A 56,443-nucleotide genomic window follows, 5' to 3' on the forward strand; every position below is an offset into this window, starting at 1 on the left:
GGGGGGCGCCCCAACCAACCCCCGCCGGCCCCCGCGGCCCCGGGGGGTATTAGGGGGGGGGGGTTTTGGGGGGCGGGGGGGGGCCCCCCCCCCCCCCCCCCACGACCCGTACCCTCGGCAGACGTGCACATCTCCTTCATCTGCTCCGGGAACATCTGCCGCTCCCCGATGGCCGCGCTGGTGTTCCGCGAGCACCTGCGCCGGGCCGGGTTGGACGGCGTCGAGGTCTCCAGCGCCGGAACCGGTCCGTGGCACGTCGGCGAACCTGCCGACCCGCGCACCGCGAAGGTGCTCGCCGATCACGGCTACCCGACCGAACACGTCGCGGCGGAGATCGATGACGGGCACCTGGCCGCCGACCTGCTGGTCGCCATGGACGCCGGACATCTGCGCGCGGTGCGCCGCGCCGTTGACGACCCGGCGAAGGTGCGGCTGCTGCGCTCCTTCGACCCGGACGCCGATGACGGTGCCGAAGTTCCGGACCCGTACTACGGCGGTCCGAACGGGTTCGACGATGTGCTCGCGATGGTCGAAGCCGCGATGCCGGGCCTGCTCGACTGGGTCCGCGAACGGTCGTGAGGCCGATGCGCGAGCGAGCTCGTGCCGCCGTGGCGGAGATCACCGGGCGCGCGCCGATCGAAGTGCGACAACTCAGCGGCGGTGACACCGCCGCGGCGTTCGAGGTCCGCCTCGCCGACGGTGCGACGGTGTTCGCCAAGACCGCACCGGCGACGATGCCTGGCGCCATCGCGGCCGAAGCGGCATCGCTGGCCTGGCTCGCCGAGCCCGGCTCGGTTGCGGTGCCCGCAGTGCACGGACACACCGACCGTTGGCTGGTCACCGCGCACATCACGACGGCAGCGCCCACCCCGCAGGCTGCCGAAAGGCTCGGCCGCGAGCTCGCCGAGCTCCACGCCGCTGGCGCTCCGGCCTTCGGCGCGGCGCCGCCGGGCGGTCCGGCAGATGCGTGGATCGGTCTCGCCCCGATGCGCAACGAACCGGCTGAGCAGTGGCCGTCCTGCTACGCCCGTTGGCGGATCGAGCCGTACCTCCGACGCGCCGTCGATACGGGCACGCTGAGCGCTGCGGAGGGCTCGGTGATCTCCCAGGTTTGCACGGAGATCGACGATCTCGCGGGGCCCGCCGAGCCGCCCGCGCGGCTGCATGGCGACCTCTGGAGCGGCAATGTGCATTGGGGCGCAGATAGGGCTTGGTTGATCGACCCGGCGGCGCACGGCGGTCACCGGGAGACCGACCTGGCGATGCTGCGCCTGTTCGGCTGCCCCCACCTGGACCGGATCCTGGCGGCTTACCAGGAGGTCAGCCCACTCGCCGAAGGCTGGGAGCGCCGCATCGGGCTGCACCAGCTCTTCCCGTTGCTGGTCCACACCGTGCTCTTCGGCGGCGGCTACGCCGCCCAAGCCGTCTCCGCGGCCCGCTCCGCCCTGCGCTGACCGCTGACGGTGTCGTGGGGGGGTTTTTGGGGCCCAGGGGCCCCCCCCGCCCCCCCCCCCGGGGGGGGGGTGGGGGGGGGGCCCCCCACCCCCCCCCACCCCCCCCCCCCGACCCTTGGGTGGGGCGGTCTCGCGGGGAATTGCGCATGCTCACCACTGCATGAACAGCCACATGACGCCGAGGTAGCCCACCAGCACCAGGCCCATGACCGGGATCGTCATCAGCAAGCCGACGATCCGGTCCTTGATCGAGCGACCGAGGACGAGCGGGAGCACCACGCCGATCGCGATCGCGCACCAGCCCGCCACCGGGCCGGGTCCGGAGTTCGAGTTGGCGTCCGTCGCCAACCACAGTGCCCAGCAGCCTTCCATGATCAGCACGCCACCGAGCAGCCCGAGCCCGGCAACCCGCAGCAGGATGCGCGGGTGCCGCCGGGCAGATCCGGCCGCTGCGTAGACCGGACCGGCGAGCACGCCCGCCAGGATCCAGATCAGGGTCGAGGACGCCGACACCGCGAAACCGCTCAAGAACGCGGTCCCGTAGTAACCCAGGACCATCCCGGCCTCGGTCAACGCGCCAGCGCCAGCAGCCAGCCCGTGGCGACCGGGGATGGACATGCCCACGACGAAGGCGAGCACCACCCACGGCGTTGCCGAGTTGACCAGCATGAACCAGCCGCCGGAACCGGCGAGCACCTGTTGCCCCAGCATGGTCAGCGCGCCGCCCACCAGCCCGACACCGGCACCGATCAGCAGCGACTGCCAGATCCGAATCGACGCGCCAGGTTTCAGCGCCGGTGCGCCCGCTTCCAACGTGTTCCCCACACCCGTCGAACGTAGCCAAACCACCGGACCGGTTCAGCGTCCTACTGATCACGATTGCGCATTCTCGCCACGCGCGCCCCGGCCTCCGCAAGCGGGCTGACCTGCCACGATCGTCCAGCGGGAGCCCAAAACCGCAGGTCAGGATGGCTGAGCTACGGTGGGGTGGTGCGTCTGAAGTTCTTGCTGCGCCCCGGTTGGCTGGGTCTGATCGGGCTGGTCGTGGTGTTCTCCTCGCTCTGCTTCACGCTGCTGGCCCCCTGGCAGTTCGGCCGCAACGACGAGGCGCAGACGCGCAACAACGCGATCACCGAGTCGTTCCACGCGGCGCCGAAACCGCTCGCCGCGGTGCTGCCCGCCGGGCAGGCGCCGGACCAGCGGACCGAGTGGACGAAGGTCCTGCTGCGCGGGCAGTACCTGCCGAACGGCGAAACGCTGGCCTGGCAGCGCACCGTGCAGGGCGAACCCGCCTTTGAGGTGCTCACCCCGTTCCGGCTCGACGACGGCACGACCGTGCTGGTCGACCGGGGTTACATCCGCCCGGTCAACGGCACCCAAGCGCCGGACTACGCGGCGGCGCCGACCGGTGATGTCACGCTCACCGCCCGCATCCGAGCCGACGAGCAGGACAGCAAGCAGCGCCCGCTGTTCGACCACGACGGCCAGCGGTGGGCCTACGCGGTGAACGCGCAGACGATCGGCAACGGCATCGGAATCCCGCTGCGGCCGGGCTACTTCATGCTCGCCGAGGGGCAGCCCGGTGTGTTGGATGCCCTACCGCTGCCGCAGCTGGAATCCGGGCCGTACTTCTCGTACGCGCTGCAGTGGATCGCCTTCGGCATCATGGCGATCATCGCGATCGGCTACCTGGTCTACTCGGAACTGCGCCCGGAAGCCCGACCGGCGTGGCGCGACGAAACCACCGACGGCGAACCCGCAGAGGCGCCGGACGACCGGCCGATCCCCAGCGGTCCTCCCGTCGGCGGGGGCGGTCGTCGCCGGAAGAAGATGTCGGTGGCCCAGGCGATAGCCGAGGACGAGCGCCGCGAACGCGAAGAAGCAGCCCGCCGCGAAGGCGAAGCGCCACAGGACACCGCGTCTGCCGACGAAGCCCGCAGCACCGAACCCACCCACCGCACCTGACCGGACGCGGCGCAATTCCCGCGCTCTGCACGGGACGGTGCGGGCCGGGGCCGCTTGCTCGTCAGCGGGTGCGGCGTTCGCGGCGGAGGCCGCGGGCCAGGGCAGCACCCGCGGTCAGGACACCGGTGAGTGTGCCGATCACTCGGGAGAGCTCGACGCTGCGGGTTACGTCGCCCGCGTCCGCGGTGCGGCCCTCGCCCAGCACCGGGCGCTGCTCCACGACGTGGCCGTACACCGTCCGCCCGCCCAGCCGGATCTGGAGGGCACCGGCGAACGCCGCCTCGACCTGCCCGGCGTTCGGACTCGGGTGCGCCGAAGCGTCCTGCCGCCAAGTGCGCCACGCGCCGCTGGCCGAACCGCCGACCACCGGCGCGCACGCAGCGGTCAGCACGGCCGCGAACCGGGACGGCAACAGGTTCAGCACGTCGTCCAAGCGAGCGGCGGCCCAGCCGAAGTTGCGGTAGCGCGGCGAGCGGTGCCCGACCATGGCATCCAGGGTGTTGGCCGCGCGATAGCCGATCAGGCCGGGGATTCCGGCGATCGCACCCCACACCAGGGGCGCGACCACCGCGTCGGAGGTGTTCTCCGCGACCGACTCGACGGTCGCCCGCGCCAGGCCCTGGCCGTCCAGCACCGCCGAGTCCCGGCCGCACAGGTTGCGCAGCCGCGCGCGAGCCGCCTCGATCTCCCCGGCATCGAGCATCCGGGCCATCGCGGTGCCCTCATCAGCCAGCGACGAGCCGCCCAGCACGGCCCAGGTGACCAGCCCGGTGGCCGCCGCCTCCAGCACCGGGCTGCGCTGCGACAGCCGCTGGGCCAGCACCCCGAGTCCGACCGTGCCGCCGACCAGCAGGCCGGTGTAGGCGATCCCGGCGAGGCGCTGGTCCCGGTGCAGCAGCCGCTCAGCGGTCTGCGCGGCCCTGCCGAAGATCGCGACCGGGTGGCCGCGCTTCGGGTCGCCGATCGCCGCGTCCGCGGCCACTCCGAGTAGCAGTCCGACCGCCCGTCCCGCGCTCACCGGTGCCGCACCTCCTGATCGACCTGTCCCCAGCTGCCTGGAACCCGAGACCAATGCGTTCGCCCAGGGCAACGCGCCCCACCGCGCTCGGCCCAGCAGATTCGCACCCCGCGTGCCAGGCATCGCGAGTCACAGGAGCGGATGTCCCGAAGCTCGCAAAGCTGCCCGGAACGCTACCGCTGGGACCGGTCGGACCGATCACCGCATGCCAGGTGACCGGCCGTGTCGGCGCGACCGGATATCGTGGCGGACCGTGACGGCCCCGGACCACGATGCCGATGTGCTGCGCGCGGGCGTCGCGGGAACCACCGCGACGGACGTGCCGAGCACCCAGGCTCCCGAGCAGACCCGCGACGGCGGGCAGCGCCTGCAGCTGTTCGCCTACCTGCAGGCGCCCGAGCACCGCACCTACCTGGCGATCATGCGGTTGTTCACCTCGACGCTGCTCGCCGACCTGTCCGCCGGAGAGGTCGGCGCGGCGCTGGCCGCGGCCGAGCGGGAGGGTCGGGTAGCACCCGGCGAGTCCGATGTGGACACCGTGATCGACCGGCTCAAGCAGCTGGTCAAGTGGGGCAACCTGGTGGTGGGCCGCCGCGAGACCATCGCGTCGAGCATCGCCGAGTTCCAGCACGGCAGCGTGCGCTACCAGGTCAGCAAACTCGCGGTCCGGGTGCAGCGGGACGTCGACGCGCTGCTGCGGGTTCCCGAAGGCGCCCGCGAGGTGTCGCGCGAGCTGCTGCCCGCCATCGACCGCGGGCTGTCCCGGATCGGCGCGGCGCTTTCCGACGCGTTGACCGCCGAACAGCGCGATCCGCGGGCGAAATCCGCCCGGCAGGCGGTCGAACGGCTCGCTGAGCAGGTCACCACGGTGTTCCTGCAGCACGCGGAACTGGCCGCCACGGTCCGCGACTTCTACGCCTACCTGGGGCAGGTGGTGACCCGGCATCAGCTGGCGCCCGAGGAGATCTCCGGGTTCCGCAACCTGCTGGTGGAGTACATCCAGATGGTCGTGGAGGACGTGCTGCGACACACCGAGACGATCGCCGGTTCGCTGGCTGGGCTGGCCAGTGCCCGCCCCGAACTGCTCCGGCTGCTCGGCCCGGCCGACCAGCTCGGCACCGATGTGGAGCGCGCGCGGGGCCGCACCGCCGCCGACTGGCAGGAGCTGACCGACTGGTTCGTCGACTCGCCGGGCCGACCGAGTCAGGTCGCCGCGCTGCGCGAGGCCACCGCCCGCGCCATCGGCTCGCTGCTGGCCAGCGTCAAGCGCGCCACCTCCGGCGGTGGCCTGGTGCCCGGCCGCCGGGGCGAGCTGCTGAAGCTGGCGAAGTGGTTCGACAGCGCCGACGAAACCACCTCCCACCAGGTCTATTCGGCCGCGTTCGGGCTGCACTCGGCGCGGCACCTGCTGCCCGCGCCGGACTACGACAGCGACAACGACAAGGTGCCGTGGCGCGACGGACCGGTGCTCGACGTGACGGTGAGCGTGCGCAGCCGGGGAGACCGCGGGGCGCGCGGCCGGACTTCCCGGGTGCTCGACGACCCGATGACCGAGGAAACCCTGCTGGCGCAAGCACGTCAGGCCGACGAGCGGCGCAGCGCGGCGGTCGCAGAACTGGCCGAGGCGAGTTCGCGGCTGGCCGAACAGCGGCTGTCCACCGATGCACTCGGGGTGTTGTGCGAGTTGCTGACGCTGGCGATGGCGCAGCGCGACGGTTCCGATGATCCCGGCACCGCGCTCGATCCGGTGCACCGGCTGCGGGTCACGGTCCACCCCGAGCCGGGTCGGGAGACCCGGATCTCCAGCGCCGCAGGCACTTTGACACTGCGCGACACGGTCTTGGAGGTCTCCGGCGACGGCGCTATCCCGGAAACCCCGGAGCCGGTCCGATGATCGCGACTTTCGACGAGCTGCCGGACATCGACGCGGCCAACGTGGTCCGCTGCGCGCGGGCGCTGCTGCGCCGACCGCTGCTGCGCTCCGGCGGTCCGGACGGCGAACTGCTGCCGATGATCTACCGCCAGCGGGCCGTGCTCCAGGACTTGTTCTCCTCGCTGCTGGGGTACCGACTCGTGGTGGAGCGGCGGTTCGCCCGGTTGTACAAGGCCGGGCCAGGAGCGGACTCCACGCGCGGCGAGGCGTCGCTGTCGCCGCGTGGTTACGCGTACCTGGCGCTGACGTTGGCCGCGCTGACCGGCATCGGCCGCCAAGTGCTGCTCTCCCGCCTGGTCAGCGATATTCGCGCCGCCGCGGTGGAAGCCGAAATCCAGGTGGTCGACGACCCGGCGGACCGCCGGGCGCTCACCGCCGCGCTGCGCAAACTGGTGGCGCTCGGCGTGATCACCGAAACCGAAGGCTCGGTGACCGCGGAGTCCACTGCCGAGGCCCTGATCACCATCGACACCGACCTGCTCGGCCAACTCGTCGCCGCACCGCTGGCCGAGGCGGACAGCCCCGAGCAGCTGGTCCAGCTGGCCTCCGCCGCTGGCCCCCGGGACTTGGCGCACGCGGTGCGGCGACGTCTCGTCGAAGACCCGGTCGTGCTCTACGGCGACCTCCCGGCCGAGCACGCGACTTGGCTGCGCGAGCACGTGACCAACGAATCCCGTTTGCTGGAGCGGTTTTTCGGCCTGGTCAGCGAGTGCCGCGCGGAAGGTGTGGTGGTCTGCGACCCGGAGGACTACCTCACCGACCTCGTCTTCCCCGGCCCCGGCACGGTCGCCCGCATCGCGCTGCTGGCGCTGCCGGAGCTGCTCAGCCGCGCGGTGCCGGACGAGCGGGGCAAGCACCCGGTCACCTGGCAGGACTTCACCGACGTCTGCCAGGACCTGGTCGACTCCTACCCCGCCGCGTGGTCCCGGCAGGCCACCGAGGACCACCAGGAACTGGTGCGCTCGGTCGTCGCGTTGCTGCACCGCCTCGGCCTGCTGCACGACTCCGACGGCCGCTGGCTGCTCAACCCGGCGGCGCACCGCTGGTTGCCGCAGCCGGACGCCACCCCGGCCGCGGGCCGGGAACCGGAAACCCCCGCCCCGGAATCGCCGGGTTGGTCGCTGTTCGACGACGTAGCAGAGGATGGTCAACGGTGAGCGCAGACAACGCTGAATCGCTGCCCACCGCGAACCGGTGGCGACTGCACCGCGGTGGGATCGTCAACATCTGGCAGTACGCCGAGACCACCTTCGACCTGGGCGGCGGCCGGGCGATCTTCCAGGGCACCAACGGTTCCGGCAAGTCCCGCACCCTGGAACTGCTGCTGCCGCTGTGCCTGGACGGCGACCTGCGGCAGCTGGGTTCCAAGGGCTTCGACACGGTCAGCATCCGGCGGTTGATGCTCGACGAATACCCCGGCGGGCCGAACCGGATCGGCTACGCCTGGATCGAGCTGCGCCGCGAAACCCCGGACGGCGGCGAGGAATTCCTCACCTGCGGCCTCGGGGTGAAGGCGTCGAAGACCTCGCAGTCGATCAGCGATTCGTGGCGGTTCATCACCGGCCGCCGGGTCGGCATCAACCTGCACCTGGTCGGCGCCGACCGGGTCCCGCTGGGTTCGGCGCAGCTGCGCGAGCTGCTCGGCGCCGACTGCGTGCTCGACGAGCAGGCGTTCCGCGCGAAGGTCGCGGCCACGGTCTACGGCGTGCCCGCCGCCCGCTACGGCGACCTGCTGCACCTGCAACGCACCCTGCGCAATCCGGACGTCGGGCTGAAAGTCCTGGAAGGGCAGCTGGAGCAGATCCTCTCGGATGCGCTGCCGCCGTTGGATCCGGGTTTGATCGAACGGCTGGCCAGTTCGTTCGACGACCTGGAGTCGATCCGGGCGAACATCGTCCGGTTGACCGGCGCGGACAAGGCGCTCAGCGCGTTCCTGTCCACCTATTCCGGGTACGCGTTCGGCGCGCTGCGCGACCGCGCCGAAGCGATGCGCGCCGCGCAGGAGAAACTGCGGGCGCTGCGCGGAGAACTCGCCGGTCTGGAAAAGCAGGTAGCCGGTAAGCGGCACGATCGCGAGGCCGCGCAGCGCAGGATCGCCGAGCTCGAACAGCGCGAAGGCGAGTTGGAATCCAGCATCGACGCGTTGCGCTCCCACCCCGCGTATTCCGAGCTGCAGAACCTGCGCGACCGCGAGCGGCTGGTGGAAAGTGCCCGCGCCGCAGCGGTTTCGGCGCTCGACACGGCGAGCAAGCACCGCGCGCAGGAGCACCGCTCCGCCGAATCGGTGGTGGGCATGTTGCGCCGGTTGACCGGTGACGCCGAGGCCGCCGGGGTGGCGGCGGGCCGAGCGGCGCGGCAGCTTTCCACCGCGGGCCTGGACGGTTCGCTGGTGCCGCAACCACCCGCGATCCCGGCCGCCGAGGTGCGCGGCGAACAGGCCGAAGTGCGCACCTCGCCGGAGCCGGACGCCGAGCCGCTGCCAGTGCAGCGCTACGGCGCGCCACAGCTGGACACCGATGCACTCGCCGCGGAATTCCGTGCTGCGGTCGAAAATTCCGCGCAGGCCGCATCGGTCGCCCGGCAGCGTTCCGCGCTGACCCTCGCGCTGCACCAGCAGGCCCTGGAACTGGACGCGGAGCAGGACGAAGTCGCTGAACTGCAACGGCTGGCCCGGCAGGCGCAGCTGGCCGCGACCGAGTCCGCAGGGCGGCGCAACCAGGCCCAGCAGGAACTCTTCGACACGGCTGCGGTGTGGGTGGAACTCACCCAGAAGTGGTGCACTGAGTGGCCCTCCACCGTGGACGAACTGCCCGAACCTCCGGTGGCCGAAGATCTCACCGCGGACCGCTCAGCGACCAGGCGGGCCCGCGAGCACGCGCGTCGCTGGGCCAAGCCGCAGTTGCACGAGGCGCGTCGAGAGGTGTCGGCGAGCGAGCAGGAGATCGCCGAACTGCGCGCGGACGCCCGGACCCGCGAAGAAGAACTCGCCGAGCTCCGCGCCGGGCACGAACGGACCCCAGCACGCCCCGGCTGGGCCGACGCGGCACGGGATGCCGCCCAGGGCCGCGCTTTCCACGAACTGGTCGACTTCCAGCCGTCGCTGAACGAGACCGACCGGGCCGGGCTGGAAGCGGCGTTGCAGTCCAGCGGGCTGCTCAACGCGTGGGTCACCGCCGACGGCGCGGTGTCCGGACTAGCCGACCTGCTCGCCGCACCGGCCGAACAACGCTCCGGCGGCACGCTCGCTGACCTGCTGTCCCCCGCCGCCGAGCCCGACTGCCCGGTGCCGCCGGAGCGGGTCGCCGCGCTGCTGGCTTCGGTGTCGATCGATGGGGACACCGGATTTTCCGTTTCGGTCACCGGGTCCTGGCGGGCCGGGGTGCTCTCCGGCTCGTGGCGCAAGGACGCGGCGGAGTACGTCGGCGCGGGAGCCCGCGAAGCGGCCCGCGCACGACGCATCGCGGAGCTGGAGGAGGACTTGGCGCGGCTGCGCGGCGAGATCGGCGACGCCGAGCGGCGGCACCGCGAAGCGAGCGAGCACGCCGCGGCGTTGGAGCAGCACCTTGAGTCGTACCCGGAGGACAGCGACCTGCTGACCGCGCATGCCAAGTTGGCGACGGCTATCGAGGCTGCGGCGGACGCCGATCAACGGGCCGTGCAACTGCGCGAGCAGCACGAGAACGCCGACCAGCGCTGGCAGGCGTCGCAGGCCGAGCTGGTCCGCTCGGCCGGGGAAGCCGACCTGCCCGCCGACACGCAGGCACTCGACACCGCGCACCGGGCCGCCACCGACGCCCGAGCCGCAATCGACGCGCTGCGCGAAACGATCGAGTCGCGCTGCCTGCCGACCCTCGACGACCTGCGGGACATCTCGCTGCACCACGACGCTGCGGTGGCCGACCGGATGGAGGCCGAGTCGCAGGCCGAACGGCGCTGCGCCGAATACGCGGAGCAGGCCACCGGGCTCGCGGAGCTCACCTCCGCCGTCGGCGGCGAGGCGCAGCAGATCGCCGACAAGGTCGGCGCGTTCGAGCGCGAGCGCGCGGAGCTGCGCGAGCAGTTGCCGCAGGCGCGGGAGAAGATCAGTTCGCTGCGGGAGTCCGCGGCGCGGCTGGAAACCCAGCTGGAGCACAAGCAATCCCAGCTCGCGGGCCGGGAGCACGACGCGGCCACCGCCACCGACTCGTTCCGGCAGGCGCTTCGCATCCCCGGTCTGTGGTCGGCAGCGGACGTCGCCGAAACCGCGCCGGAGGACGTGGACGAAGCCGCGGGCCTGCTCGCCGAAGCGGACCGCCGAGGCTCGTCGGAGGCCACCGTGCTCAACCGGCTGCAAACCCTGCAACACGCGTTGAGCGGCAACTACGACATCACCGCCGCCGACCAGCACGGCCTGCTCACCGTGACCGTCACCGGCGAGGAAGGCCCGCAGCCGGTGGCCGAGGCCGCCCGCCGGGTCGGCGAACGGCTCGGCGAGCAGCGCGGTTACCTCAACGAGCGCTACCAGTCGATCTTCGCCGACTACCTGATCCGGGACCTCGCCGAACGGCTGCGCGGGCAGGTCGGCATCGCCGAGGACCTGTGCAACCGGATGAACGAGGTGCTCGACGGCGCCAGGTCCAGCCAGGGCGTGCACGTCCAGCTGGAATGGCAGCCTTCGGCGGCGTTGGGCGAGGACATCAAGCAGGCCATCGAGCTGGTGCGCACCCCGTTCGCCAACCGCAGCGACGACCAGGATGCGTTGCTGCGGCGGGTGTTCACCGATCTCATCGAGTCCGAACGGGACAGCACTTCGGGCGGCTACGCGGAAATCCTGGCGCGTGCGCTGGACTACCGGTCGTGGTTCGCGTTCACGGTGCGGGTTCGCGACACCGGGCCGGACGGCAAGCCACGCGTGCGGCGGCTGCGGCAGCTGTCCTCCGGTGAGACGCGCCTGATCTCCTACGTGACGCTCTTCGCTGCCGCGGCGGCGTTCTACGACGCGGTCAGCGTGGCCTCGGACGGCCGTGGCCCGTTGCGGCTGGTGCTGCTGGACGAGGCGTTCGAGCGGCTGGACGACCCGACGATCGCACGGATGCTCGGCCTGCTGGTGGACCTGGACATGGACTGGCTGATCACCTGGCCCAGCGGCTGGGGGGTGTCGCCGAAGATCCCGAAGATGCACATCTACGACGTCCTCCGCCCCCGCAGCGGCCACGGCATCGCCTGCACCCACACCACCTGGGACGGCACCGGCCTCGAACGCACCGATGCATGAATAGGGTGTGCAGATTGGTTTGCGTGGCGGTGCGGGTAGCGGAACCTCAGAGGTCTTCTCGCTGTGGGATCCCCGACATCATGTATGTCCAATGCACCACGTCGGGGCTGTCCTCGCGGGGAGAACCCCAGAGGGGTGGGCACCGTGAACCCGCGGCGGCGCAAGCTGCGAGAGTGGAAGGAAGCAGCTGACGCCGCTTGCCTGACGGCCGCCTGCGGTCACAGCCAATCCGCGCACCTTTAAAAACCCGGCCGGGGTCAGAGAAGTTGGTACATCACGTGTAGGCCGACGTAGCCGTGGGTTGAGTGGTGGAACGCTTCCGGGAGGGTTGCGGCGATCTCCATGCCCAGGGCGCGCCACAGCGCGACTGCTCGGACGTTGGTCTCGACGACCGCGTTGAACTGCATCGCGCGGAAACCGTCCGCCCGCGCCTGGTCCAGCACATGACTTCCCAGCGCTCGGCCAGCGCCGCGCCCGGAATGCTGCGGATCGACCATGAAGCTGGCGGTCGCGACGTGCGCTGCCGGGCCTTCGTGGTTCGGGCCGGAGACCGCGGTGCCGACCACGGCGCCGCTCTCGTCGACGGCCACGACCGTGCGGCCCGGCGGCGCCGGGAACCACCGCTGCCGGGCGCGCTGCTCGTCGATGTCGCGGTCCCAGGAGAAGGTCTCCCCGGCCGCCGCGATGTCGTGCATGAACGGCCAGATCGCCGCCCAGTCGTCGGGGTGCGCGTCGCGAATCCGCATAGCCCGCAAGCTTCGGCGATCGTCCGGCGAATCGCCACCCATTTGCCGTGCCCTGCACGGGCGCGGGAATCGCCGTAACTTCTCGGCATGGCTTCGATCGTTGTGGAGTTCTCGACGCGGGAGCCGGAGCGGCTGGCCCGGTGGTGGGCGGAAGTGCTCGGGTGGCAACTCGACACGCACGCCGGGTTCGTGGTCCGGCCGACCGGCGCTGGTGTGCTGCTGCGGTTCGTCGCCACTACGCGGGCCAAGACCGCCAAGAACGGCGTGCACCTGGACCTGCGCAGCGAATCGCACGATGACCAGAACAAGATCGTGGAGCGGTTGTTCAACGCCGGTGCCCGGTTCGCCGACATCGACCAGAGCAGCGACGTCCCGTGGGTGGTGATGGCCGACGTCGAGGGCAACGAGCTGTGCGTGCTCGAACCGCGGACGGTTTACGCCGACACCGGACCGGTAGCCGCGGTCGTCATCGACACCCCGGACCCGCGCTCGCACGCCCGAACGTTGGCGGCGGCCACCGGCATGGAGCTCGCCGGGGACCGTTCCGAGTTCGCCTCGCTGCGCCCGCCCTCGGGCGAAGGCCCCTACGTGGAGTTCCTGGAGAGCACGTCAGGTCCGGAGGGCATGCTGCGCGTCCTCGCCGAGTGAGGCTTGGACGCGGTGAGCCACGTCCACAGTGGAGCGAGCATGTCGTCCACGCCGGACCCAACATCGGCCCGGCCCCGCTTCCGCACCGAACGGCGCGCCGACCGGTCGAGCAGCAACACCAGCGCACCGAGCCGCCAGGTCTGGCTTTCTCACTCAGCATCGAACGCAACCAAGCCACATTGTGGAGAATTATCTCCCTTGCGGACAGCCATTCCACCAATACCTCCCGTTCCGAACCTGACGCGACACCGACCCTCCGGCCGGTCACGCGGGGTGGCGACGCGAGTGAAGGGCACCTTCGACCGAGTTAGCCGGTCAAAGGTGCCCTTCACTCGCCACCCGAACACGGGTCTCAACCCTGGATAGCGCCCCGGCTGGCGGCTCCGGCGGCGGTATGTGGGCTCGGCCACGAAGCGCGGGGCGACGGGGTCGCGATTGTTGCCGATCAAATCTGACGCGAGCTACGATTTCCACATAGAGGAGAATCAACCACATAGTGGCAAGGAGTGGAATGAGTACGCAAGGCCCGTTGTCCGGGATCCGGGTGCTCGAACTGGGCAACTACATCGCCGCCCCCACGACGGGCCGACTGCTCGCCGACTTCGGCGCCGAGGTGATCAAGGTCGAACGCCCTGGAACCGGCGACGAACTGCGCAGCTGGCGACTCTTCCGGGGCGAGACCTCGATGCTGTGGCGCACCATGAACCGGAACAAGAAGTGCATCACCCTCGACCTGCGCAGCGACGAGGGCCGAGCCATCGCACTCGACCTGGTCCGGCGGTCCGACGTGGTGATCGAGAACTTCCGTCCGGGCACCCTGGAGAAGTGGGGCCTCGGCCCGGACCAGCTCACCGAGGCCAGGCCGGACCTGGTGCTGGTGCGCGTCTCTGCCTACGGCCAAACCGGCCCGTACCGGGACCGGCCCGGTTTCGGCGCGGTCGCCGAAGCCATCGGTGGCCTGCGGCTGCTCACCGGTGACCCCGACCGGCCACCGGCCCGCGTCGGCATCAGCATCGGCGACACGGTGGCCGGGCTGTACGCGACCATCGGCGTCCTGATGAGCTTGCTGCGCCGCGAGCGCGGTGAGCACCAACCCGGCAAAGTCGTCGACGTCGCGCTGTACGAGGCCGTGTTCAGCATGATGGAGTCGCTGCTGCCCGACTACGAGGCATACGGCGTGCTGCGGGAGCGCACCGGCGGCCGGATGGAGGGCCTGGCACCGACCAACACCTACCGCTGCCGGGACGACAAGTGGGTGGTGATCGCGGGCAACGGCGACGCGATCTACCGCCGTCTGATGACCGTGCTCGACCGCACCGACCTGCGCGACGACCCGGGCCTGGCCACCAACCCCGGCCGGTGGCAACGGCGCGACGAACTGGACGCCGCGATCAGCGCCTGGACCGGTGACCGCGAGATCGACGAGGTGCTCCGCCTGCTCGACGAGGCCGGGGTGCCCGCCGGTCCGATCTACGACGCGGCCGACATCAGCAAGGATCCGCACTTCCTGGCACGCGGCATGCTGCGACGCCGCGAAGTGCGCGATGGTGACGAGGACTTCGGGCCGGTCGCGTTCCCCGGCGTGGTACCGCGACTGGGCAGCGAGCCCGAGGAGATCCGCTGGCTCGGCCCCGAACTCGGCGCGCACAACGACGAGGTGCTGGGCAGTTTGCTCGGCCTCGACGAGAACGCTCGGCGCGAACTGCACGAAAAGCAGGTGATCTGAAGTGAAAGCCACTCCCCTGGTGCGTGACGTGACGTTGCGCGATGGGCTCCAACTCGCCAGCAAGATCCTGCCGACCGCCGAAAAGCTGCGGCTGGCCAGGGAATTGTTCGCAGCGGGCATCACCAGCGTGGAAATCGGCGCGGTCGTCCGCCCGGACCGGGTGCCAGCGATGGCCGACACCCTCGACCTGGTGCGCGAACTCGACGCCGATGAACTGGCCACCTGCTGGGTCCTGGTGCCGAACCTGACCGGAACGCGGCGTGCCCTGGACGCCGGGGTGCGCAACGTGCAGTTCGTGCTTTCGGCGTCGGACACGCACAACCGCAACAACGTCGGCCGGTCGACCGAGGCGAGTCTCGCCGATCTGCCAGCGGTTGCCGCGGAAGTCGCCGCTGCCGGTGGCGTCCTGCAACTGAGCATTTCAACGGCGTTCAGCTGCCCGTTCGAGGGGCCGATCCCGGTTGACCGGGTAGCGAAGCTGCTGGCCGACGAGCGGGTGCAGCTGGCGAGCAGTTTCGTCGTGTGCGACACGATCGGGCAGGCGGTGCCGTCGAGCGTCACCGAACTGGTGCGCACGACCCGCGACCTGATCGACGACCGCTGGCTGGTGTTCCACGGGCACGACACCTGGGGCCTGGGCGTGGCCAACGGCATGGCGGCGCTGGCGGCGGGCGCGAACACCCTCGACGGAACACTGGGCGGACTCGGCGGTTGCCCGTTCGCGCCCGGTGCCAGTGGCAACACCGCGCTGGAGGACTTGCTCTACGCGTTGCGGCCGAGCTGGCTCACCCCCGAGGCGTTCCATCGGCTCGTCCTGGCCGGGGAACAGCTGTTGTCCGAGGTCGACGAACCGCAGCGCAGTCGAGCCGCGTTCGGCGCCCGGCGCAGCCGTCCCACCCACGAGTGGGCGATGCCGTAAGGCCGTCTATCTGTCCGATGTGGACGCCCTGATGCCACAACTCGGCGATCACGCTGGTTCGACCAGTCCGCCGCGAATATGAGGTTGCAACTGCCCGTGGCGTGCTGGTCGAGATCTGAGCGCAGACCCTGGCGGATCCGGGCAACCCGATGAACCCGGCCGGGTGCTGCCCCAGCCGATCGCAACGTCGCAGGTCGCGGATTCCCGGCCCGGTACGATTGGCGTCGGAACAGTCGCAGGAGACCTGGAGATCAGATGTCTGAACTCGATTCGGGTGCGGAGATCGACCTCCCGGATGCTGATCTCGACGTCGCCGCGGCGCCGGGGCGGGAGCTCCCTCGCGGCGTCAAACCGCTGCTGGTGCTGGGCAAGATCCGCGAGGTGCTCGCCGCGTTCAGCCCCGAACGCCCGGAACTGACGATTCCGGAAATCCGACGTGCGACGGGCCTTCCACCCAGCACGTGCCAGCGGATCGTGGCCAACCTCGTCGCGGAGGGCTTCCTGGATCGCAGCGGCGACCGGTACCGGATCGGGCTCAGCCTCGCCTACTGGGCGGCACCGGCGTCGACCGGCCTCGACGTGGTGCAACTGCTCGGCCCGATCGTGCGGCAGCTGCGGGACGACACCGGCGAGACGTCGTGCGTCTTCCGGCGCGAGGGCAACCTGCGCGTGTGCGTCGCGATGGCCGAGACGCACCACGCCGTGCGCCGGGAGATGCACGTCGGCAAGCTCATGCCGCTGCACGCCGGTTCGGCCAGCCGCGTGCTGCTGGCCTGGGACGACGAGGCGGCCGATATCGTCCTCGGCGGCGAGCTGGCGCGCTACACGGATTTCACGATCACCGACGCGGAGCTGCTGCGGATCGCCCTGGCGCAGACCCGCAAGCAGGGCTTCGCGATCACTTCGGAGGAACGCGACGCCGGAGCCGCATCGGTCAGCGCACCGGTCTTCGACGCCCAGGATCGCCTGGTCGCAGCCATCGGCATCTCCGGCCCGACCCAACGCCTGACCCCGCAGCGCTGCCACGACTGGACTCCCAGGGTGCAACGAGCGGCCCGCGAAGCCACCCGCCAACTCGGCGGCCGCAGCACGTAAGAGGATGCGCGGACTGGCTTGCGTGGCGGTGCCTGACGACTGCCCTCGTCACGCCCAATCCGCACACCCACTAACGCCGCCCGCCGTCGTTGCAAATTGCACCCACCCGAACGAGGGTCAGAAGCCCTTCGCTACCCAGGCCCTCGGTACGCCATCCGTGTGCGGGGCTGCAATTTCACGAGAAATCGCAACGGCTCCGGCCGGGTGGGCGGCCGTGGTTTGGTGGCGGGGTCGGTGGTCCACTGTGGATGGTGTCAGCAGTGGGCTGGTTCGATGATCTTGATGCCGTGCAGGCGGCGGACGAAGTCCGCACCGAAGGCCGTTGCCGGGGTGTGGGCACCCGGCGCGGGCGGCTCGGAACGCAGGGCGCTGACGGCCCGGAGCACCGCGTCGGCCGTCAGGTCGTAGGTGTCCGGGCCGATCAGGGCCGCCGACACGCTCGTGCCGTCCGGCGCCGTTGCTTCCGCGTACACCTCGACCCAGCTGCGCGAGCGGGTGGCGCGGCCGGGTCCGCGCACCACCGCGCCGATCGCCGCCTTGCCCAGCTGTTGCACGACGTGCGAACGCATCACGACCTGCGACAACCGGGATGATCTGCGCCCGGCGAGGTCGAGTCCGGGCAGGTGGGCGAAGGTGGTGATGGTGCTGATCCCGGTGCTGCGGTAGGCCGAGCTCACATCGCCCCAGGGCAGTGCGGTCACCTTTCGCCGCCCGGACGGGAACGGCACCTCACGCCGCCGCCACGCCAGCGGCACGGTGCGGATTTCGCCGTCGATGCGGGCCCGACCGCCCAGCGCGGCGCCTTCCAACGCGCTCTTCAGCGTGCCGCCGCTGATCCCGCCGCTGGCGTGGAACGCCAGGTCGAGGCTGGTCGCGGTGGGCAATTCGGCGGCGACCATCGCGGCCAGGCAGTCGGTGGGCACCACGTCGAAACCCGAGCCGGGCAGCAGCACCACACCAACGCGCCGGGCGTCCTCGTGGTGCGCGAAAACCGCCTCGAACACGTCGATTTCGCCAGTGATGTCCAGGTAATGCACACCGGCTCGCAGGCAGCCGCGGACCATCGGCGCGGACGTCTCGGAGAACGGCCCGGCGCAGTGCGCCACGACGTCGATGTCCCGCAGGCCCGCGGCGACAACGTCCGGGTCGTCGAGGTCGAAGATGCGGTAGGGCAGGCCGCGCGGCGTGGCGAAGGCGGCGATCTTCGCTGGATCACGACCGGCCAGCACCGGACGTTCCCCGCGGGCGATCGCCAGGTCCGCGACCAACCGACCGGTGTAGCCGCTCGCGCCGTAAATCATCCAGTTCATCGCGATCCTCTCGGGTACTGCTGAACATCCTGGTAACAAACACCACTGGGAGAGGTCGCGGGTTGCCCCGAGTTGCGCCAATCACCCAAGATCGTGAATCCCAACCCCCGAAATTCCCGCTCACCCCTCCGGACTCCCGGACGAGAGTCCCGGTCGAATGGGACTCCCACCCAGAGCATTCCCGCGCCGCACGTGATGTGCCAGGTGAGCGGAACTCTCGACCGGGCAGAACGGTCGAACGGGACGCTCGTCTGCAACGGGGTTCTGTCGGGCGGCGGCACCAGGTGGGTCCGCGGACGAGATGATCCGCGGTGCCGACTCCGGCACTTCAGCGCGGTGGGCGACCGAGCGCGACGGCGATCGAGGTGGCCGTGTCCTGGACCCGGCCGAGCAGTTGGCGCAGCGCAGCCGGGTCCGCCACCGCTCGCACCGTGGTCAGCGAGACGGCCGCCGCGAGTTGCCCGGTGGCGTCCGGGATTCCGACGCCGAGGCAGTGCACCAGTGGCTCGAACTCGGCCTGGTCGGTGGCGTACCCCAGCCGCGCGACCGCCGCCAAGTGTTCGCGGAAGTCGGCTTCGTCGGTGATGGTGCGCTCGGTGTATCGGGTGAAGGTGTGCTTGGCCAGCAGGCGATCGCGGTGTTCGGCGGGTAACCCGGCCAAAATCACCTTGCTGGCGGCGGCGGTGTGCAGCGGCACCGCTCGACCGATCCGCGACCAGGTGCGGATCGAGGCCGTGCCCTCGATCTTGTCGACGTAGACGATCTGGTCGTCCACCAGCTGCGCCAGGTGGACCGTCGAGTTCGTGGCGTCCGCCAGCGAGATCAGGTGCGGTCGCGCGACCGCCCGCAGATCCATCTCGTCCAGCACCTGCTGACCGAGTTCGACCAGCCGCAGCCCGAGCCGGTACCGGCCGTCCTGACCGCGGGCGATCAAACCGCCGTCGGCCAGCGGTTGCAGCATCCGCAGCGCGGTTGAACTGTGCACGCCGAGTTCGCGGGCCAGCTCCGCGATCGTCTTGGGCGCCCCGGCGAGGGTTTCGAGCACGTGCACCGCCTTGGCAACCGTCTTCGACATCCAAACCCCTCGATCGGATTGCAGCATGAGCACTCAGCTTGCAAATATTGCATCTTAGCAGGTCAGGCCGAAAGTCCGGGCAACACCCGGAGCACTGCCCGAAACCACCGCAAACCGTCGCGGAATCGCATGCGGAAAAGGACTCGAACGCAACCGAAGAGAATCGTTGCTCAAGCAACTTCGCCGAGGATTCTGACGCCTAGCTCGCCGCTACGAATGGCGAAACTCACTCGGGTGAAAAATGTTGTTTCGGCCATCCAAAAATTGACAGTCAACGCACCTGGTGATCGACTTTCGAGTGCATCTGTCAGCAATTCGGTAGACGGAAGAAGGCCCCCGAATGCGACACTCGCCCGTCCTGTTCAGCGCCGCGCTAACCCTTACCGCACTCGCGATCGCGCCAGCCGCACCCGCGAGCGCCGTCCCCGAGCAAGCACCGATGTGCGCGCTGTTCGCCTATCAACCCACTCGCGAAGGCAACACGCTGGTCGCCAATGGCGGCCGCAGCGGTTGCCTGAACAGCGCGACGGTCAACGTGCGGATCGTCGTGGAGCAGAAGGACAGCGCACCGAGGGTGCTCGGCGAGCTGGCGCAGAGCGGCACCGAGATCAACCTGGTGACGAAGGCCCCGTGCAACAGCGGCAATGCCGTCACCGTCTTCACCGAAACGGCCAGCTCCACCGGTGCGACGTACCGCTCCGCATCAACCACCTTCGAGAAATGCTGAACCGGACCTGAGCAGGGTCGTGAGCGCTAACGCGGGTTGGCGCCCGCTTTCGCGCTCACAACAGGGCGAACAGCGAATCAGCGATCAACCAGGCCCCGAACACCACGAACAGCGCCGTTGCCCCGTAGCGGATCGCCCGCTCCGGCAAGTGCTTCCCGAGCAGCATGCCGACACCGATCGCGAGCGCGTCGGCCAGCACCATTCCCAACGTCGAGCCGATCCAGGTGCCGAGCCAGTCGTGGTGGGTGGCCAGCGTGACCGTCGCCAGCATCGTCTTGTCGCCCAACTCGGCCAGGAAGAACGCGACAGTCACCACCAACACCGCGGAACCGGCCCGCCGGGACGCTTTGCTCTTCTCGTCCTCGGTCAGGTGGTCACCGCGCAGCGTCCAAGCGGCGAATCCCAGGAATGCCACCCCGGCGAGCAGGGCGATCCACTCGGTGGGCAGGAGTTCACCCAGTCCGAAGCCCAGCGCCACCGATACCGCGTGCACCAGGGTGGTGGCCACGGTGATCCCGAACAGCACCTGCCACGCGCGGTAGCGTGTCGCGAAGGTCATCGCCATCAATTGCGATTTGTCCCCGAGTTCGGCCACGAAGATGGCCGCCGAGCTCAATGCGAGACTGCCCAGCACGACGATTGTCCGCCTTTCCGATCGGGCCCGAACCGAAGGCGCGCAGCAACTTCGGCCCGGCAATGAATGCCGGTTGCCGAAGGTCTCGCCCACCTCGAATCCCAAGGCTCCGCGACCGGGTGCGCATTGCGCCGCACCAGCATGTCGACCGCGATATTGCGGACTACTCCCCTTCTTGCGCCACGAACCCTACCTCCTTTCTCGACAAAATCAAAATGCCACCCGGGCAGCCGCGGTTGAAATACCTTTTCCCGATTGCTAAACGAACTTTTCGGCAGCCCGCAAACCACTAATTCGCCGCCCCCGACCGAATTATTTTCGGCGCACGAAGGGCGATGCCCGGCGCCCGGAACAACCGGCCGCGAGGTGCGCCGACGTCAGGACTCGGCGAGCGTCCGGCCGGGCAGGTCAGGGTCGCAGCCCATCCTGGGCAGCTGCGCGCGAACCGCGCCGCGGGTGCGGCCGAACTCCTCGCCCAGCTCCTCGATCAGTCGGCTCCCGGACTCGCCGACCGTGCTCAGCCACCGCTCGCGAAGCCGCTCGCCGTCGGCCTCGCTCCACGGCCGACCGGCGTTGGGCGGCCGTGGTCGACTCCGCCCGCGACCGGCGGTCCACGGCGCGTGCAGCGCGGCCAACCCGTCCAGGGTCCGGGTGAGGAACGCGCTGGCGTCGCTGAGCCCGTCGATGGCGATCAGCAGATTGCCCTCGGCCACGATGCGACCGTCGGCGTCCGCGCCGGTGAACTCCACCGCCACGGAGGCGGGCTGGTCGTCGCTGGCCGGTTCGCCCCTGGCGTTGATTCCGTAGGTGTGCTGTCCGACTCGTACTTCGTTGCGAAAATCCATGCCTCGAAGTTAAGGCCAGCGACGACGATTCCCCGGTAGTCAAGTACCGGTTCTGCACCTGTGTCGGGACGATTTCTCGATCGAGTGAGGGACGGCTCACACCTCAGCCCGGAACACCGCGCCCGGCCGGACCGTTGGACGGGTTGGTCGATGCGCCCGTGTCCCCCGGGCTGCAACTACCGCCTTCGCGGAATACCGTCCGGCTGGAGCCGCGTCGCGCCTATCGCCGAGAGGCGACCGGTGCATCGACCGCCAGCAGAACGAGACCCCCGCCCTTCTCCGCGGGCGGGGGTCTGTTCATCTCCAGCGAGCCCGAGCCTTCCCAGGTGAAACCACCTGCCATCCCAGGGAGCGCGGTTCCTGTCCTCGAAACCACTTCGCGCAGCGGTGCGTTCTCCGTTCGGGTGGGGAGTGAAGGGTGAGGGGCACCCTTCACCAAGTAACTTGGTAAAGGGTGCCCCTCACCTCGTCCTCATCGAAGGAGTCCGGGGATGGGTTCTCAGTCGAAGGGTTGTTTGTCCGGTTGGCAGACCTGGCCTGGTTCTGGGACTTTCAGGTTGACCAGGTAGTCGGCCGTCATCTTGTCCGCGCACGAGCTGTCACCCAGGATGCAGTGCCCGAACGAGTCGACGCTCACCAGCCGGGCGTTGCCCAGCTGCTGTTCCATCCGCCGCGAGAACTCGTACTGGGTGGCCGGGTCGTAGAAGTTGCCGAACAGCAGCACCGGGTTCGCGGCTTGGTGCTGCCACGGGCCGCGGTGCACGTTCGCGCTGACCGGTGGCCAGGTCGAGCACCCGGCCACATCGCTGAACGCCTGCGAACGACCGAAGGTCGGCGACTCGGCCTCCCACTGCGCGGCGATGCCCGGCACCTGCTCTGGCTCCTTGGGGATCGGCTTGTCCGTGCAGTTCACCCCGAAGTACGTGTCGTCCACGTAGGTCTCCTCGGCGGCGTCGGACAGGCCGTCGAAGCGACCGATCGAGGTCGGGTTGTGCAGCACTCGCAGCAACTGCGGGGCGAATCCCTGCTCGGGGTGCAGTTGCTGGTACAGCGACTGCAGATCCGTGGCGAGCTGCCGGAAATCCTCCGGGTTGTAGAGGATGCCGCCGACGCTGTCGGTGAACTGGGAGAGCGTGATCTCCGTGCCGTCCGGCATGGTGATCGGCCCTTCCCGCAGCCGGTCGCGGATCTCGTCGAACTTCGCCCGCGGATCGCCTTCGCTGAACGCGCACTTGTCCGCCGTTTCGGCGCAGCGCTGCAGGAAGGCGGCCAAGGCCAGTTCGAAGCCCCCGGCCCGCTCCCGGTCGTACTGGACGCCGTCGGCGAGTCGCAGCGCCGGATCCACGTTGCCGTCCAGGACGATCGCGCGGCTGTGCTCCGGGAACACGTTCACGTAGGTCGCGCCCAGCAGCGTGCCGTAGGAGAAGCCGACGTAGGTGAGCTGCTCGTCGCCCACGCCCTGCCGCATCAGGTCGAGGTCCCGCGCGACGTCCTTGGTGGACATGTGCTGCAACAACTCGCCAGCGTGCTGGTCGCAGGACTCGCCGTAGTCCTGGTATGCGGCCATCGTGGTGCCGATCTGCTCGTCGGTGACCGGCACCGACGTGATCCGGCCCAGCACCGCATTGGCCTGCTCGGCGGACTCGAAGCAGCGCAACCGGGTGCTGCGGTCCACCCCGCGCGGGTCGAAGCCGACGATGTCGAAGCGGTTGAGCACCTCCGGCTCGAACCGGTCCACCGCGGACACCGGCATGCTGAACCCGGCGCCACCGGGTCCGCCCGGATTCAGGAACAACGAGCCGATCTTCGCGTCCGGGTTTGCCGCCGCCCGGCGCATCATCGCCAGATCGATGGTGCCCTTGCTCGGATCGTCGTGATCGATCGGTACCGGATAACTCGCGCAGCTGTACAGGTACCGCTGCGTGACAGGCACTCCGCTGAGCGCCTCTTCGTCGCACTCGCCCCAGGAAACCGGTGCGGCGCCGGACGGTTGTGCCACCGCCGGGGTACCCGCCACCACTGCCGTACCCGTGACCAGCGCGCTTGCCGCAATGGCCAATGCTCGACCCAACCTGCCGGAAAGCGCCCCCACACGCACCTCCTAGTTTCGTCTGTGAACTCCGAAACAGGAGTCAACAGTCCGAAAAGGAGGCAGCACACCGCAGAACGCAGGAACTTCGTGGTTTTTTCGGGCGCAATTCCGCTGAGCGCGGCGAAACGGCCCTGGCGACAGTGCTCTGCGACGAACGGGCTCGCGTCAGGGGACCAGGAACCGGCTGTCCCGAGCATCGGTGATCGCCATGTGGCCCGGTGCGTGGCCGATCGCGAACGGCGGTTTGGACTGCATCACCGCCGCTTGCGGGGTTACCCCGCAGGCCCAGAAGACTGGGATCTCACCAGGTCGGATCTCGACCGCTTCGCCGAAGTCTGGCTCGTCGATGTCCGCAATTCCCAATGCGTCCGGCGTTCCGATGTGCACCGGGGCGCCGTGCACCGCTGGATACCGGGAGGTGACGCGCACCGCGGCAGCGACCAGTTCCGCCGGGATCGGCCGCATCGACACCACCAGCGGCCCGGACAACCGGCCCGCTGGACGGCATTCCCGATTCGTCCGGTACATCGGGACGTTGCTGCCCGCTTCGACGTGGCGCACCGGGACTCCGGCCTCCAACAGCGCGGCTTCGAAGGTGAAGCTGCAGCCGATCAGGAACGACACCAGATCATCGCGCCACAGATCGGTGACCTCGGTGCGTTCCTCGACCAGCACACCGTGCCGGTAGACGGTGTAGGCGGGCAGATCGGTGCGCAGATCACCGGCGAAGATCGAGGCGCTGGTCTCCCCCGGCTCGGTCACGTCGAGCACCGGGCACGAGCGCGGATTGCGCTGCGCGAAGAGCAGGAGGTCGTAAGCGTGTTCGCGGGGCAGCGCGATCAGGTTCGCCTGCGTCCAGCCAGCGCTGTATCCCGAGGTGGGCACGCGCAAACCGGCGCGGAACGCGGCACGGGCCTGTGCCGGGGACATCGCCTGCGGCTGCGTCATCGAACATTCCTCCCTGCTCTGAACCGAAACCGGACCCGCTGGCCGGGGCGGGCCTGCGCGGCCTTGTCCACGTCCGCCGCGGTGACCACCGCGATCACCGGATATCCGCCGGTCACCGGGTGGTCGGCGAGGAACAGCGTCGGTCGCGCCGATGGTGGCACCTGCAACGCACCGGCCACCATGCCCTCGCTGGGCAGTTCCTCGGTGCGGCGGCGCTCCAGCGCTGGCCCGTCCAGCCGCATGCCGATCCGATTGCTGTCCGCGGTCACCTCGTACGGTCGGCTGACCAGGGTGGTCAGGGCGCCGTCGGCGAACCAATCGTGGCGCGGCCCCGGTTCGACGTGCAACACCACCTCATCGGCCGGATACGTCGCGACCGGGGCGAGATCGACCAGCGGGAACCGCTCGGGAGCCGGGCCGACCGGCAGCACCGCGCCGGGAACCAGCGGATCGGGTCCCAGCCCCGCGAGCACATCCGTGGCGCAGGAGCCGAGCACCGGCGGCACGGCGATGCCGCCGCGCACTGCGAGATAACTGCGCAGTCCCCGGCCGGGCACACCCATGCGCAGCTCGGCACCCGCCGGAATCCGCAACACCGAGTTCGCCGCCGCGATCCGACCGTCCACAGTGATCGGGCAGGGCGCACCAGTCACCGCGGCGGTCAGATCGCGGGTCGCGCGGACCGCGAGCCCGCCCAACGTGACCTCGACGGCCGCCGCACCCTCGGCGTTGCCGAGCAGCCGGTTGGCCAGCCGGAACGCGCCGCTGTCGGCCGCGCCCGAAGGCCCCACGCCGATGTCGGCCAAGCCCGGTCGCCCCAGGTCCTGGATGGTCGACAGCGGACCCGTGGCGAGGACTTCCAAACTCATCCGACCTCCTGGAAGCGCACCCGCACGCCGGGGCGCAGCAGTGCCGGTGGTTCCCGGTCGACGCGCCAGATCTCCAAGTCGGTGCGCCCGATCAACTGCCAGCCGCCGGGCGACTCGCGCGGGTAGATGCCGCTGAACGCACCGGCGAGACCCACCGAACCCGGCGGCACCTTGGTCCGCGATTCGGTCCGGCGCGGCACCACCAGTTCCGGTGGTCCACCGGAGAGGTAGCCGAAACCTGGTGCGAATCCGCCGAAAGCGACCGTCCACTCCGCACTCGTGTGCCGGTGCACCACTTCCCGTTCGGTCAGCCCGGTCAGCTTCGCGACCTCCGCGAGATCCGCGCCGTCGTAGACCACCGGCACGCGCAGCAGATCACCACCGCTGCGCGCAGCATCGACCGGCTTGACCGCCCGCACCGCAGCCTCGATCTCGGCGATGTTGGCGCGCTGCGGATCCAGGTGCAGCAGCAGCGTCCGCGCAGCCGGGACCAGGTCCGTGACGCCGTCGGGTGGGTTTTCCGCGAGCACGGCGTAAAGCGCCTGCACGGCTTCGAGATCGGCCAGCTCGATCAGCAGCCCCGAATCGGCGCATGGCAGGAAACGCATCACAGACCTCGCGAAGTGAACGGCGCCAGCTCGACTCCGGCGGCCACCAGCCGGTCCCGCACGGCCTCGGCGATGACCACCGCGCCCGGACTGTCGCCGTGCACGCAGATCGAATCGGCGCTGATCTTGATCGCGGTGCCGTCGATGGCCCTGATCGGCTCCCCAGCGGCGAGCTTCAGGCAGCGGTCCGCGATGGTCTCGGGATCGTGCAGCACCGCACCGGGTTCGCGCCGCGACACCAGAGTGCCTTCGGGGGTGTAGGCGCGGTCGGCGAAGGCTTCGCGGAACACCCGCAGTCCGGCCCGCTCCGCCTGGGCCAGCCACTGCGAACCGGGCAGGCCCAGCACGGCCAGCGAGGAGTCGTAGCTGCGCACCGCGTCGACCACGGCGGCGGCCTGGTCGCTGTGGTGCACGATCGCGTTGTAGAGCGCGCCGTGCGGCTTGACGTAACCGACCTCGGTCCCGGCGATGCGGGCGAATCCGGCCAGAGCGCCGATCTGGTAGATCACGTCGTTGGTCAACTCGGTCGGCGGCACGTCGATGAACCGGCGGCCGAAACCCGCCAGATCCCGGTAGCTGACCTGGGCCCCGACCGCGACACCCAGCTTGGCGGCCTGCTGCACGGCCTGCCGGATCACCGTGGCATCGCCCGCGTGGTAGCCGCAGGCGACGTTCGCGCTGGTGACGACGCCCAGCAGCGCCTCGTCGTCGCTTAGCTCCCAGCGCCCGAAGCCTTCCGCGAGGTCCGAGTTGAGGTCCATGCCCACCTCACTTCCGCAGCGCGGCGACGCCGCCGATCGAATCGAATCCCGATTGGGAGGTCAGCAACCAGGTGACCACGATCAGCATCCCCTTGGGGGCGCTGGTATCCCCCGAGCGGGTCGAGCTGCTCGGACGCCGTGGTCGCCGGAGCGATGACACTCCGATCAACGTGTCGGGATCAACGTGAACACCGTTCAGGGAACGATAGTGAATTGTTGAACAATTCTGCAATACCCTGTGCGGAACTTTCTCGTTAGACTGCGGATCAACTGCCAGGGCGTCGTTGGGAGCTGGATTGACCACCGCGGACCCGTGGGTGGACCTACTCGCGGCCGATCGGTCGCTGTTGGACCGCACCAGCACAGCCGAGCGGGTCGCCGATGTGCTGCGGCAACGCATCATCGACGGCGCGCTCGCACCAGGCACCCGGCTGTCCGAGGAAAGCGCTGGCCGGGCGCTGGCGGTCTCCCGCAACACCCTGCGCGAGGCGTTCCGGCTGCTGGTGCACGAGCGGCTGCTGGTGCACGAATTCCACCGTGGCGTGTTCGTCCGGGTGCTCAGCGCCGACGACGTGATCGACCTCTACCGGATGCGGCGGCTGCTGGAGACCAGTGCGGTGCGCCGCGCCGCCGAGGCCGCACCAGAGCTGGTGGCAGCCGTGGATCGCGCGGTGAGCGACGGCGAGCGCGCGGCCGAGGCCGAGCGCTGGTTGGACGTGGGCACCGCGAACATGCGCTTCCACGAGGCGCTCGCCGCGCTGGCCGCCAGCCCGCGGGTCAACGAGACGATGCGGCAGTTGCTCGCCGAGCTGCGCTTGGCATTCCACGTGATGTCCCGCGCGCAGGAGTTCCACGAGCCCTACCTGGAACTGAACCGCGAGATCGCGGACCTGATCAGCCAGCGGGCGATGCAAGCCGCCGCGGACCGCCTCGACGAGTACTTCGACGCCGCCGAAACCCAACTCGTCGCGGCCTACCGGGACTACACCCCGAAATGAGGCTTCTACTGCGATTGTCGGATTGAACGGCCGTTTCTCGATACGCCATTCGGCAGCATTCCGGCGTCGCCTAGGATCAGCGCGCGTGATGCCTCCGTTGAATGCTGTTGTTCAGGGCCATCGGCGACTTGTTGAAGTTCTCTCCGAGCTGACCGATGACCAGGTCGCCGCACCGTCGCTGCTTCCGGGCTGGAGTCGCGGGCACGTGCTGGCTCACCTGACCGACAATGCGCGGGCTTTCGCGCGGGTTTCGGCGCTCGCGTTGCGCGGCGAACTGGTGGACGCCTACGACGGCGGGAGCGAGGAGCGGGACGCGATCATCGAAGGGCTCGCGGGTAGCAGCGCCGACCAGCACCGGGCCGCGGTCGCTCGGCACTCCGCCGCGCTCGAAGCCGTGTGGTCGCAGGCGACGGCCGACGACTGGGATCGGCCGGTGCGGTTCCGCAACGGTGACCTGGCCGGGATCGTGCACATGCGCTGGCGGGAGGTCTGGATCCACCTGGTGGACCTGGATCTGGGCGTCTCACCGCGCGAGTGGAGCTCCGAATTCTCCTGCCACGTCGTCGATTTCCTGCTGTCCCGACTGCCAGCGGGAGTCGACCTGCGGCAGTCGGACGGCCCGCGCCGGTGGTCGAGCGGCGGAGCCGAGTCCGACGGCCACGTCGAGATCAGCGGCCGGGCCCGCGATCTGGCGGCCTGGTTGGCGGGTCGGACACCGCAGCAATCCCCGGCCGGTCCGCTGCCGGATCTCGGGCCGTGGCCACCGCACCCCGATCCGATCCCGGACGAAGCCCGCCGATCCGCCAGCTGACCCGGCGGCGGCCATCGGAGCAGGCGGGTGGGTCAGGACAGGCCCGCGAAGAGGTCGTATTCCCAGTTGTGCGGCCCCGTTCCGGGACCTCGCTCGCCGCGCACCAGGAAATAGTGCTCCATCGCGAACTCCGGTCGGCTCACCATCCCAGCGAAGAAACCGCCGTCGTCGATGTTGACCTGGCTGCGGTAGTGCCGCAGTGCGGCGATCTTCGCGGTGTGGAAAGCGCGGCCGTCGATCATCGTGGTCAGTTCGTCATCCGGCACCGTGTAGGGCTCGAAGCCCTCGACGCCCTCCGCCTCGATCTGCTTGAGGATCGAGCGCGGCAGGGCCGTCCAGTACACCTTCGGCACCTGCCACGGTTCGCCGATCTCCGGGGCGTAATCGGGATCGGCGGCGGGGTCGATCGAGGTCATCACCGCGCGGTGCGCGCCGATGTGGTCCGGGTGGCCGTAGCCGCCGAACTCGTCGTAGGTGATCACCACCTGGGGCCGTTCCGCCCGCAGGATCTCGACCATCGCCCTGGTGACCTCGGCGGGATCGGCCCCGGCGAAGGCGTTCTCGGCGCCGTTGGTGTCCGTACCGGCCATGCCGCTGTCCCACCAGCGGCCCGGACCACCAAGCCAGTGGTGCCGGACATCGCCGAACTCGGCCAACGCCGCGCGGATCTCGCCACGCCGGAACTCGCCCAGCGCACCGGGATTGCCGCGCAGGTACGCGAGGTCATCGGCGACGACCTCGCCGTGTTCCCCGCTGGTGCAGGTAACCAACGTCACTGATGCGCCGTCCGCGCAGTACCGGGCCATCGTGGCGCCGGTGGCGGTGGATTCGTCATCGGGGTGGGCGTGGACCAGCAGCAGGCGACGATCGCTCATGGGCACCGAGCCTAACCAGCCGCACCGACATCGGACGGCGAACACCGAACAGGTCACATTCGGGCGGGAAATTCCGGCATTGTTCGCCCACCGGTCAACCGGAACCCGGCCGGTGCGGGCGACGATCTCGGCGAGCGAATCGAGGAGGCATTGTGTCTGGTTTTACCCGACGGGGAGTTCTCGGCATGGCCGGAGTCGCGGCGGTCGCCGGTGTGCTGGGAACGGGTCAGGCAGCGGCGAAACCGACCGGCGAAGCGCTGATCGGGCCTGCCAAGGGCGAGCAGTTGCACGTGATGAGCTTCAACATCCGCTACGACGCGAAGGCCGCCCCGCCCAGCCCCGATGCCTGGAGCACTCGGCGGCCCGTCCTCGCCGAACTGCTGGGCACCGAGCAGCCCACCCTGCTGGGCGTCCAGGAGGCGTTGTACAGCCAGGTCAAGGAGGTCCTGTCGGACGTCCCGCCGCACTACGACTGGATCGGGCTGGGCCGCGAAGGCGGCGGTCGCGGCGAGTTCATGTCGATCTACTTCGACACCCGCCGCCTGGAACCGCTGGACTACGACCACTTCTGGCTCTCCGACACGCCGAACGTGATCGGTTCGGCGTCGTGGGGCAACACCGTGGTCCGGATGGTCACCTGGGTGCGCTTCCGGGATCAGCGGACCGGTCGCGAATTCACCCACGTCAACACGCACTTCGACCACCAGTCGGAGAACTCCCGGCAGCGCAGCGCGCAGCTGGTGCGCGACCGAATCGCCGGGTTCGACGCCGCGCTGCCGGTGGTGCTGACGGGCGACTTCAACACCCCGGCCGAGAAGTCGGAGTCCTACCGCATCCTGACCGGCGGCGGTTTGACCGACGGCTGGACGAGCGCCGCCGAGCAGCTCACCCCGGCGTGGGGCACCTTCGCCGGGTACCAGGAGCCGGTGGTGGGCAACGACCGGATCGACTGGATCCTGCACAACGACCGCGTTCGGGTCCTGCAGACCGCGATCAACACCTACCGCCGCGACGGCTGGTTCCCGTCCGACCACCTGCCGGTGCAGACCCTGATCGAACTCAGCTGACCCGGTCGTCGCGGAAGTGATCACGAGCACCACCGACGCGTTCGGACCGTGCTCGTGATCACTTTTTCCCTCCCCGCAAGGAACTTCCTGCCGATTTCCATACGTCCGGCCGCCGGGTCTTGACGGCTCCTTGAGCTCGCCGCCAGCGGAATATTCCTAGCCTGAGCTCGGCAATCCGGCCGCTGCCCAGGCGGCCTGAACACCGTCGGGACAGGAAGAACCGTGAACACTGCAGGATCGGTCGAGGATCGGCATCGGCTCACCGCACTGACCGGAACGGTCGGGCTCGGGCTGGATGCGTTGGCGTCGGTGTCCTACGGACCCGAGGCGATCGTGCTGGTGCTGGCGGCCGCGGGTGCGGTCGGGATGACGTGGACGCTGCCGGTCACCGGGGTGATCGTGCTGCTGCTGGTGGTGCTGGTGGCCTGCTACCGCCAGGTGATCCGCGCATACCCGGACGGCGGCGGTGCCTACACCGTGGCGCGCCGGAACCTGGGAGCGAGGGCGGGACTGATCGCCGCGGCATCGCTGGTGGTGGATTACGTGCTCAACGTGGCGGTTTCGATCGCCGCCGGAGTCGCTGCCCTGACCTCCGCGTTCCCGGTACTGCTGCCGTGGACCGTGGAGTTGTGCCTCGGCGCGCTGGCGTTGGTCACCCTGGTGAACCTGCGCGGTCTGGTGACCAGCGCGCGGCTTTTCATCCTGCCGACGCTGGTCTTCGTGGCATCGGTGGCAGCCGTGGTGCTGGTCGGCCTGGTCCGCGGGGCGCCGCTGCACCCGCTGCCGCCGTCGACCCAGCCCGCCACCGTTGGCGCGGTCGGCGTGCTGCTGGTGATCGCCGCTTTCGCGAACGGCTGCGCCGCGCTCACCGGTGTGGAGGCGATCGCGAACGCCACCCCGTCGTTCCGCAAGCCGCGCGCTGGGCGCGCGCGTCGGGCCGAGGCCGGTCTCGGGGCGGTGCTGGGCCTGCTGCTGCTCGGATTGGCGGTGCTGATCCAGCAGTTCGACGCCCGGCCGGTGGACGGGCGCACCCTGCTGTCACTGGTCGCCGAGGGATCGCTGGGCAGCGGGTTCGGCTACGTGGTGGTGCAGATGGCGACCGTGCTGCTGCTGGCCCTCGCGGCGAACACGTCCTTCGGTGGACTTCCGGTGCTGGCCGCGCGATTAGCCTCCGACGGCTACCTGCCGCACCTGTTCGGCCTGCGCGCCGACCGGCTCGTGCACCGCTACGGCGTGCTCGTGCTGGCCGTCCTCGCCGGTGGTCTGCTGCTGTTCAGCGGTGGTGACGTCGCCGTGCTCGTGCCGATGTTCGCGGTCGGCGTCTTCATCGGATTCTTCCTCTGCCAGATCGGCATGGTGCGGCACTGGGCAGCCGACCGGGGACGCGGGTGGCGGTCGCGGGCCGCCGTCAACGGACTTGGCGCGGTGTTCACCGCTGTTGCCGCGATCGTCATCATCGCCACCAAGTTCATCGAGGGCGCGTGGCTGATCATGCTGGTGGTACCGGTCCTGGTGGTGATCTTCAGCCGGGTCCGCGCCGCGTACGACCGGATGGGCCGCGAACTCGGGGTGGGGAGCCTGCCGCCGCAGCCGCACGAGCTGGACACGCTCGTCGTGGTGCCGGTCGCGGCACCCACCCGGCTGGCCGCGGAGTCGTTGTCCACCGCGCTCGGGATGGGACATCGGGTGGTCGCGGTGCACGTGACCTTCCCCGGCGAGTTCGACCAGGCACGGGCGATGCAGCAGGCATGGCTGGATTGGCGGCCGGAGGTGCCGATCGTCGTGCTGGAGGCCGACCGGCGCGAGCTCGGCGCTCCGCTGGCCCGCTTCGTCCGCGATGCCGACGCCGAGCGGGTGATCGTGTTGATCGGCGAAGTGCAACCGCGTCGGCGCTGGGAGCGGGTGTTGAAGAACCACCGCGGCGCCGTGATCGCTCGGCGGCTGTCCCGAAGCACGAACGCGGTGGTGTGCCGACTCCGCCTCCCGCTGACCCCGACCCCCGCCTTGACTGCGGCGGGCACGCCCCGCCCCTGAGCTGACATCGGGGATCCCACAGCGAGGCGGCTGCTGAGGTTCCGCTACGCAAACCACTCTTGAAACAATCCTCAGATCGGGACCAGGACGACCCAGACCTGGCCGGGGGCGAACTGGATCGGCTCGCCGGTCGGTGTCGTGTAGCTGGTGCCGACTTCGGGGGTGGGCCGCGACCAGCGGGCTTCGAAGGACAAACCGTCGCGGAGCACCACGGCTCGTCCGCCGCCCACCGTCTCGGCGAACGGCGACACGTTCCCGACCACGTCCTGGAACGGCGAACCGGACACCGGAACTTCTTGCAGCACAACCGTGCTCGCGCCGAGTCGACCGCTGTCCGTCGCCGAGTACTCCCGGCCGTCCATCGACACCAGCCACCGCTGATCCGCAGGCGACCAGGTGAAACCCACGCGAGCGGCCCGGTAGGCGACCTCCTCGTGGCCGTCCGGCACGCCGCCGGACGGGGCGGGGCCGAACACCAGCGGAGAGCTCGGCGACCAACCTGCGCCGGGCGGCAACCGCGGCGGCCGCACGAAGAGGTTGTGCGGAGCTGTACCGGCTCCCCGGAAGAATGCGCCGGGAACGCTGGCCTGCGAGGCGATGTTCACCGGCGCCCGGCCGATCTCCGGCAGGAGTTCCGGCGCCGCGCCGGAGAACGCCAGCGTCGGATGGCCGAACTGCGGCAGCAGGCGCAGATCCGTCTGCCGAGCGCTGCGCACCGGGCCGACCACTGGCGGCTGTCGCGACCCGAAAACCGCTACCAGTCGGCTGATTCCGGCTTCGACGGGTTCGACGAAGACGATGTCCGCCGAGCCCAGCCCGGTCGGCGGTCGAGCGGGTGGCGAATTGTCCACTTTGACCACCAGCACCGGCGGTCCGACCGGGGGCGGAGGTGGGGGTGGCGGGGGCGGAGGCGGTGGGGGTGGGGCGGCGATCGGCACCGGCTGGGTCTCGGTGGGTTGCAGTCCCAACCCACCGAGCACCACGATCACGACGGAAACCAGAGTGCCGAGCACGCGTAACCACCACATCGCCCCTCCACGACGGGAGTCATCCGCTGCGGGGTAGCTTCACCCGCTCGGGAGCGCCCGACAAGGGGCCGACTGGTCGAGTCTCACCGGTACGGACGTCGGTTGCGTGCCTCCGCCGCTGCTCGCGCCCACCACACGAGCTGGTCCAGCATCGTCTTGGCGGCGGCCGCGGGACCGTCGCTGTCCTTGGGATTTCCGGCCTCGTCGAAGCGGCCGTGGACGTAGTGGAAGCTGACCGTTTCGCGCACGGTCACCGCGTGCAGTTCGGCGAAGACCTGGCGCAACTGCTCCACCGCCCGCAATCCGCCGGAAATACCGCCGTAGGAAACGAATCCGACCGGCTTGGTCTGCCACTGCACGTGCGCCGAGTCGATCGCGAACTTCAGCGACGCCGGGTAGCCGTGGTTGTACTCCGGGGTAACCACCACGAACGCGTCGGCGGCGGCCAACCGGTCGGCGTACGCGCGCAGTTCCGGGGTTTGGTCGGCCGGATGCACTGCGGGGAGGCCGAGTTCGGCCAGGTCGATGACGTCGATGACCAGCTCCGGGTGCTGCCGCGCGACGTCGGCGAACCACCCGCCCACCGTTGCGGCGAAGCGGCCCTCCCGCGTGCTGCCGATGATGACGCCTAGTCGGATCGTGTCGTCGGACATGTTCTCTCCCTCTCAGGACGACGTGCTTGCCACATCATCCTGAAACCTCGACATTGCTCGAAGTCAATGATGTACATCCATAGTGGATTACCGGCGCAGCACGGCGAACTCGGTCGGGGCGAGGTCGTGCAGGGTGGATTCCAGCTGCTCCGGGACGAGTCCGGTGGAATCGGGGCGCACCGGGAGGCCGAGGAGCGGGGCCGGATCTGAAGTGGCAGCTCCAGATCCGGCCCCGGTTCATCGGTTGTTCAGTTGTGTTCACCAGTGGCTCAGAACCAGTTTGTGAGCCAGAACCAGCAGCCCTCCACCCAGTCCGGGACCCAAGCGTTCTGGGTGACCGTTGCGGTGCCGTCCTGCCTGATGTCGCCATCACCGAAGTTCTCGGCATCCTGGTTGACGGTTGCGGTGCCGTCCTGCTTGATGTCGCCGTGGCCGCCGTTGGTGGCGTCCTGGAAGACCTCCGCGGTGCCCTTCTGATCGATGTTGCCGTGACCGTCGTTCTGGGCGTTCTGGTGGACCTCCGCAGTGCCCCGCTGGTCGATGTCACCGCCACCGAAGTTGTCGGCATCCTGGTCGACCGTCGCGGTGCCGTTCTGGGTGACATCGCCACCACCGTCGTTGTCCGCATACTGGTCAACCGTCGCAGTACCCCTCTGATCGATGTCGCCGCCACCGTCGTTGTGGGCGTCCTGCTCAACGGTCGCGGTGCCGTTCTGCGTGACATCGCCACCACCATCGTTGTGCGCGTTCTGCTCGACGGTCGCAGTGCCTTCCTGGTTGATGTTGCCGCCGCCGTTGCTGCTCGCGTGCTGGTTCACCGACGCGGAGCCGTTCTGCGTGACATCGCCGCCACCATCGTTGTGCGCGTTCTGTTCAACGGTCGCGGTGCCCTTCTGGTTGATGTTGCCGCCGCCGTTGCTGCTCGCACTCTGGTTCACCGACGCGGAGCCGTTCTGCGTGATGTTCCCGCCGTTGTCCTCGTGGCCGCCGGTCTGGCTGAACACCGTGGGGGCCGGGGTGGCTGCCATGGCCGTGGCCGGTGCTAACGCACCAGCGGCGATCGCAGCGGCTACGCCGACGGCCTTCGCGGTCTTCTTCATCGTTGTCTCGCTTCCTGTGGTTTGCACACCGGCCGCCTACGGCTCGACGGTGGCTGTTTTCGGTTTCATCGGCTGGGTTCGCAATTGCCGATGCCGAAAATGGTGCGTTCGGAAGCGGGCTCGGTTCGATGGTGCGGACCCGCGTATTCGCAGTGCTGAACCCGCCGGGCTCCAGGTGGACACCACCCGGTCCGGTGGCGGGACAACCCCAGGGCGTTGACATCGAATGCGCGCCGCAAATACGGTATATCAACCAGTGTTCGAAATATCAGACACGGAGCAGGCATGCCGAACAACCCGACCCTCATCCACCTGCGCGACGAGGACGACGTCGCCATCGCTGGCACCGACCTGAGCGCAGGCACCGAAGCACGGGTCGGCAGCGGCGCACTGGTGCTGCGCGCAGCCGTGCCGCGCGGCCACAAGGTGGCGGTCCACGACATCGCCGCTGGTAGCGCGGTGCGCCGCTATGGCCAGGTGATCGGCTTCGCGGGTCGGGACATCAGCGGCGGCGAGCACATCCACCTGCACAACCTCGAATACCGCGAGTTCGAGCGGGCCTACGAATTCGCCGTCGACGCCCAGCCCGAGCTGCTGCTGCCCGAGGGCGAACGCGCGAGCTTCCGGGGTTACGTCCGGTCCGACGGCAAGGTCGGCACCCGCAACTACCTGGGCGTGCTCACCAGCGTCAACTGCTCGGCGACCGCGGCGAAGCTGATCGCCCAGCAGATGCGCTTCTCCGGCGTCCTGGACGAATTCCCCAACGTCGACGGCGTGGTGGCGCTGACCCACGGCACGGGCTGCGGCATGGCCCCCGACGGCGACGGCATCGACGTGTTGCGCCGGGTGATGCGCGGCTACCTGACCCACCCCAACTTCGCCGGTTTCCTCGTGCTCGGCCTCGGCTGCGAGGACAACCAGATCGTCAAGCTGACCGAGGACGTCGAACTGCGCAGCGGACTCCCGGTGGTCACCGCGACCATCCAGGAACTCGGCGGCACCACCAAAACGGTCCGGGAAGGCGTCGGACGGCTCACCGAACTGCTGCCCGAGATCAATGCGGTCGAGCGGAGCACCGTCCCGGCCAGCGAGCTGATCCTGGGCACCAACTGCGGCGGCTCGGACTCCTACTCCGGCATCACCGCCAACCCGGCGCTGGGCGCGGCGGTGGACCGACTGGTCGCGCACGGCGGCACCGGCATCGTCGGCGAAACCCCGGAGATCTACGGCACCGAGCACATGCTGGTGCGCCGGGCCGCCAGCCGCGCGGTCGGCGAGAAGCTGCTGGACAAGATCGCCTGGTGGCAGGACTACACGGCCCGCAACGGCGGTTCGATGAACAACAACCCCTCCCCCGGCAACAAGGCGGGCGGGCTGACCACGATCCTGGAGAAGTCGCTGGGCGCGGTCGCCAAGGGCGGCACCACCACGCTGCGGGACGTCGTCGACTACGCCGCGCCGGTCACCAGCAACGGCTTCGTGTTCATGGACACGCCGGGCTACGACCCGGTGTCGGTGACCGGCATCGTGGCCGGTGGCGCGAACGTCGTCTGCTTCACCACCGGCCGCGGCTCGGCGTTCGGCTGCGCCCCGGTGCCGAGCCTGAAGCTGGCCACCAACACCCCGCTCTACGAGCACATGAGCGAGGACATGGACATCAACTGCGGTGGTGTGATCGACGGCGAGACCAGCGTGGCAGCGCTCGGCGAGCAGATCTTCGACCACGTCCTGCGCGTCGCCTCCGGCGAGCACACCAAGAGCGAAGACCTCGGCTACGGCGAAGAGGAATTCGTGCCCTGGCACATCGGCACGGTGATGTGACGTCGTGAGTGGTAATGGTCGCCATAACGACCATTACCACTCACGACCTCAGCGGTGCGTTCTCGCTCGGATGGGCCTTACTCGCGGGGCCACACAGTGGCTAGCTTCGAATGCATGAGCGAACAACCGCAAGCGGGCGGTCGGGAGCACGAGTACTGGTTCGACAACGACTACGCCCAGCTCATCGATGCGTTGCGGCAGGGTGACGATCTGGCGGACATCGCCGCGGACCTGCAACGCAGCGTCCGCGCGGTGCAGGACCGGATCAGGTACCTGCTGCCCGCTCGCGCCGTTGCGGAACGGGGTGCGTCGGCGCGGGAGAACTGGTTGCGCACCAAGCTCGCCGAGGATCCCGACTACGACTGGCGTTCGGTGGTCCTGCAGAACTACGCCGCCGAGGAACGGCGCTACTGGACCGCGACCGACGAACGCGAACTCATCGACGGCTGGCGGCGGCGGACGTTCCTGCCAGCGCTGGCGGAACACCTGCGCGCTTCGGATTTCCAGGTCGCGCGGCAACTCTGCCGACTCGGCCTGGCGGCCTCGGTGACCGAGGTCGTCGAGCACCTGGGTGCGGCACCCGGCAGCACCACCGAAATCCGTGCCCGGATGAACGCCGACCGGGCCGCGGCTGCGGTGTGGGTGCTCGTCGTGGACGGCGAAGGCACCCGAGTCCCGCTCTTCGATGGCCAACGCAGGCACATCTCGCTGCACGCCAGCTTCGACGAGGCGCAGCAGCGCCTGGACCACCTGCTCCGGCAGGCCAGTCGGCGCAACCGCGACGAACTGCGCTGGAGCCTCGCCGAACGAACCCTGGGCGAGGACACCTACGGAGCCACCCACCACGACCTGGCCCAACCGCGCGCCATCGCGAACTGACTGGAGATCCGCCGGACTTCAACGGTCCAGCCAGGACGCCAGCGGGCGTTTTCGCGCGAAATCGCCGGTCGTCAGGCGTGGCTTGCGCCGTTTTCGCGCGAAATCGCCTACTCCCTAGGCCGACCCGCCGCGCAGGTGTCGGCATTCGTCGGGCACGCCGAGCGGACCGGGCCAGTCGACGGAGTGCCAGAAACCCAGCGCCTCCGTGGTGCGCTCGATCGGCGCGGTGCTCCAGCGGTACCCCGACCAGGTGCGCCGCACCAGTTCGACGGCGAGCGCGGCCAGACCGCGCCGTCGGCAACGCGGATCGATGCGGATGTGGTCCAGCCACCCGGCAGCGGTGGCAGATCCGCAGCTCCAGTTCCCCGACGACCAGGCCGTCCGGCCGGATCTCGATGCCCGGCGGCCCGGTGGGCAGCAGCGCCGGTACCGCGGCCAACTCCAGATCTCCGACCATGTGATCAGCATGTGCGGTGCCAGCCGTTTGTCCTGCCGAATCCGGGCGCCCGGCTCAGCGCTGCCAGAGCCCGATGCGGTTGCCGTCGACGTCCACGACGACGGCCATCTCCCCGAGACCGGGGATTTCCCAGATCGGCACGACGCACGAACCGCCCAGCCGTTCGGCCCGGTCAACCGCCGCAGCCACGTCGTCCACCGCGAAGTACAGGACGACCCCCGGCGGGTGCGGGCTGTGCGGACCGGCCTGGCCGATGCCGCCGGGCATCCCGTCGGCGGTCCGGGTCAGGCCGTAGTCCATCGACTCGTCGATGTCGATCTCCCAGCCGAACAGCGCGGCGTAGAACTCGCGGGCCTGCGCGGCGTCCTCGGCGGTGATGTCGAACCAAACAGGTGGCAAAGTCATCTTCCAGCGTCCTCCACTCGCAGGGCAGCGCCTGGTGCGGTGCCCTGCAAGTGCCGACCCAACTTCGCAGGAAAACTCATCGCACGGCAACGTTTCCGCAGCTGAACGGTCAGTTGCGGCCGCGTTGCCAGGAGTCCAGGACGATCAGCGTCTTGGTGCTGGTGACCCGGTGGCTGCGGCGGATCTCGTCGATGGTGCGCTGCAGGTGCGCCATGTCGCGCACCCGCAGCCAGACCAGCGCGTCGGGGTCACCGGCGATGGTGAACACCGCCTGCGTTTCGGGCATCCGGGTCGTCGTCTGGACGATCTCGTCGACACCGCTGGTGCCCAGGAAGCGCAGCTCGGTGAATGCCTCGACACCCCAGCCGAGCTTGGTGTGGTCCACCTGGACGGTGTAGCCGAGGATCACCCCGATCTCCTGCAACCGGTCGATCCGACGCTTCACAGCTGCCGTCGACAGCGTCACCCTGGCGGCGATGTCCGACAGCGTCCGCCGGGCGTCCTCGCGCAGCAGCGCCAGGATCTCGTGATCTGTCGCGTCGAGCGTCGCGTCCGCCATGACCAACGATGGTACGCAAAATTCAGCGGCATCGTAGTGTGTGCACCACCGATTTTTGTGCGCTGGCCACCATTTCCGGGTGCGCTGTTGTGCGGGACACTCACCTTCGACTGAAGTGGCGAACATCGCCATCCGCGGACCCGTGAGAAGGAGTTCGACATGGCCGCGTTCACCTTGGACGACCGCTACCTCCAGGAGTCGGGCACCGTTTACCTGACCGGGGTGCAGGCGTTGGTGCGGCTGCTGTTCGACCGGGTCCGGCACGATCGCCGCGACGGCCATCGCACGGCGGCGTTCGTCTCCGGCTACGAGGGATCGCCGCTGGCCGGGTTCGACCTGGAGCTCGCCCGCCGCGCGAAGCTGCTGGCCGAGCACGACGTGGTCCACCAGCCCGGCCTGAACGAGGAACTTGCCGCGACCTCGGTGCAGGGCAGCCAGCTCGCCGCCGGGCTCGGCGCGCAGCGGCCGGATGGCGTGGTGGGCGTCTGGTACGGCAAGGCACCGGGACTGGACCGCGCCACGGATGCGCTGCGGCACGCCAATCTAGCCGGTACCAATCCGCGCGGCGGCGCGGTCGCGCTGGTCGGGGACGACCCGAACGCCAAGTCCTCGACGGTGCCCGCCGCTTCCGAGGCCGCACTCGCGGATCTGCACATCCCGGTGCTCTTCCCAGCGGATTCGCAGGATTTGCTGGACTTCGGGTTGCACGCGGTGGAGTTGTCGCGGGCCAGCGGGTTGTGGTCCGCGATGAAGGTGGTCGCCAACGTGGCGGATGCGGCCGCGACGTCGGTCGTCGACCCGAACTGGTCGGCGCCCGAGATGTCACCGCAGGCGTATTCGCACCGTCCGAGCGCGCGCCTGCTGGGCGCGGAACTCGTGGGGTTGGAGCGCAGTCTCTACCACGTGCGCCTGCCGCTCGCCCTGGAGTACATCCGGGCCAGCGGCGTGAACCAGATCGTCCGCTCCGGCGCCGCGGACCGCGTCGGCATCGTGGCCGCCGGAAAGTCCTATTTGGACCTTCGGCAGGCGTTGCGCGCACTAGGCATCGACGAGCACGACCTCGCCCGGTTCGGCATCCGGCTGCTCAAGCTCGGGGCGATCCACCCGGTCGAGCCGACCATCATCCGGGATTTCGCGGCCGGACTGACCGAAATCGTGGTGGTCGAGGAAAAGCGCTCGTTCCTCGAACCGGCGATCAAGGAAATCCTCTACGGTCGCCCCGACGCGCCCGCCGTGCACGGCAAGACCGGCCCGGACGGCGAGACCCTGTTCAGCGCGCTCGGCGAACTCGACCCGGACCGGATCGCCAAGGCACTGGCGGGCCGCCTGACCGCGCACGGCGAGGTGCCGCCGATCAGCGCCTGGCAGCAGCGCCGCCGCCCGGAGCGCATCGCCGTTCCGCTGCTGGCGCGCACGCCGTACTTCTGCTCGGGGTGCCCGCACAACTCCTCGACCAAGGTGCCGGACGGAACGCTGGTCGGTGGTGGGATCGGCTGCCACACGATGACCCTGTTCATGGATCCGGACCAGGTCGGCGACGTCGTCGGCATCACGCAGATGGGCGGCGAAGGCGCGCAGTGGATCGGGATGGCCCCGTTCGTCAGTGCCGACCACTTCGTGCAGAACATCGGCGACGGCACGTTCACCCACTCCGGCAGCCTCGCGGTGCGGGCCGCGGTGGCCGCCGGGGTGAACATCACCTACAAGCTGCTGCACAACTCGGCCGTGGCGATGACCGGCGGCCAGCACGCGGTCGGTGCCCTGCCGGTGGCGAAGCTGGCCGAGCTGCTGCTCCTGGAAGGCGTCGCCAAGGTCATCATCACCAGCGACGCGCCGAAACGGCTTTCCGGCGAACTGCCCAGGGGCGTCGAGGTCCGGCACCGCGACGACGTGCTGCGCGCGCAGCAAGAACTGGCTGCCGTCCCCGGCGTGACGGTGCTCATCCACGACCAGGAATGCGCCGCTGAGAAGCGCCGCAAGCGCCGCCGGGGCAAGCTGTCCACCCCGCCGGAGAAGGTGCTGATCAACGAACGGGTCTGCGAGGGCTGCGGCGACTGCGGCACCAAGTCCAACTGCCTGTCGGTGCAGCCGGTGGACACCGAGTTCGGCCGCAAGACCCGCATCCACCAGTCCTCGTGCAACGTCGACTACTCCTGCCTGTCCGGCGACTGCCCGTCGTTCCTGACCGTGTTGCCCAGCGGCCGCAAGGCGCACCGCGAACCCGCTGCGCTCAGCGCTGACGCGCTGCCCGAACCACCGCGCGGCGCCGACGATTTCACCGTCCGCATCACCGGTATCGGCGGCACCGGGGTGGTCACCGTTACGCAAATCCTCGCCACCGCGGCGGTGATCGACGGTCGTCAGGTCCGCGCGCTCGACCAGATCGGCCTCGCGCAGAAGGGCGGCGCGGTGGTCTCCGATCTCAAGATCACTTCGGAACCCGTTGTGCAGGCGCCGAAGTTGGCCGCCGGTGAGTGCGATCTCTACCTGGCCTGCGATCTGCTGGTGGCGGCCGACCCGGTCCAGTTGGCGGCGGCCGACCCCGGCCGGACCACGGCGGTGGTGTCCAGCACCGAGGTTCCGACGGGTCGGATGGTCGTGGACACCAGCGTGTCGTTCCCGACGCAGTCCGGTATCCGCGCCGCGCTCGACGACGCCGTCGCGAGAGCGTTCTACCTGGACGCTCGCGGACTCGCCGAGACATTGTTCGACGACGACCAGTACGCCAACATCCTGCAGCTCGGCGCGGCCTACCAGAGCGGTTCGCTGCACCTGTCGGCCGAGAGCATCGAGCAGGCGATCGAGCTCAACGGCACCTCGGTGGCGACCAACATCCAGGCATTCCGCCGCGGTCGCCAGGCCATCGCGGACCCCGACGCCCTGCAGGCGGAGATCGCCCCGGCACCGGTCGCGACCCCCGAGCCCAGCGCTGCCGCGCGGCGGGTTCGGGCGCTGGTCGGCGCTGCGGAGGGCTCGGAACTGGCGCGGTTGCTGGACATCCGGATTCCCGACCTCGTCGAGTACCAGGACGAGGACTACGCGCGCCGCTACGCGGAATTCGTCGAGCAGGCGCGCCGCCACGGCTCGGACGCCGTCACCGAAGCGGTGGCCCGCAACCTGTACAAGCTGATGGCGTACAAGGACGAGTACGAGGTCGCCCGACTGTCGCTCGACGAGCAGTTGTTGGCCGACGTCGAAGCCCAGTTCGGTGCGGGTTCCCGGTATTCCTTCCGGCTGCACCCGCCGGTGCTGCGCGCGCTCGGGCTGAACCGCAAGATCAGCCTGGGGCCGTGGTTCCGCCCGGTGCTGCGCCTGCTGCGGGCGATGCGCCGGGTTCGCGGCACCCTCCTGGACCCCTTCGGCTACGCCAAGGTCCGCCGGGTCGAGCGGGCCCTGGTCGAGGAGTACCGGAGCACCGTCAGCGAGGCCCTGGCGACGCCGGAGGATCCGGCGGTGCTGGAACTGGTCGAACTACCGGACCTCGTCCGGGGTTACGAAACGATCAAGCTCGCGAACGTGGCGACGTACCGGGAGAAGCAGGCCGAACTGCGCAAGACCCTGGCGGCATCCCATGCCGTGAGCTCCGCAGCCGAAGGCTGACCGTCCACTTGGGACAGAAAGCGGTCCGAGGCAGGCGGGATCGCCAGGCGTCCGCCCGGCGACCCCGCCTGGTCACCCCTGCTGCTGGGCAACGATGGCGGCCAACGCGGTCGTGATGTTCTCCTCGGCAGCCGCCTTTTCGATGCCGAGACCGGAAAGCACGCCTGCGCCGTCCTCGTTCTCCAGCAGCGCGAGCAGGATGTGCTCGGTCCCGACGTAGTTGTGGCCCAATCGCAGGGCCTCTCGGAAGGTCAGCTCCAGGACCTTCTTCGCCGCACCGTTGAACGGGATGAGCTCCGGCACGTCGTCAACCGCGGAGGGCAGCGCGTCGACCACCGCCTGGCGGACGTCGTCCAGTGCCGCACCCTGCGCGATGATCGCCTTCGCGGCGAGCGAGTTGGGCTCACCCAGCAGTCCCAGCACCACGTGCTCGGGGCCGATCTCGGTGTTGCCCGCCTCGCGGGCCTCGTTCTGCGACTGCACGACGACGTTCCTGGCCCGGTCGGTGAACCGGCCGAACCCCGCACTGGGATCGAGTCCAGCATCTCCGGACCCCTTGGAAACGAAGCGCTTCTGCGCGGCTTGCTTGGAGACCCCCATGCTCTTGCCGATCTCCGTCCAGGACGCGCCCGAACGCCGAGCCTGGTCGACGAAGTGACCGATCAGATGATCAGCGACGTCGCCGAGGTGATCGGCCGCGATGACCGCGTCGGAGAGCTGGTCCAGCACATCGCTGTGCACCTTCTTGATGGCCTCGATCAAGTCGTCGAGCCGGACCGGATTGGTCAGTTGAGTCGGATCAGTCATACGTCAACCATAAGTTGACGACACCGGTATCGTCAACCCAGAGTTGACGATCACTCTTCGCGTCCGGGCATGCGAGCAGTCCCTTGATCACGGAAAGATCGCCGCGGACCGACACCAACCAGTTCTCGTCCCGGTCGGCTAGGGTCGCTGCCGTGCACGCGGAAGTCCCGATCGACATCAGGGCCGCCACGGTGTCAGCGAGCTGCTGAGCAGCAGCGGCGTCATCACGACTCCTTGGGAACAGGCGAGGCACACGGAATTCGACCTCGCCATCGCGGCGAGCCACCACGGTGCGCTCACCGACCTCAGCGCTCCCCTCGTGATTCTCTCCCACGGAACACCGCGATCCAGCTGCACACTCCGGCACCTGGCGCGGCCGTCGCCGAACTCGTCACCTCCGCGCCAGGCGACGCGCTGCGGCGATTGCGATCGTTGTGCTACGAACTGATGGACTTGGCGGAGCCAACCGGCGAACCCCCGTTGGTTGCCGTCCCCGCTACTCCGCTGGCAGCCGAAGATCGCGCGCCGTCACTGCTGGCGTTCCGGGCAGAGCACGTGGTCGAACCGCAGACGCGGACCGTCCAGTTCGTTCGTCGTCCAGCTGAACTCGAAGGCGACAACCCGGTACGCGCCGCAGCGGACCAGCTTGCCGACACCCACGTGTGCCCCCCTCGACTATCCACTTCGGACGATTCGGCAACAGGCAGCCGTACTCGTGCGTCGCCGGGTCGAACTGCCGGGCGTGAATGCCGCCCGAGCACGGTCCTGCGCGTGCGCGCGCACCAGGGAGTGGAACCGGTATCGGTGCGCACCGTGGCGCTCGCGCGATACGACCAGGCGATCCACGCGTTCGCCACGGCTGCCCGCGCCGATCTGGAGATCAAAACCCCCTACGCGCTCGTCCGAGTCGGCCAGGAGTGACCCGCCGGAACGCGCTCGTGCGAAACCAAGTCGCCGCACCGGACGCCACGGTCGTTGTCCGAGCTGTTGGACGGGCGGCTGGGGACGTAATGCCCTAGGTAGCTGGCCGTTTCCGGCACAGCATGGTGGGTGCGACTTTTTCTGCCGGGACGGTTTTGGAGCCGCGATGACTGGTGTTCGCGAGCGGGTTGGCGCGCTGGACGACTGGCCGCGGCTGCGGGTGGCGGATTGGACCAGCACCCGCGACACGTTGCACATGTGGACCCAGGTCGTGGGGAAGATCCGACTGGCGCTGGAGCCGATGGTCAACCATTGGTGGCAGGTTCCGCTGTACGTCTCGGCCCGCGGTCTGACAACTTCGGTGATCCCCCATCCCGCCGGTCAGTTCGACGTCGAGTTCGACTTCTGCGACCACCGGTTGCACATCCGATCCAGCAGCGGCGAACAGCGCCACGTCCGGCTGGAAGCGAAGCCGGTCGCGGAGTTCTACCGGGAAACCACGGCCGCGCTTCGCGCACTCGGCCTCGGCGTCTCGATCTGGACCGTGCCCAGGGAAGTCGAACACGCCATCCCGTTCGAAGCAGACACCGAGCACGCCAGCTACGAACCCGAACACGCGCACCGGTTCTGGGGACAGCTGCTCGCGGCCAACCGGGTGATGACCGAGTTCCGGGCCCGGTTCAGGGGAAAGGTCAGCCCGGTGCACTTCTTCTGGGGCTCGATGGACCTGGCGGTCACCCGGTTCTCCGGACGCACCGCGCCACCGCACCCCGGCGACGCCCCCAACCTCGGCCACTGGGTCATGGTCGAGGCATACACGCACGAGGTGAGCAGCTGCGGTTTCTGGCCCGGCGGCAGCGAGGAGGGAACCTTCTACTCCTACGCCTACCCGGAGCCCACCGGGTACGCCGAACACCCGGTGCATCCGGATGCCGCCTGCTACAACACCGAGCTCGGCGAGTTCCTGCTGCCCTACAAGGCCGTGCGCACCGCGCCGGATCCCGACCAAACCCTCCTGGACTTCCTGCAAAGCAGCTACGACGCCGCAGCCGTGCACGGGCGCTGGGACCGCGAACTCCTGGAAGGTTCACCGCGATAGGCGATGTCGGCCGCGCGGACTTCGCGCAAGATCGGCAGCTCCCGTGGGGAGCAGGCGGCGATTTCGCGCGAAATCGCCGCGCACTCCAACACGTTCCGGTCAGTCCACCCGCATCGCCGCCACCGGACTCGCTCGGGCAGCCCGCCACGCGGGCACGAGACCCGCAGCCATGGTCAGCGCGACAAGCGCGACGGCCGCCACGAGCAGGGCAGGAACCGGAATTTCCAGCGGTGCGCCCAAGCCCAGCGCCAGCACCGCGAGCCAGGCGTGCGGCACCCCGATGAGCAACCCGAACAGCCCGCCGAGCACGCCGTACACCGCCGCTTCCGCCACGGTGATTCCGCCGAGGGCGGTCCGGGTGATCCCGAGTGCCCGCAGCATTCCCGACTCCCGCCTGCGTTCGACCACCGACAGCGCCACCGTGGTCCCAACACCGATGATCGAGATCAGCAGTGTCAACGCGAGCAACGCCAAGCCCAGGGTGGTCAGCAGCGCAACGAGGTCACTGCGTTCAGCGCGCTGGTCGGCGAGCACCCGCACCTGGACAGCACTGCCCGCGACGCCCCGAACCACGGCCTGCGCCTGCGAGTCACCAGCGGTGACCAGCGCATGGGTGGGTCTGGCATCGACCCCGAGCGCGTCGAGGTCGCGGTGATCGAGCACCACACCGGCAGCACCGAGGGATTCGCCGACGACCACGGCGGCCACCGTGCTGCGAACCGGACCGAAGTCGATCGTGCCGCCCAGGTCGACCCCGAGGGCTCGCGCATATGCCTCGGTGACCACAGCATCGCCCGGCCCCAGTACGTCCAGCGAACCGCGAACCGTGCGCAGCTGCTCGAACAGCGGCAGCGCGTGAATGTCCAAATCGGACACTTCGAAGTTCCGCTGCTGGCCGCGCACCGTGGCATCCCGGCGGACCGTGCGGTAGGAGACCACGTGCCCAACCTCGGGTCGCTCGCGCAACCGCTCGATCAGCCCATCGGGCAGCGGCTGCTCCTCCGCAGCGCCGGTGAGCTCGACGTCAGCGGGAAAGGCCGCAGCCACCTGGGCGGTGTTGTAGGAACGCACGGTGTCCCCAGCGACGAGGAGGCCAGCCAACAGGCCCGTCCCCAGCGCGACTACCGCTGACACTGCGGCGGCCCTGCGCGGCACACCGCCGACACCTCGCACCGCGAGTCGCGCAGTCGGGCCGAACGGCGCGAGCACTGCGCCCAATCCGCGCAACACCGGGCGCAGCAGGATCGGACCGAGCGCCAGCAACGCGGCGAAGACCAGAGTTCCGCTGGCAATGGTCAGCAGCAGGAAGTCCAACGTCGTGCCGCCGGGGCGCTGGGTGTCGGTGATGCCGTCGCGGAACATCTCCGTGATCACGAAACCAGCCGCGACCAGCAACAGCAGCCCGATGCCGACGCGCAGCCGACCCACCGACGGGGATTCCTGGCTGCCGCTGGAGCTGCGCAGCGCTTCCAGCGGCGACACCCTGGTCGCGGCCAGCGCTGGGACCAGCGACGCCAGCATCGTCAACGCCGTCGAGGCGAGCACGACAGCCGGAGCCGCCAGTGCGGACCGCGCTGGTCCATCGATCCCGGCCAGCGCTGGAACCAGGTGCCCGAGCCCGAGTGCGAGCAGCACTCCGACGCCTCCGGCGACGAATCCGGTGAGCCCGCCCTCAGCGACCAGCGCCCGTACCAGCTTCCGGCGCGGTGCGCCGACGGTGCGCAGCAGCGCGAGCTGGCGGATCCGCTGCGCGAACACGATGCGGAACGTGGAGATGGCAACCAGCAGCGCGGCTATCACGGCGACCACGACGAACGCGGTCAACACCGCGAGCAACTGCTCGGCCTTGCTCTCCGCCTTGCTGATCACCGATGCGCGCGCCTCATCCGCGGTGACCGCGTCGTAGCGGTCGACCGGACCGTTCGTGGTGATGTCCACTCTGGACAATTCGGCGGGCACGAGGGCGAGAACGGCATTGTCGGTGCTGTACACGGCAGCACCGTCGCTGGACGGTGCATCCACGATTCCTGTCACCGTGACCGTCGCGGTGCCCAGCGGCACACGCGAACCGACGGGCAGCGCCACCCGCTGCGAGACGGCGATCTGGTCCTCGGTGGTGGGATAGGAGCCGCTGGTCAGCCGCACCCGGCTCAGCGGGCCGGTACCAGGGTCCGCGACGAGCACGACCCGGCTACCGCCAATCGTGACCGCCGCCCGCATCCGCCCGGTGGCCTCGGCGACCCCGGCGGTTTGCCGGATCTCGCGGAGCAGCGCAGCCGGATTGCCCGCCGGTGATGACACGACGAGTTCGGCGCCCGGCGGGATTTCGGTAACAGTGGACAGTGCGGCCGTCTTCGCGATGTCCTGCGTGAGCAGCGCGGCCATCGCGAAGAAGGCGGCGACGGCGATCGCGAGACCGGTCAGCACCAAGCGGACCGGTCTGCGCAACACCCCGCGCAGGTGCGTCGCCACGAAACTCACCTCAGCACCCCCGCTTCCACTGCGGCCAGCCGTCCGTCGGCCATCGCCACGACCCGGTTCGCGCATGCGGCGGCGGCTGGATCATGGGTCACCATCACGATGGTCTGGCCGAATTCCCGGACCGCAGTGCGCAGCAGGTCGAGGACCTGGGCACCGGAACCGGAGTCGAGGTTGCCGGTGGGTTCGTCGGCGAAGATCACCTCGGGGCGGCCGAGCATGGCTCGCGCGATGGCGACCCGCTGCTGCTGGCCGCCGGAGAGCTCCGCGGGCAGGTGTCGCAGCCGGTCGCCGATGTCCAGCATCTCGACGAGGTCGGCGAACAACCGGCGGTCGAAGCGCCGACCCGCGAGTTCCGCTGGCAGCAGGATGTTCTCGCGGGCGATCAGCTGGGGCAGCAGGTTGAACGACTGGAAGACGAACCCGACCCGCGCCAACCGCAGACCGGTCAGCTTGCGATCGGACAACTCGGTGAGATCGGCGCCGCCCAACAACACATGCCCCGAAGTGGCGGTCTCCAGTCCCGCGAGGCAGTGCATCAACGTCGACTTGCCGGATCCGGACGGACCCACGATCGCGGTCAGCTCCGCGCGGCCGAAGCTGACGCTGACCCCGTCCAGCGCGCGGACCTCGGTCGTCCCGGAACCGTAGACCTTGACCAGGTCGACGGCCACGACCGCGGACCCGGTGGTGTTTTTTGCCATGGGCCCGACGCTGCCGGTCCGCCAGGGCTCCGCACCTCTGCCGGTGGTCTGGTTCGACTCCGACTTTCGGCCGACGCCCCAACCGACAGGTGGCTGGCTAAGCTCCGCCGATATGCGTTGGCTGCAGATGTCCGCTTGGTTGATCGCGGTGGTCCTGCTGGCCGCCTCGGGTTTGCTCGACCACCGGGTCGGCACGTTCACCGGCGACCTGTTGGGTTGGATCCACCTCGGGGTCGGACTGCTGGCCGTGCTCGTGGCGCTGGCCGCCCCAGGACTTGGTTCCGTCACGCTGCCGGTGGGCGCGTTCCTGGTGAGCGCGGTGATGCTGGTGTCGAACGTGCTGACCGGGCTGGACGACGAGCGCGGTGCACCGCTGGGATTTGCCGCCACCGCGGCGGGTCTCGGGTTGCTTGCCTTCACTGCCTGGCGCGGCCACCGCGTGCTGGCCGCCGTGGCGGTGCCGCTGCTGGTGGTGGCGATCGTGACGCAAGCGTTGTTCGACGATCCCAACGAAATCTCCGTCATCTTCGCGCTGGGGATGGCGCTGGCCTCGGTGGTCATGATCGCGGCGGGTGTCTCGGCGCGGTTGGTCGCGCTCAGCAGGCACCGCCAGGCGGTCGCCATCCGGTTGGCGCAGCGCGCCGAATTCGCCAGGGACCTGCACGACTACGTGGCGCACCACGTGACCGGCATCGTCCTGCACGCCCAGGGCGCACGGGCCGTCGCCGCCAAGCAACCGCAGCTGGTGGCGCCCGCGTTGGAGCGCATCGAGCAGGCTGGTGTCGAGGCGATGGACACGATGCGGCGCATGGTCGGCCTGCTGCGCGAAACCGACTCGGCCGAGGAAACCACCGCGCTGGCGACGATCGCCGACATCGAAGGGCTGGTGGCGGGGTTCGGCTCCGCAACCGGTCCCGCGGCCCGGCTGGATTTGCAGGGCGAATTCGAGGACGTGCCAGCCGAGATCCAGGCCACTGCGCACCGCGTGGTGATGGAGGCGCTCACCAACGTCCGGAAGCATGCCGACGGTGCCAGCGAGGTCGACGTGCTGGTGCGCCACGGCGGTGACTGGATCACCGCGAGGGTGTCCAACGACGGCAAGCCGCGGCACGGTTCGGGAGGCGGGTTCGGCCTTCGCGGACTGGCGGAACGGGTGACCGCGCTGGGTGGGAGGATCGACGCCGGGCCTGGCGCGGCAGGCGGTTGGGTCCTGGAGGCGGGCCTGCCAGCCGGGAGGAAGCGATGACGATCCGGGTGCTGATCGCCGACGACCAGGCCATGATCCGCGCGGGGATCGCGATGATCCTGGCCGCCGAAGACGACATCGAGGTCGTCGGCGAGGCCGTCGACGGGCTGCACGTCGTGGAGATGGCCGCGCGGTGCCGCCCCGACGTGGTGCTGATGGACATCAGGATGCCCAGGATGGACGGGCTGGACGCGCTGCGGCGGCTGACCCGGCCAGGCACGGTCGACCCGCCGAAAGTGGTGGTGGTGACCACCTTCGACGACGACGAGTACGTCTACCGGGCCCTGCACGGCGGGGCATGCGGGTTCGTGCTCAAGGATTCCGGTTCCACGCTGCTGGTGGAGGCGATCCGCGCGGCCGTCTCCGGTGAGGCGCTGGTGAGTCCGGCGATCACGGTGAAGTTGTTGCGCCGCCTCAGTTCGCCCACCCCGTCGACCGGTGCGACGGCCGAACTGTCCGCGCGCGAACTGGACGTCGTGCGGCTGGTGGCCGAAGGCATGACCAACGCGGAAATCGCCAGCGAGCTGTTCATCTCCGTCGGGACGGTCAAGACCCACCTCGGCAACGTGCAGGGCAAACTTCCCGCCCGCAACCGGGTCGAGATAGCCATGTGGGCGTGGCGGTCCGGGCTCATCGGCCGATAGTCGTAGTCGGCGGCGCGGGAACCGGACCTTCGGAGGAACCGGGCGAGCGGCGCGGCACACAGGATGGTCGGCGTCGATCGGTTGCCACCGCGTCCCGGCTGGCGCCACTTCCCGTTGTCGAGGAGAAAACGTGCCGCATCCACTCGCCTTCGCCGCAACCGCCCTGACCGCGGGCGCGCTCGTCCTGTCGGGGTGCTCGATGATGAGGACTCCCGAGGAAACCGCCTACGAAATTCGGGTCGTGCTGGGCGGACCCGCCGGAGCCACCGGCACCCTGGGAACGTCGACCAACGGCCGCAAGGAGTCCTACCCGGAGAAGGTAACGCTCCCGTACGACCTGAAGTCGGCGCCGATGGGAGGTCCAGCCAGCTACGTGGTGACCCCCGACGACCCAGCGGTGGCCATCGACTGCACGGTGTCCGTCGAAGGCGAGGTCAAGGTCTCAGCGAAGGGCCAACCGGGCAAACCCACCAGATGCGACCTGAACATCGGCCGCTGACCTGGACCGGCGAAGGTTCGCCCGCACAGCCGCCACGCTGCCCGGCGATGTCGAAGACGAAGCGCGCGTGCCTGCTGGTGGTGTTGGCGGTGGCGATCCCGCTGGCGGCCGAAGCCCAACGACCGCCACCGACCACCCCGGAAAGCCCCGAACACCGAGCCAAGCACGAACGGCTCACCCGGTGCGGCGGAGCAACCAACGGCGAGCTCAGTCCACCACTACCGTTCTCCTGGTTCTGACCAGCACATCCATCCCGGAGTGCTGGTCAAGAACCGGACAACTCCAGCACGAACGCGGTCAGTCGGTGCCGGACTCCATGGCGGCGCGGTCCAGCACCTCGTCGCTGGAGATCTTGCCGCGCGAGGCGATCGCTTCGGCGCCGCCCTGCGGCATCGCGCCGATCAGCCCCGTCGAGGCCGCTTGCGCCGCACCGATCAGCGCCGGATGGGTGCTGCCGCCCATCCCGAGGCTGGCGTACTGCTCGAGCTTGGCGCGCGAGTCGGCGATGTCGAGGTTGCGCATGGTGAGCTGGCCGATCCGGTCCACCGGACCGAACGCCGAGTCCTCGGTGCGCTCCATCGACAGCTTGTCGGGGTGGTAGCTGAAAGCCGGGCCGGTGGTGTCCAGGATCGAGTAGTCCTCACCGCGCCGCAGCCGCAGCGTCACCTCGCCGATGACCGCCGTACCGACCCAGCGCTGCAACGACTCGCGCAACATCAGCGCCTGCGGGTCGAGCCAGCGACCCTCGTACATCAGCCGACCGAGCCGCCGCCCCTCGTTGTGGTAGCTCGCCACGGTGTCCTCGTTGTGGATCGCGTTGACCAACCGCTCGTACGCCGCGTGCAGCAACGCCATCCCAGGCGCCTCGTAGATGCCGCGGCTCTTGGCCTCGATCACCCGGTTCTCGATCTGGTCCGACATGCCCATGCCGTGTCGTCCACCGATCGCGTTCGCCTCCAGCACCAGGTCGACCGGGGTGGCGAACTCCTTGCCGTTGATCGTCACCGGGCGGCCCTGGTCAAAGCCGATCGTCACGTCCTCGGTGGGCACCTCGACCGCGGGATCCCAGAACCGCACGCCCATGATCGGGTCCACGGTCTCAACCCCGGTGTCGAGGTGCTCCAGCGTCTTGGCCTCGTGGGTGGCGCCCCAGATGTTGGCGTCGGTGGAGTACGCCTTCTCCGTGCTGTCGCGGTAGGGCAGGTCGTGGGCGAGCAGCCACTGCGACATCTCCTTGCGGCCGCCGAGCTCGGACACGAAGTCCGCGTCGAGCCACGGCTTGTAGATGCGCAGGTGGGGGTTGGCGAGCAGACCGTACCGGTAGAACCGTTCGATGTCGTTGCCCTTGAACGTCGAGCCGTCGCCCCAGATCTGCACGTCGTCCTCGAGCATCGCCCGGACCAGCAGGGTCCCGGTGACGGCACGACCGAGCGGCGTGGTGTTGAAGTAGGCACGCCCGGCCGAGCGGATGTGGAACGCACCGCAGGTGAGCGCGGCCAGGCCCTCCTCGACCAAGGCCGCACGGCAGTCGACCAGGCGAGCGATCTCGGCGCCGTAGGTCATCGCGCGGTCGGGCACCGAGGCGATGTCGGGCTCGTCGTACTGGCCGACGTCGGCGGTGTAGGCGCACGGAACGGCGCCCTTGTCACGCATCCACGCGACCGCAACCGAGGTGTCGAGGCCACCGGAGAAGGCAATGCCGACACGCTCGCCGGTGGGCAGGGAGGTGAGAACCTTGGACATGACCCCGATTATGCACGTCAATGCATGATCATGCAAAACCGCCCCCGAGTTCGGCCGACCCGCCCGCCGAAAGCACAACGCGAATTGGTGAGCACCGCCGTTGCCGCGGATTCGGCGAAATCGGCAGCCGCAAGATCGTCGCCTCCTATGATGGCGCGCGTGGACAGCAACGGAGGAGCATCGCCCGCGCTCGTCACGATCGGCGACATCGCGTGCACGGCGGAGGAAGCCATCACGCCGTCCGGACGCGCGCCGATCACGTCGGTTACGTGGACTTTGGTCGATATGAGCCGGACGACCAGGACGATTCCCACCTGGGCCATCGTGTGCGCGGTGATCTTCTTCCTGTTCTGCTTCCTGGGCCTGTTGTTCTTGCTGGCCAAGGAAGAACGCACCGAAGGCTGGGCCCAGGTGACCGTGCAGGGACCGGGCCTCCTGCACGTCACCCAGGTTCCGGTGAGTTCCCAGCTGATGGTGATGGATCTCAACAACCGCGTGAATTACGCCCGGTCGCTCGGCTTCCGCCCCTGAAAGCAAAACGGACCTACCCGGCATAGCGGTACGCTGCGCGCCATGCCCTGAGCAATTGCGCGCACGAGCACAAGATCGGCGCATCAAAATTTTCGGCGCGAGGTGTCGTTTTCGGCGGCTCCCGTTCGACGCACTGACGAGAGCAAGTCAGCCCAACCAAGGAGCAACCAATGCGCACCCTGATCGCCACCGCGTTCGTCTCGCTCGACGGCGTCGTCGAGGCACCCGGCGGAGAGCCGGGCTATCGCAACTCCGGCTGGACCTTCAAGGACATCGAGTTCGATGAGGCCGCCTACGAGATCAAGGGCCGTGAGGAGGGCGAGGCTGCGGCGATGATGATGGGCCGGGTCACCTACGAGGCGTTCTCGCCGGTGTGGCCGGACATGACCGAGGAGTTCTCCGGCTACAACGCGATGCCGAAGTACGTCGTGTCGTCCACGCTGAAGGAGGAGGACCTGGTGTCCAACTGGGGCGAGATCAACATCCTCCGTTCATTGGACGACGTCGCCGCGCTGAAGGAGACCGAGGGCGGGCCGATCATCATTCACGGAAGCGCCACCCTGAATCGCAACCTTTCCGATGCCGGTCTGATCGACCGCTACCACCTGCTGGTCTTCCCAGTCCTGCTCGGCGCGGGCAAGCGGCTGTTCAGCGACACCGACAAGGACAAGCAGAACCTCACGCTCATCGAGAGCGAGTCCTACGCGAACGGAATCCAGAAGCTGGTCTACAACGTCGACCGCTGACAACCCGCCGGGGTTCGGCCCCTTCAGGGGCCACCCCGGCGGATACCGCCAACTGCCTACGTCGCACTGCGGGTCGGTTTCGGGAGGCTTGGGCTTCTTGGGAGCCGAAGGGTCGCCGCAGCCACGCCCAATGCCATCGCGACAACGCCCATCCCCGTCAGATACGCCGCGTGGTAGCCGCCCAGCAGGGCCACCGCGGGCTCGGCGCCGGACGCACGCAACAACTCCGTCCGCGTTGCCGACAGGACCGCGAGTACGGCGAGCCCCAGCGCGCCGCCGACCTGCTGCGTCGTGTTGAACAGGCCGGATGCCAGTCCCGCGTCCTCGGGCGTCGCGTCGGACATGCCCTGCGCCATGAGCGCTGGCATCGCCATCCCGAACCCGACACCGAGCACGACCAGGCCGGGCAGCACGTCGACCGCGTACACCGCGTCGACCGGAACGCGGCCGAGCAAGCCAAGCCCCAGCACGAGCAGCGCAAGACCTACCAGCAACACCCGCCGCTCGCCGAACCGCGTGTTGAGCTTCGCGGACAGCCCGAGCGACACAGCGGCGATCGTCGCCGCTGGCGGGATCATTGCGATCCCCGTCGACTGCGCGCTCAGCCCGGCCACCTGCCGCAGGTACAGCACCGTCGTGAACATGAACCCGAACATCGACGCGACGAGCAGGAAAAGGACGACGTTCGCGCCGGAGAGCATGCGCGAACGGAACAACCGCAGCGGAAGCAACGGGTTCTCCGCCTTGGCCTGCCGCACCACGAACCCGGCGAGCAGCACGAGCGCCACGACACCAAAACCAGCCGTATGCGTCGATGCCCAGCCATACCGCTCGACGTTGGTGATCGTGTAGACCAGCGTCATCAGCGCGGCCGTCACGAGCACCGCACCAGGCACGTCCGCACGCGCCGTCCGTGTACCGGGCTCCCGGGGCAGCAGCCGTACGGCGAACCCGAGCGCCGCGACGCCGATCGGCACGTTGACCGCGAAAATCCAGTGCCAGCTCGCCGCCTGCGTGATCAGACCGCCGGACAGGCTGCCGATCGTGCCTCCCGACGCCTGCACGAAGCTGAAGGCGCCGATCGCCTTCGCACGCTCGCCGGGTTCTGGGAACAGCGTGGCGATCATGCCGAGCACCACCGCGGTGAGCGCAGCGGCGCCCACACCCTGGACGAACCGCGCGGCGAGCAGGACCGGCGCGCTCCACGCGAACCCGCACAGGGCCGACGCCGCGGTGAACACCGCCAGCCCGCCGAGGAACACCCGCTTGCGGCCGACGATGTCGCCGAGCCGTCCGAAGAGCAACAGCAAACCGCCGAACGCGATGAGGTAGGCGCTGGTGACCCACGCGAGCCCGGACGGGGTGAAGCCGAGGTCCCGTTGGATCGCGGGCAGCGACACGGCCACGATCGTCTCATCGACGATCGCCATGAGGGCGCCCGCGCACAGGACGATCAGCGCGAGCAGGCGAGAACGATCCATCGAGGCCACCTTCTAAGTGCACGATTTGTAACAAGGCACATGTTGTGTGACCATCGACGCGTGCGGAAGGAGGCACTTCTATGTCCCGGAGTCACACCGATGTACCTGTCGAGGCCAACGGCACGAGCGAGATCCGAGATGTGATCGAGGAGGCATGCCCGCTAGCCGAGGTCATCGACCACGTCGCGGGAAAGTGGAGCGTCGGGATACTCGTCGCCGCAGCACGCGGACCCGTCCGGTTCACAGAGCTCGAACGCGCCATCAACGGCATCAGCAGGCGAATGCTCACGCTGACCCTGCGCAAGCTCGAACGGGACGGCCTCCTACACCGCACCGTCTACCCAACCGTGCCACCGAAGGTCGAGTACACGCTCACGGACATGGCGAAGGAACTGCACGAAACCTTGCGCAGCCTGACCGACTGGGCAGAACGCCACCGCACGGACATCACCGTGGCCCAAAACCGCTACGACACAACAAAACGCTAGCGATCCGGCCATTGCTTGCAGCTACTCGTTCTGGGACAGCTTCAGGATTCGTGGGACACCCAACACCAACTCTTGCAATGCGATCCCATCGCCCAGCAGGTGCTGGCAGGCTAATGCCGTGACAGCTACGAATGACCATCGT

54 protein-coding genes and 1 pseudogene (1 of these 55 cut by a window edge) are annotated in these 56,443 nt (G+C 69.2%); 29 read left to right on the top strand and 26 right to left on the bottom strand.

Annotation, left to right across the window (positions count from 1 at the left end):
• Positions 1-168 precede the first annotated feature (168 nt).
• Both MOQ72_RS25540 and MOQ72_RS25545 read left to right on the top strand, forming a co-directional pair.
• The gene (locus MOQ72_RS25540) at positions 169-579 is read left to right on the top strand and encodes a low molecular weight protein-tyrosine-phosphatase (RefSeq protein ID WP_242188277.1); all 411 of its coding nucleotides are present in this window, start codon (positions 169-171) and stop codon (positions 577-579) included.
• A 5-nt stretch (positions 580-584) separates the two neighbouring features.
• On the top strand, positions 585-1,454 hold the full coding sequence (locus MOQ72_RS25545; RefSeq protein ID WP_242188195.1) for a fructosamine kinase family protein: 870 nt from the start codon (positions 585-587) through the stop codon (positions 1,452-1,454).
• Between the two features lie 150 nt (positions 1,455-1,604).
• Here MOQ72_RS25545 and MOQ72_RS25550 read toward each other — a convergent pair whose 3' ends face one another.
• The gene (locus tag MOQ72_RS25550) at positions 1,605-2,279 is read right to left on the bottom strand and encodes a DUF6518 family protein (RefSeq protein ID WP_242188196.1); all 675 of its coding nucleotides are present in this window, start codon (positions 2,277-2,279) and stop codon (positions 1,605-1,607) included.
• Positions 2,280-2,444: 165 nt separating this feature from the next.
• Between MOQ72_RS25550 and MOQ72_RS25555 the strand changes: the two genes are divergently transcribed.
• The gene (locus MOQ72_RS25555; protein ID WP_242188197.1) at positions 2,445-3,419 is read left to right on the top strand and encodes an SURF1 family cytochrome oxidase biogenesis protein; all 975 of its coding nucleotides are present in this window, start codon (positions 2,445-2,447) and stop codon (positions 3,417-3,419) included.
• Positions 3,420-3,480: 61 nt separating this feature from the next.
• Here MOQ72_RS25555 and MOQ72_RS25560 read toward each other — a convergent pair whose 3' ends face one another.
• On the bottom strand, positions 3,481-4,437 hold the full coding sequence (locus MOQ72_RS25560) for a cobalamin biosynthesis protein (protein WP_242188199.1): 957 nt from the start codon (positions 4,435-4,437) through the stop codon (positions 3,481-3,483).
• Positions 4,438-4,690: 253 nt separating this feature from the next.
• On the opposite strand from MOQ72_RS25560, the gene MOQ72_RS25565 reads away from it, so the two are divergent.
• Genes MOQ72_RS25565 through MOQ72_RS25575 form a run of 3 tightly spaced genes read left to right on the top strand, consistent with a single transcriptional unit; the run spans position 4,691 to position 11,624 of the window.
• Positions 4,691-6,331 (top strand): TIGR02677 family protein, encoded by a 1,641-nt coding sequence (locus MOQ72_RS25565; protein WP_242188200.1) that lies wholly within the window; start codon positions 4,691-4,693, stop codon positions 6,329-6,331.
• Complete coding sequence (locus MOQ72_RS25570; protein WP_242188201.1) at positions 6,328-7,527, top strand: TIGR02678 family protein; 1,200 nt, start codon at positions 6,328-6,330, stop codon at positions 7,525-7,527. Before MOQ72_RS25565 ends, MOQ72_RS25570 begins: the two co-directional genes overlap by 4 nt.
• Complete coding sequence (locus tag MOQ72_RS25575; protein ID WP_242188203.1) at positions 7,524-11,624, top strand: TIGR02680 family protein; 4,101 nt, start codon at positions 7,524-7,526, stop codon at positions 11,622-11,624. Before MOQ72_RS25570 ends, MOQ72_RS25575 begins: the two co-directional genes overlap by 4 nt.
• A 257-nt stretch (positions 11,625-11,881) precedes the next feature.
• Here MOQ72_RS25575 and MOQ72_RS25580 read toward each other — a convergent pair whose 3' ends face one another.
• Positions 11,882-12,370, bottom strand: a complete 489-nt coding sequence (locus MOQ72_RS25580) for a GNAT family N-acetyltransferase (protein ID WP_242188205.1) — start codon at positions 12,368-12,370, stop codon at positions 11,882-11,884.
• 87 nt (positions 12,371-12,457) lie between these two features.
• Here MOQ72_RS25580 and MOQ72_RS25585 point away from each other — a divergent pair, with 87 nt between their 5' ends.
• The 4 genes from MOQ72_RS25585 to MOQ72_RS25600 all read left to right on the top strand — a co-directional run bounded on the left by MOQ72_RS25585 (position 12,458) and on the right by MOQ72_RS25600 (position 16,758).
• Entirely contained in the window at positions 12,458-13,018 is a 561-nt protein-coding gene (locus tag MOQ72_RS25585) for a VOC family protein (protein ID WP_242188206.1), read from the top strand.
• Between the two features lie 511 nt (positions 13,019-13,529).
• Positions 13,530-14,744 (top strand): CaiB/BaiF CoA transferase family protein, encoded by a 1,215-nt coding sequence (locus tag MOQ72_RS25590; RefSeq protein ID WP_242188207.1) that lies wholly within the window; start codon positions 13,530-13,532, stop codon positions 14,742-14,744.
• A gap of 1 nt (position 14,745) precedes the next feature.
• Entirely contained in the window at positions 14,746-15,663 is a 918-nt protein-coding gene (locus MOQ72_RS25595) for a hydroxymethylglutaryl-CoA lyase-like TIM-barrel protein (RefSeq protein ID WP_242188210.1), read from the top strand.
• 255 nt (positions 15,664-15,918) lie between these two features.
• A complete protein-coding gene (locus tag MOQ72_RS25600; protein ID WP_242188211.1) occupies positions 15,919-16,758 on the top strand; it encodes an IclR family transcriptional regulator in 840 nt (279 codons plus the stop codon).
• A gap of 254 nt (positions 16,759-17,012) precedes the next feature.
• Here the strand turns inward: MOQ72_RS25600 and MOQ72_RS25605 are convergent, their stop codons facing one another.
• Both MOQ72_RS25605 and MOQ72_RS25610 read right to left on the bottom strand, forming a co-directional pair.
• Positions 17,013-18,068, bottom strand: a complete 1,056-nt coding sequence (locus tag MOQ72_RS25605; protein WP_242188212.1) for a saccharopine dehydrogenase family protein — start codon at positions 18,066-18,068, stop codon at positions 17,013-17,015.
• A 328-nt stretch (positions 18,069-18,396) separates the two neighbouring features.
• Positions 18,397-19,143 (bottom strand): IclR family transcriptional regulator, encoded by a 747-nt coding sequence (locus MOQ72_RS25610; protein ID WP_242188213.1) that lies wholly within the window; start codon positions 19,141-19,143, stop codon positions 18,397-18,399.
• A gap of 439 nt (positions 19,144-19,582) precedes the next feature.
• On the opposite strand from MOQ72_RS25610, the gene MOQ72_RS25615 reads away from it, so the two are divergent.
• Positions 19,583-19,870: a hypothetical protein gene (locus MOQ72_RS25615; protein ID WP_242188214.1), complete on the top strand. Its 288-nt coding sequence runs from the start codon at positions 19,583-19,585 to the stop codon at positions 19,868-19,870.
• A gap of 55 nt (positions 19,871-19,925) precedes the next feature.
• Here the strand turns inward: MOQ72_RS25615 and MOQ72_RS25620 are convergent, their stop codons facing one another.
• From MOQ72_RS25620 to MOQ72_RS25650, 7 genes are all read right to left on the bottom strand, one after another.
• A complete protein-coding gene (locus MOQ72_RS25620) occupies positions 19,926-20,504 on the bottom strand; it encodes a TMEM165/GDT1 family protein (protein WP_242188215.1) in 579 nt (192 codons plus the stop codon).
• 377 nt (positions 20,505-20,881) lie between these two features.
• Positions 20,882-21,349 carry a hypothetical protein gene (locus MOQ72_RS25625; RefSeq protein ID WP_242188216.1) on the bottom strand — a complete coding sequence of 156 codons (468 nt, stop codon included), beginning with the start codon at positions 21,347-21,349 and terminating at the stop codon, positions 20,882-20,884.
• A gap of 499 nt (positions 21,350-21,848) precedes the next feature.
• Positions 21,849-23,408 (bottom strand): alpha/beta hydrolase, encoded by a 1,560-nt coding sequence (locus MOQ72_RS25630; RefSeq protein ID WP_242188217.1) that lies wholly within the window; start codon positions 23,406-23,408, stop codon positions 21,849-21,851.
• Positions 23,409-23,606: 198 nt separating this feature from the next.
• Complete coding sequence (locus tag MOQ72_RS25635) at positions 23,607-24,389, bottom strand: putative hydro-lyase (protein WP_277954696.1); 783 nt, start codon at positions 24,387-24,389, stop codon at positions 23,607-23,609.
• Complete coding sequence (locus MOQ72_RS25640; RefSeq protein ID WP_242188218.1) at positions 24,386-25,258, bottom strand: 5-oxoprolinase subunit C family protein; 873 nt, start codon at positions 25,256-25,258, stop codon at positions 24,386-24,388. Before MOQ72_RS25640 ends, MOQ72_RS25635 begins: the two co-directional genes overlap by 4 nt.
• A complete protein-coding gene (locus MOQ72_RS25645) occupies positions 25,255-25,866 on the bottom strand; it encodes a 5-oxoprolinase subunit B family protein (RefSeq protein ID WP_242188219.1) in 612 nt (203 codons plus the stop codon). The genes MOQ72_RS25640 and MOQ72_RS25645 overlap by 4 nt, the downstream gene beginning before the upstream one ends.
• On the bottom strand, positions 25,866-26,627 hold the full coding sequence (locus tag MOQ72_RS25650; RefSeq protein WP_242188220.1) for a LamB/YcsF family protein: 762 nt from the start codon (positions 26,625-26,627) through the stop codon (positions 25,866-25,868). Before MOQ72_RS25650 ends, MOQ72_RS25645 begins: the two co-directional genes overlap by 1 nt.
• Before the next feature lie 296 nt (positions 26,628-26,923).
• Between MOQ72_RS25650 and MOQ72_RS25655 the strand changes: the two genes are divergently transcribed.
• Positions 26,924-27,625: a GntR family transcriptional regulator gene (locus MOQ72_RS25655; RefSeq protein ID WP_242188221.1), complete on the top strand. Its 702-nt coding sequence runs from the start codon at positions 26,924-26,926 to the stop codon at positions 27,623-27,625.
• Between the two features lie 97 nt (positions 27,626-27,722).
• The gene (locus tag MOQ72_RS25660; RefSeq protein ID WP_242188222.1) at positions 27,723-28,436 is read left to right on the top strand and encodes a maleylpyruvate isomerase family mycothiol-dependent enzyme; all 714 of its coding nucleotides are present in this window, start codon (positions 27,723-27,725) and stop codon (positions 28,434-28,436) included.
• Between the two features lie 32 nt (positions 28,437-28,468).
• Here MOQ72_RS25660 and mshB read toward each other — a convergent pair whose 3' ends face one another.
• Positions 28,469-29,293 (bottom strand): N-acetyl-1-D-myo-inositol-2-amino-2-deoxy-alpha-D-glucopyranoside deacetylase, encoded by an 825-nt coding sequence (mshB, locus tag MOQ72_RS25665; RefSeq protein ID WP_242188279.1) that lies wholly within the window; start codon positions 29,291-29,293, stop codon positions 28,469-28,471.
• A 203-nt stretch (positions 29,294-29,496) separates the two neighbouring features.
• Here mshB and MOQ72_RS25670 point away from each other — a divergent pair, with 203 nt between their 5' ends.
• Both MOQ72_RS25670 and MOQ72_RS25675 read left to right on the top strand, forming a co-directional pair.
• Positions 29,497-30,378 (top strand): endonuclease/exonuclease/phosphatase family protein, encoded by an 882-nt coding sequence (locus MOQ72_RS25670; protein ID WP_242188223.1) that lies wholly within the window; start codon positions 29,497-29,499, stop codon positions 30,376-30,378.
• Between the two features lie 222 nt (positions 30,379-30,600).
• Positions 30,601-32,412: an APC family permease gene (locus MOQ72_RS25675; RefSeq protein ID WP_242188224.1), complete on the top strand. Its 1,812-nt coding sequence runs from the start codon at positions 30,601-30,603 to the stop codon at positions 32,410-32,412.
• A 71-nt stretch (positions 32,413-32,483) separates the two neighbouring features.
• Here MOQ72_RS25675 and MOQ72_RS25680 read toward each other — a convergent pair whose 3' ends face one another.
• Both MOQ72_RS25680 and MOQ72_RS25685 read right to left on the bottom strand, forming a co-directional pair.
• Positions 32,484-33,440, bottom strand: a complete 957-nt coding sequence (locus tag MOQ72_RS25680) for a DUF3048 domain-containing protein (protein WP_242188225.1) — start codon at positions 33,438-33,440, stop codon at positions 32,484-32,486.
• An 83-nt stretch (positions 33,441-33,523) separates the two neighbouring features.
• Positions 33,524-34,093 carry an NADPH-dependent FMN reductase gene (locus MOQ72_RS25685; protein ID WP_242188226.1) on the bottom strand — a complete coding sequence of 190 codons (570 nt, stop codon included), beginning with the start codon at positions 34,091-34,093 and terminating at the stop codon, positions 33,524-33,526.
• 69 nt (positions 34,094-34,162) lie between these two features.
• Here MOQ72_RS25685 and MOQ72_RS25690 point away from each other — a divergent pair, with 69 nt between their 5' ends.
• Positions 34,163-34,303, top strand: a complete 141-nt coding sequence (locus MOQ72_RS25690) for a hypothetical protein (RefSeq protein ID WP_242188227.1) — start codon at positions 34,163-34,165, stop codon at positions 34,301-34,303.
• Positions 34,304-34,362: 59 nt separating this feature from the next.
• Here the strand turns inward: MOQ72_RS25690 and MOQ72_RS25695 are convergent, their stop codons facing one another.
• Positions 34,363-35,193 carry a hypothetical protein gene (locus MOQ72_RS25695; protein WP_242188228.1) on the bottom strand — a complete coding sequence of 277 codons (831 nt, stop codon included), beginning with the start codon at positions 35,191-35,193 and terminating at the stop codon, positions 34,363-34,365.
• Positions 35,194-35,478: 285 nt separating this feature from the next.
• On the opposite strand from MOQ72_RS25695, the gene MOQ72_RS25700 reads away from it, so the two are divergent.
• On the top strand, positions 35,479-37,014 hold the full coding sequence (locus tag MOQ72_RS25700; protein WP_242188229.1) for a UxaA family hydrolase: 1,536 nt from the start codon (positions 35,479-35,481) through the stop codon (positions 37,012-37,014).
• A gap of 114 nt (positions 37,015-37,128) precedes the next feature.
• Entirely contained in the window at positions 37,129-37,893 is a 765-nt protein-coding gene (locus MOQ72_RS25705) for a hypothetical protein (RefSeq protein ID WP_242188230.1), read from the top strand.
• Positions 37,894-38,007: 114 nt separating this feature from the next.
• Here MOQ72_RS25705 and MOQ72_RS25710 read toward each other — a convergent pair whose 3' ends face one another.
• From MOQ72_RS25710 to MOQ72_RS25720, 3 genes are all read right to left on the bottom strand, one after another.
• Positions 38,008-38,361, bottom strand: coding sequence for a hypothetical protein (locus tag MOQ72_RS25710; RefSeq protein WP_242188231.1), 354 nt, complete (start codon positions 38,359-38,361; stop codon positions 38,008-38,010).
• 43 nt (positions 38,362-38,404) lie between these two features.
• Positions 38,405-38,755, bottom strand: coding sequence for a VOC family protein (locus MOQ72_RS25715; RefSeq protein WP_242188232.1), 351 nt, complete (start codon positions 38,753-38,755; stop codon positions 38,405-38,407).
• 109 nt (positions 38,756-38,864) lie between these two features.
• Positions 38,865-39,314 (bottom strand): Lrp/AsnC family transcriptional regulator, encoded by a 450-nt coding sequence (locus tag MOQ72_RS25720; RefSeq protein ID WP_242188233.1) that lies wholly within the window; start codon positions 39,312-39,314, stop codon positions 38,865-38,867.
• Positions 39,315-39,470: 156 nt separating this feature from the next.
• Between MOQ72_RS25720 and MOQ72_RS25725 the strand changes: the two are divergent.
• A pseudogene (locus MOQ72_RS25725) lies at positions 39,471-42,914 on the top strand (indolepyruvate ferredoxin oxidoreductase family protein); the annotation flags it as partial.
• Between the two features lie 72 nt (positions 42,915-42,986).
• On the opposite strand, the gene MOQ72_RS25730 reads toward MOQ72_RS25725, so the two are convergent.
• The 3 genes from MOQ72_RS25730 to MOQ72_RS44640 form a co-directional block, all read right to left on the bottom strand.
• Complete coding sequence (locus MOQ72_RS25730) at positions 42,987-43,721, bottom strand: Clp protease N-terminal domain-containing protein (RefSeq protein ID WP_242188235.1); 735 nt, start codon at positions 43,719-43,721, stop codon at positions 42,987-42,989.
• Positions 43,714-44,010: a hypothetical protein gene (locus MOQ72_RS25735; RefSeq protein ID WP_242188236.1), complete on the bottom strand. Its 297-nt coding sequence runs from the start codon at positions 44,008-44,010 to the stop codon at positions 43,714-43,716. Before MOQ72_RS25735 ends, MOQ72_RS25730 begins: the two co-directional genes overlap by 8 nt.
• 239 nt (positions 44,011-44,249) lie before the next feature.
• Complete coding sequence (locus tag MOQ72_RS44640) at positions 44,250-44,381, bottom strand: hypothetical protein (protein WP_277954697.1); 132 nt, start codon at positions 44,379-44,381, stop codon at positions 44,250-44,252.
• A 111-nt stretch (positions 44,382-44,492) separates the two neighbouring features.
• Here MOQ72_RS44640 and MOQ72_RS25740 point away from each other — a divergent pair, with 111 nt between their 5' ends.
• On the top strand, positions 44,493-44,642 hold the full coding sequence (locus MOQ72_RS25740) for a hypothetical protein (protein ID WP_242188237.1): 150 nt from the start codon (positions 44,493-44,495) through the stop codon (positions 44,640-44,642).
• 166 nt (positions 44,643-44,808) lie between these two features.
• Positions 44,809-45,741, top strand: a complete 933-nt coding sequence (locus tag MOQ72_RS25745; protein WP_242188238.1) for a DUF5996 family protein — start codon at positions 44,809-44,811, stop codon at positions 45,739-45,741.
• Positions 45,742-45,840: 99 nt separating this feature from the next.
• On the opposite strand, the gene MOQ72_RS45275 is transcribed toward MOQ72_RS25745, so the two are convergent.
• Both MOQ72_RS45275 and MOQ72_RS25755 read right to left on the bottom strand, forming a co-directional pair.
• On the bottom strand, positions 45,841-48,213 hold the full coding sequence (locus MOQ72_RS45275) for an FtsX-like permease family protein (RefSeq protein WP_242188239.1): 2,373 nt from the start codon (positions 48,211-48,213) through the stop codon (positions 45,841-45,843).
• Between the two features lie 5 nt (positions 48,214-48,218).
• On the bottom strand, positions 48,219-48,923 hold the full coding sequence (locus tag MOQ72_RS25755) for an ABC transporter ATP-binding protein (protein ID WP_242188240.1): 705 nt from the start codon (positions 48,921-48,923) through the stop codon (positions 48,219-48,221).
• Between the two features lie 112 nt (positions 48,924-49,035).
• Between MOQ72_RS25755 and MOQ72_RS25760 the strand changes: the two genes are divergently transcribed.
• The 4 genes from MOQ72_RS25760 to MOQ72_RS25775 all read left to right on the top strand — a co-directional run bounded on the left by MOQ72_RS25760 (position 49,036) and on the right by MOQ72_RS25775 (position 51,551).
• Positions 49,036-50,169 carry a sensor histidine kinase gene (locus MOQ72_RS25760; protein ID WP_242188241.1) on the top strand — a complete coding sequence of 378 codons (1,134 nt, stop codon included), beginning with the start codon at positions 49,036-49,038 and terminating at the stop codon, positions 50,167-50,169.
• Positions 50,166-50,813: a response regulator gene (locus MOQ72_RS25765; RefSeq protein WP_242188242.1), complete on the top strand. Its 648-nt coding sequence runs from the start codon at positions 50,166-50,168 to the stop codon at positions 50,811-50,813. Before MOQ72_RS25760 ends, MOQ72_RS25765 begins: the two co-directional genes overlap by 4 nt.
• Positions 50,814-50,943: 130 nt before the next feature.
• Positions 50,944-51,312 carry a hypothetical protein gene (locus MOQ72_RS25770; RefSeq protein ID WP_242188243.1) on the top strand — a complete coding sequence of 123 codons (369 nt, stop codon included), beginning with the start codon at positions 50,944-50,946 and terminating at the stop codon, positions 51,310-51,312.
• Positions 51,313-51,359: 47 nt separating this feature from the next.
• Positions 51,360-51,551: a hypothetical protein gene (locus tag MOQ72_RS25775; protein ID WP_242188244.1), complete on the top strand. Its 192-nt coding sequence runs from the start codon at positions 51,360-51,362 to the stop codon at positions 51,549-51,551.
• 58 nt (positions 51,552-51,609) lie between these two features.
• On the opposite strand, the gene argG is transcribed toward MOQ72_RS25775, so the two are convergent.
• Positions 51,610-53,055: an argininosuccinate synthase gene (gene argG, locus MOQ72_RS25780; protein ID WP_242188245.1), complete on the bottom strand. Its 1,446-nt coding sequence runs from the start codon at positions 53,053-53,055 to the stop codon at positions 51,610-51,612.
• Between the two features lie 150 nt (positions 53,056-53,205).
• On the opposite strand from argG, the gene MOQ72_RS25785 reads away from it, so the two are divergent.
• Together MOQ72_RS25785 and MOQ72_RS25790 are read left to right on the top strand one after the other, a co-directional pair.
• On the top strand, positions 53,206-53,586 hold the full coding sequence (locus MOQ72_RS25785; protein WP_242188246.1) for a hypothetical protein: 381 nt from the start codon (positions 53,206-53,208) through the stop codon (positions 53,584-53,586).
• A gap of 170 nt (positions 53,587-53,756) precedes the next feature.
• Positions 53,757-54,332 (top strand): dihydrofolate reductase family protein, encoded by a 576-nt coding sequence (locus tag MOQ72_RS25790; RefSeq protein ID WP_242188247.1) that lies wholly within the window; start codon positions 53,757-53,759, stop codon positions 54,330-54,332.
• A gap of 56 nt (positions 54,333-54,388) precedes the next feature.
• Here MOQ72_RS25790 and MOQ72_RS25795 read toward each other — a convergent pair whose 3' ends face one another.
• A complete protein-coding gene (locus MOQ72_RS25795; protein ID WP_242188248.1) occupies positions 54,389-55,813 on the bottom strand; it encodes a DHA2 family efflux MFS transporter permease subunit in 1,425 nt (474 codons plus the stop codon).
• Between the two features lie 80 nt (positions 55,814-55,893).
• On the opposite strand from MOQ72_RS25795, the gene MOQ72_RS25800 reads away from it, so the two are divergent.
• Positions 55,894-56,301 carry a winged helix-turn-helix transcriptional regulator gene (locus tag MOQ72_RS25800; protein WP_242188249.1) on the top strand — a complete coding sequence of 136 codons (408 nt, stop codon included), beginning with the start codon at positions 55,894-55,896 and terminating at the stop codon, positions 56,299-56,301.
• A 118-nt stretch (positions 56,302-56,419) separates the two neighbouring features.
• Positions 56,420-56,443 carry the 5' portion of a hypothetical protein gene (locus MOQ72_RS25805; RefSeq protein WP_242188250.1) on the top strand. It continues 666 nt past the right edge of the window, so only the first 24 of its 690 coding nucleotides appear in the window; the start codon lies at positions 56,420-56,422; its stop codon lies beyond the right edge, outside the window.

This window comes from Saccharopolyspora soli (assembly GCF_022678645.1).
GTDB lineage: Bacteria > Actinomycetota > Actinomycetes > Mycobacteriales > Pseudonocardiaceae > Saccharopolyspora > Saccharopolyspora soli.

Bases quoted from the DNA above. Each gene is read 5' to 3' on its own strand.
- MOQ72_RS25540 (WP_242188277.1), top strand. From the start codon at position 169: ATGGCCGCGCTGGTGTTCCGCGAGCACCTGCGCCGGGCCGGGTTGGAC.
- MOQ72_RS25545 (WP_242188195.1), top strand. From the start codon at position 585: ATGCGCGAGCGAGCTCGTGCCGCCGTGGCGGAGATCACCGGGCGCGCG.
- MOQ72_RS25570 (WP_242188201.1), top strand. From the start codon at position 6,328: ATGATCGCGACTTTCGACGAGCTGCCGGACATCGACGCGGCCAACGTG.
- MOQ72_RS25580 (WP_242188205.1), bottom strand. From the start codon at position 12,370: ATGCGGATTCGCGACGCGCACCCCGACGACTGGGCGGCGATCTGGCCG.
- MOQ72_RS25585 (WP_242188206.1), top strand. From the start codon at position 12,458: ATGGCTTCGATCGTTGTGGAGTTCTCGACGCGGGAGCCGGAGCGGCTG.
- MOQ72_RS25590 (WP_242188207.1), top strand. From the start codon at position 13,530: ATGAGTACGCAAGGCCCGTTGTCCGGGATCCGGGTGCTCGAACTGGGC.
- MOQ72_RS25600 (WP_242188211.1), top strand. From the start codon at position 15,919: ATGTCTGAACTCGATTCGGGTGCGGAGATCGACCTCCCGGATGCTGAT.
- MOQ72_RS25605 (WP_242188212.1), bottom strand. From the start codon at position 18,068: ATGAACTGGATGATTTACGGCGCGAGCGGCTACACCGGTCGGTTGGTC.
- MOQ72_RS25610 (WP_242188213.1), bottom strand. From the start codon at position 19,143: ATGTCGAAGACGGTTGCCAAGGCGGTGCACGTGCTCGAAACCCTCGCC.
- MOQ72_RS25615 (WP_242188214.1), top strand. From the start codon at position 19,583: ATGTGCGCGCTGTTCGCCTATCAACCCACTCGCGAAGGCAACACGCTG.
- MOQ72_RS25625 (WP_242188216.1), bottom strand. From the start codon at position 21,349: ATGGATTTTCGCAACGAAGTACGAGTCGGACAGCACACCTACGGAATC.
- MOQ72_RS25635 (WP_277954696.1), bottom strand. From the start codon at position 24,389: ATGACGCAGCCGCAGGCGATGTCCCCGGCACAGGCCCGTGCCGCGTTC.
- MOQ72_RS25640 (WP_242188218.1), bottom strand. From the start codon at position 25,258: ATGAGTTTGGAAGTCCTCGCCACGGGTCCGCTGTCGACCATCCAGGAC.
- MOQ72_RS25645 (WP_242188219.1), bottom strand. From the start codon at position 25,866: ATGCGTTTCCTGCCATGCGCCGATTCGGGGCTGCTGATCGAGCTGGCC.
- MOQ72_RS25650 (WP_242188220.1), bottom strand. From the start codon at position 26,627: ATGGACCTCAACTCGGACCTCGCGGAAGGCTTCGGGCGCTGGGAGCTA.
- MOQ72_RS25670 (WP_242188223.1), top strand. From the start codon at position 29,497: ATGGCCGGAGTCGCGGCGGTCGCCGGTGTGCTGGGAACGGGTCAGGCA.
- MOQ72_RS25680 (WP_242188225.1), bottom strand. From the start codon at position 33,440: ATGTGGTGGTTACGCGTGCTCGGCACTCTGGTTTCCGTCGTGATCGTG.
- MOQ72_RS25685 (WP_242188226.1), bottom strand. From the start codon at position 34,093: ATGTCCGACGACACGATCCGACTAGGCGTCATCATCGGCAGCACGCGG.
- MOQ72_RS25690 (WP_242188227.1), top strand. From the start codon at position 34,163: ATGTACATCCATAGTGGATTACCGGCGCAGCACGGCGAACTCGGTCGG.
- MOQ72_RS25695 (WP_242188228.1), bottom strand. From the start codon at position 35,193: ATGAAGAAGACCGCGAAGGCCGTCGGCGTAGCCGCTGCGATCGCCGCT.
- MOQ72_RS25700 (WP_242188229.1), top strand. From the start codon at position 35,479: ATGCCGAACAACCCGACCCTCATCCACCTGCGCGACGAGGACGACGTC.
- MOQ72_RS25705 (WP_242188230.1), top strand. From the start codon at position 37,129: ATGAGCGAACAACCGCAAGCGGGCGGTCGGGAGCACGAGTACTGGTTC.
- MOQ72_RS25710 (WP_242188231.1), bottom strand. From the start codon at position 38,361: ATGCTGATCACATGGTCGGAGATCTGGAGTTGGCCGCGGTACCGGCGC.
- MOQ72_RS25715 (WP_242188232.1), bottom strand. From the start codon at position 38,755: ATGACTTTGCCACCTGTTTGGTTCGACATCACCGCCGAGGACGCCGCG.
- MOQ72_RS25720 (WP_242188233.1), bottom strand. From the start codon at position 39,314: ATGGCGGACGCGACGCTCGACGCGACAGATCACGAGATCCTGGCGCTG.
- MOQ72_RS25730 (WP_242188235.1), bottom strand. From the start codon at position 43,721: ATGACTGATCCGACTCAACTGACCAATCCGGTCCGGCTCGACGACTTG.
- MOQ72_RS25745 (WP_242188238.1), top strand. From the start codon at position 44,809: ATGACTGGTGTTCGCGAGCGGGTTGGCGCGCTGGACGACTGGCCGCGG.
- MOQ72_RS25755 (WP_242188240.1), bottom strand. From the start codon at position 48,923: ATGGCAAAAAACACCACCGGGTCCGCGGTCGTGGCCGTCGACCTGGTC.
- MOQ72_RS25760 (WP_242188241.1), top strand. From the start codon at position 49,036: ATGCGTTGGCTGCAGATGTCCGCTTGGTTGATCGCGGTGGTCCTGCTG.
- MOQ72_RS25765 (WP_242188242.1), top strand. From the start codon at position 50,166: ATGACGATCCGGGTGCTGATCGCCGACGACCAGGCCATGATCCGCGCG.
- MOQ72_RS25775 (WP_242188244.1), top strand. From the start codon at position 51,360: ATGTCGAAGACGAAGCGCGCGTGCCTGCTGGTGGTGTTGGCGGTGGCG.
- argG (WP_242188245.1), bottom strand. From the start codon at position 53,055: ATGTCCAAGGTTCTCACCTCCCTGCCCACCGGCGAGCGTGTCGGCATT.
- MOQ72_RS25785 (WP_242188246.1), top strand. From the start codon at position 53,206: ATGGCGCGCGTGGACAGCAACGGAGGAGCATCGCCCGCGCTCGTCACG.
- MOQ72_RS25790 (WP_242188247.1), top strand. From the start codon at position 53,757: ATGCGCACCCTGATCGCCACCGCGTTCGTCTCGCTCGACGGCGTCGTC.
- MOQ72_RS25795 (WP_242188248.1), bottom strand. From the start codon at position 55,813: ATGGATCGTTCTCGCCTGCTCGCGCTGATCGTCCTGTGCGCGGGCGCC.
- MOQ72_RS25800 (WP_242188249.1), top strand. From the start codon at position 55,894: ATGTCCCGGAGTCACACCGATGTACCTGTCGAGGCCAACGGCACGAGC.